We start from the raw sequence: 49,612 nt of genomic DNA, 5'->3' as shown, positions 1-49,612 counted from the left end.
CAGTGAGGATCGGGCGCGTTATTGCCGAGCAAATCGAGAATGCGTCGATGCTTGAACGAAGGGGTTCGCCCGCCGAATTGCTCCAGTGCCGCACCGCAGAACGCATTGAGCAGTACTTCCAGGGTGGTGTAAGCGCCAATCTCATGCAGGGTCTTGCGTTTATCCTGAAAGATTTTCTTGCGAGCCATATCCTTGGCGTCGAGCACGCAACGTTTGGCGGGGCCGTGCATGTGCTCCACCAGGTCGCCACTGAGGGTGCCCGCCAGCAACGCATCTTGCTGTTCGACAAAAGCACGCGCGGCGGCGTTGGTCAGATGCTCGATGGCCTTACCGCGCAAAATGGCCAGTTTGCGGCGGCGAGAATCGTTGGGCCCCAATTGCCGATAGGTTTCCGGGAGATCATCGCCCACCAGGCCCAGGAGCAGGGATTCCACCTCGGCGTATTCGAGCAGGTCCATTTCCAGACCGTCCTCAAGGTCGATCAGGGCATAGCAGATATCATCGGCGGCCTCCATCAGGTACACCAGCGGATGACGCGCCCAGCGCTGTTCTTCAAGCTGCGGCAGGCCGAGTTTGTGTGCGATCTGCTCAAGGATCGGCAGTTCGCTCTGGTAACAGCCGAACTTGTGCTTTTTGTAGCCTAGCGAGTCGGCATGGCGCGCGGTCCAGGGGTATTTCAGGTAAGTGCCGAGGGTTGCATAGGTCAGCCGGGTGCCGCCTTCGAACTGGTGGTATTCAAGCTGCGTAAGCACCCGGAATCCTTGGGCATTGCCTTCGAAATTGAGAAAGTCATTGCGCTCGACGTCGCTCATTGCATCCAGCCAGCCACGTCCGGCGGCCTGTAAAAACCAGTGGCGAATCGCATCTTCACCCGAATGCCCGAACGGTGGGTTTCCGATGTCATGAGCAAGGCACGCAGATTGAACGACCATTCCAAGATCGCTTGGCTCGCACCAGTCAGGCAGGGCGCCGCGAATGATTTCGCCGACCCGCATACCAAGCGAGCGGCCAACGCAGCTGACTTCCAATGAATGGGTCAGGCGCGTGTGGATGTGATCGTTGCTCGTGACCGGATGAACCTGGGTCTTGCGGCCCAGTCGACGGAACGCGCCGGAAAAAATGATGCGGTCATGATCTTTGTGGAAAGGACTGCGCCCCAGCTCTTCAGGGCTGTAAATGGGTTTGCCAAGTCGTTCGCGGTTAAGCAGGGTTTGCCAATCCAAGGCGTTCACTCCGTCTATTGATTACGCCTAGCTTCCCGGTTCAGTCGTTGGGCTGCAAGGGCCTTGATCGCAACGCCGCGATTACAAACCGGCGGCGTCGATATCGATCAACAGCAGGCACTGGCCGTTCTCGAAGAACTGTCCGGCAGTCAGGCAATATTGGTTGCTGGTCACGTCGCGGTAAGTATTGGACAGGGTCAGGCGCCGTTCACCCCACCCCTCGGCCAGTAAATGGTAGAAGTACGGACGCCAGGACCAGTTGTGGCCCAGATAACTGGCATCAGCGTGCCAGACGCCGTTGCGCCATTCAAAATTTGGCGTGAGCTGTGTACCATGACGATCGCATTGATAGACGCGCAATAGCCACGGGTAGTCGTGCAGTTGCGGCAACTGGCTCAGGGGGGCTTGCCCTTCGGCCCAACTCTGGAGCAGGTTCATCAACTTGCTGAGCTGCAGGCGCAGGGTCATCAGGCGGGCGCGCTCGGCCACTTTTTGCAGCACGTAGCGGTCACGCAATTGAGCAAAATGCTGGACGAAAGTGTCGCCAGCAAAGAACTCCACCTCACCTTGGGCGAACAAAAAACCCTGAACGTAGCGTGAACCACACTCCAGGGCAAAATGCAGTTCGGCTTCGGTCTCCACCCCTTCGGCGATGATCGAGCAGCCGGTTTTCTCGGCCATTTGCGCCAGTGCCTTGACCACATCACTGCTGTGGCCGCCACGGGCTGCGGCCTGAAACAAGCGCATGTCCAGTTTCAAAATGTCTGGTTGCAGCGCCAGTACCCGGTCCAGTTGTGAATAGCCGGCCCCAAAGTCATCGATAGCAATGCGCGCACCCGCTTCCCGATAGCGTGCTACCACATCGGTCAAACGTTGGCTGTTGCCGCCCAACTCAGTGATTTCGAAGACGATGCGCTGTGGTGCCACGCCATGGCGCTGCAGCTGCTTGAGGCTGGGCAATGGTTGACCCGGTCGCAGGCGATTGATCCAGCGCGGGGAAATATTCAGGCTGAGAAACCAGTCGTTGGGCACTTCATGCAGGCGGCTGAGGGCATTGTCACGGATCGCCCGGTCCAGGCGGCGCAGGATGGCAGGAGACATCTTGGGATCAGCAAACAGGGGGCCAACGGATAAAAGTCGGCCATCGCTCTGGCGTAGGCGACCCAAGGCTTCAACGCCGGCAATACGACCAGTAGCGGTGTCGATGAACGGCTGAAAGCAGGCAAGCGGTTGCCCGTCTATCACGGAGCCTCCTTAGTAGATCTTGGAATTGTTTGCCGTGCAGGCAGCGCTTGTCACCCCACGGAGGACCATGGGGTGGCAGGCGTTGGAGTGCTTTGCAAGAATGCAGCCAGATGAGGCACGTTAGCGTTTAGGCGGGGAGCCTTGTAACGCGAGCTTTATCAGCGGAAGCAGGCTGGTGCCCAACTTCACGAGGCGCGTGACACCACTGATGCCGCCTCCTTTGGCTCCTTTCCCGCTGAGGAAGCCCAGCAGGGTGACGATGCCAATGCCCCACAGAGGCGCGTGTTTAATGCCCAGCGTGCCTTGCCAATCCTGCGTCATATTGCGCACGCGGCGTATTGGCTCCAGCAGTTGACTCGATTCGTGACGAATCTCCTGGCGATGCATTTCCATGCGCAAGCGAATCAACGCCTTGCGCAGTTCTCGCCGGGAGGCTGAGTGCGACAGTTCAGGAAGATTCATGGCATCAGTCGCTCGCGATCATTGGCCAACTCTTGGAGGGTGGCATTGAACGGTGACGATTCGTCGAAGATCGCCGCTTTCAAACGCAAACCGCAGAACACCGCAGCCAGGGTATAGAAGACACAGAGACCAATGATGCCGGCCAAGCGATAACTATCCCATACGACGATCAGCAATAAAGCGGATAACCCGATCAGCAGCAGCAGTGCAAAAACCAGCGCCAGACCGGCAAACAGCAGCAGGCTCAATGTACGTGATTTTTGCTCCTGCAACTCGATGCCGAACAACTCCACGTGACTGTGCAGCAGGCCCAGAAAAGCGGCACCCAAGCGCCGCGGTGACGAGTGTTGGTCCGCTGATGACGAACCTGATTCTGTGCCCATAGCCGTCAGCGCCTTGTAGCCAGCAGACCCAGGAGGAACCCGACGCCAGCGGCGATGCCCACTGACTGCCATGGATTGCTCTGAACATAATCTTCGGTGGCCGTTACCGCTGCTTTACCGCGTACGCGCAGGGACTCCTCTGTCAGACGCAGTGTCTCCCGTGCCTTTAACAGACTGTCGCTAATCTGCCCCCGTAATTCATCGGCCTGATCGCCAGCCAGCGTGGCGGTGTGCGCGAGAAGCTTCTCCGTGTCACTGACCAATGTTTGAAAATCAGTCATTAATATTTCCTGGGCGCTCGGCGCTGTTTTGCTAGCCATGGTTATCTCCGTCTGGTGGCTTAATGGTATTTCGAGTCTAAGGGATTACTGAAGGTTCATTTCAATTCGCATCCGTATTAAATCGACCAACTGGTACAGGTTTTGCTTCCAGATGGTGCGCCACGGAGGGCGATGCGCTGAATAAGAGCGAAGACAATGGCAAACGTGCCCAGATCTTACGCTTACATCATAAAACTTGAGAAAAAGCTCAAGCGACAATTTGTCCTCAAAAGTGGACTGCTCCAAATCGGGTCATACATTGCGCTTCCCTGCCAATGCATGGCGCCAGTTCGGTGCACGTAGAGGACTGCTTGACCCGCTTTGGTGCTTTTCGACGAATTGCAGGCCTGCCCTCCATGGAAAATTTGCAAAGCGCTGTGGACTCCCTGGTCCAAAGCTCAAATACCTTGTTCATCTTGACCGGCGCGGTGATGGTGCTGGCCATGCACGCCGGCTTTGCCTTTCTTGAAGTCGGTACGGTCCGGCACAAGAATCAGGTCAACGCGTTGTCGAAGATTCTCAGCGATTTTGCTGTATCGACACTGGCGTACTTCTTTATAGGCTATTGGATTTCTTACGGGGTGAACTTTTTACAACCCGCGTCCGTGATCAGTGCAAATCACGGGTATCAGCTGGTGAAATTTTTCTTCCTGCTAACCTTTGCTGCCGCAATCCCGGCGATTATCTCTGGCGGTATCGCCGAACGTGCCCGGTTCGCGCCACAGCTGTGTGCAACCGTATTGATCGTCGCCTTTGTCTACCCGTTCTTCGAGGGCATCGTCTGGAATGGCAACTTTGGCTTGCAGTCCTGGTTGTTGGAGCGTTTTGGTGCCAGCTTTCATGACTTCGCCGGCTCCGTCGTGGTTCATGCCATGGGTGGCTGGCTGGCGCTAGCGGCCGTGTTGTTGCTGGGGGCGCGCAATGGACGATACCGGGAAGGACGGCTGGTTGCCTACCCACCCTCGAGCATTCCGTTCCTGGCGCTGGGTTCATGGATACTGATCGTTGGCTGGTTCGGCTTTAACGTCATGAGTGCCCAGACCTTGCAAGGTGTCAGCGGGTTAGTTGCGGTCAACTCATTGATGGCCATGGTCGGCGGCACGGTCGCCGCGTTGATTGTGGGGCGTAACGACCCGGGCTTTCTGCACAACGGTCCTTTGGCTGGCCTGGTGGCGATCTGTGCCGGGTCTGATCTGATGCATCCGGTGGGGGCCTTGATCACGGGCGTTATCGCCGGAGCGCTGTTTGTCTGGTGCTTCACTGCGGCCCAGGTGCGCTGGAAAATCGATGATGTGTTGGGCGTCTGGCCTCTGCATGGGCTGTGCGGCCTTTGGGGTGGCATCGCGTGTGGTGTCTTTGGTCAAACAGCGCTGGGTGGGCTGGGCGGGGTCAGCCTCATCAGCCAGTTGATCGGCTCCGGGCTGGGTGTGGTTGTGGCCTTGCTTGGCGGGTTCCTGGTATACGGCACGCTCAAAATGATCATTGGCTTGCGTTTGACTCAGGAACAGGAGTACTACGGCGCCGACCTGTCGATCCACAAGATCGGTTCAGTCAGCCAGGACTGAGGCAATGGATTCAGGCTCGACGCGGGTATCCGCGTCGGCCTAAAATGCAGCCACTGTCAATTTTCTACACGCCATGCTCAAGGTGTCTTCATGCCTCCTGAATGCCAATTGCTAGGCACCCTTGGGTGTCATCTGTGTGAAGTCGCCGAAGCCGAGCTGCTGCCACTGGTCGAGCATGGTCTGCTGGTCGAACTGGTCGACATTGGAGAGAGTGCTGCGCTGGTGGACGATTACGGCCTGCGCATTCCCGTGCTGCGGCGCGTGGACACCGGCGCCGAGCTGGACTGGCCGTTCGATGCCGGGCAGGTAGTGGTGTTCCTTCAGTAACGCGTCCGACAAAAACGTCTGATGCACGGAACTGAAACCCCCTCGTCGCAGTTGCCGATAATCAATTGGTCAGCGAGTGCTGATTCGTTTACTGTATGTATGTACAGTTAATCGGGTAGCACGGCATGTCTCTCACCATTCTTACTCGCAGTGAACGCCTGCAGCACATGCTGCCGGAGTCCAGAGAGCTGCGCATCACCGGTTTTCAATCGCCCGCCGAAGACGAAAAGGAGCGGGGGTTCTCCCTTGATCGCATTGTCGGTATCGGCGCCCCGCAGATGCGTGCAGTGATGGTGAACGATGACGGTCTGATCGGCTTCGGCATCTACCCCGGTGACCGTTTGATTGTCGACCGTTCAGTGTCGCCTTGTGCAGGCAATTATGTCGTGGCTCATCTGGACGGTGCGGACAGCTACTGTGTGCGCCTGGTGAGCACAGGAGACAAAAACACACTGATGTTGGTCGACGCGCAATCGGCCACCCTGCCGCTGACGTTCGAAGATCCGGATTGCGTTGAAATCTGGGGCGTCGTGATGTGGGTGGTCAGCTATGTGGGGCGTGGATGACCACTTACGCCCTGGTCGATTGCAATGCTTTTTATTGCAGTTGCGAGCGCGATTCCCAGCCAGCGCTCAAGCGCGTGCCGGTCGTGGTTTTAAGCAATAACGATGGTTGTGTGATTGCCCGTTCGGCTGATGCCAAAGAACTCGGCATCCCCATGGGCGCGCCCTATTACCAGGTGCGAGACCAGCTGGCCTCGCTTGGGATCGCGGTGCGATCAAGCAACTACGTGCTGTACGCGGACATGTCCCATCGCGTAATGAGCGTCCTGGCATCCATGGTGCCGACAATCGAAGTCTATTCCATCGATGAGGCGTTCTGCGACCTGACCGGTATCCAGGAAGACCTCACTGAATTCGGTACGGCCATCCGCCAGCGCCTTTTGCAATGGGTGGGCATTCCTGTTGGCGTGGGTATTGGCAGTACCAAGACCTTGGCCAAGCTGGCCAATTGGGCGGCCAAGAAATGGCCGGCCACCGGTGGAGTGGTCGACCTTCGCGATCCTTTACGGCAACAGCGATTGCTCAAGCTGGCCCCGGCGACCACTGTCTGGGGGGTAGGGCGGCGTCTGGGTGTGCGATTGGCGGCGATGAATATCCATACGGCCTGGGATCTCGCCCAGTGCGACCCGGCTATCTTGCGGATGACGTTTGGAGTGACCGTCGAGCGCACGGGACGGGAGCTCAACGGGCAAAGCTGTCTTGACATGCACCAAGCACCGCCCGCAAAAAAAGCCATCTGCACCAGCAAGATGTTTGGCTATAGGCTTTCCGAACTGGAGCCTATTCGCGAGGCCATGGCGACCTACGTCACCCGCGCGGCGGAAAAACTGCGGTCCCAGGCTTCACTGTGCGGAGGTCTGCAAGTGAGCTTGCAAACCCAGCGCCACGATCCAGGCCAGCCGATCGTGGCCGACGCCGAAAGCTGCATCCTTGCGTATCCCACCGACGACACTCGAGACCTGATCGCACGCGCGTTGTCGGCGCTGGAACGAATCTTCAAGCCCGGCGTGGCCTACTCCAAATGCGCGGTGATGCTGTTCGATCTGTCGCAGCGCGGCGAGCTGACCTCAGACCTGTTCGCACCTGCCGTGCGCGACGGCAGTGATCGGCTGATGGGCGTGATCGACCGGATTAACAAGCGGGAAGGGGCCGGCACTCTGCGCTTTGCCAGGGTGCCCGTCACGCCTAAATGGGGCATGCGCAGCGAGATGCGCAGTCGCTGTTACACCACGCGCTGGGATGAGTTGATACAGATCGGCAGTTGACAGCGTAGGCATATCCCGATTCAACGAATTGAACGAACACAACGAGAGCTACAGTCATGGTCAATGTCGAACAACTGAAATACAGCGTAAATCGCATGTCCACCGACGTGGTCAGTGAAGCCGTCCTTGAATTGCGCATGGATGGCCTCGTCACGGAGGGGAAGACGCCCTTTACCAAATTGCACTTCAACACCTGCTTTGCGGAAATCGAAGCATTGTTCCAGCGTGCCGGGTATCACCGTCAGTTGGATGTCGTTGGCTATCAGGGCCTGCTTTATGCGCTGTATGACCCTGCGCGATGGGACGCAGTGGATGTATTGCGTTGGCTGAAAGAGTTTACCGAAGCGGCGGCGCAAACGGCTGTGCCGGTACGTGGATGAGCGGGTGCCATTAGGTTCTGCCCAGCCCTTGCGCGATAATGCGCCGCCAGCCAATCAAGGCGTTCCGAGATTTGAGCCTACCCATGTCCGAGCCCGTTTTTTCTCCCGCGCAGAGCCAAGCCAGCACCCTGTACCTGCCAGCAGGGCCATGGGCAACGGTTCTCGATTGTCTGTGCGCGCATTTTTCCGCCATTAGCCGGGAACAATGGCTGGATCGAATAGCCAGAGGACGGGTGCTGGATGCCGAGGGTGTGGCCATAGCTGCCGAGTTGCCTTACCGGGAAGGCTTGCGTATCCACTACTTTCGCGAGGTTCCGAACGAAACGCCGATACCGGTGCTAGAGACGATCCTGTATGCAGACGAGCATCTGGTGGTGGCGGACAAACCGCATTTTTTACCGGTGACGCCTGCCGGTGAGTACGTCGAGCAGACCTTGCTCAGACGCTTGATCCGTCGCCTGGATAACCCGGACTTGGTGCCATTGCACCGAATTGACCGGCACACGGCAGGCCTGGTGTTGTTCTCGGCAAACAAGGGCAGCCGTTCGGCATATCAGTCGCTGTTTCCTGCGCGTCAGATCGACAAGCGCTATGAAGCCATTGCCCGCGCGTTGCCCGAAGTGCAATTCCCACGGGTGCATAAAAGCCGGCTGGTCGCGGGTGAACCATTCTTTCGGATGCAGGAAGGGCCAGGCGTCAGCAACACTGAAACGCGCATCGAAGTCAGCGAACGTAATGGCGAATATTGGCGGTACGGCTTGTACCCCGTGACGGGCAAAAAACACCAGTTAAGGGTGCACATGGCGGCTCTGGGCGCGGCGATCTGCAATGATCCGTTTTATCCCGACGTGCTCAAAGATGCGGTGGATGACTACTCTCAGCCGCTGAAGCTGTTAGCCCAGGGTCTGCGTTTCATTGACCCGCTGTCCGGGGAAGACAGGCAATTCGAGACGCAACTGACGCTCGATTGGTAGGTTGTTTCTTGCGATGAATGTGCTCCTGATACAGAAAAACCCGCACGGGGCGGGTTTTTGAACAAAATCGCAAGCGATGTTGTGAAGGATCAGAGATCCTTGACCGTACTCACCTGGTCTTTGTTGACGCGAGTTTGTTTGCCATCAAGCTGTTCGAATTCGTAGAAACCCGATTCTTCATCATACTTGGGCGTATCAACAGCCTGGATTTCGCGCCCGTCGTTGAGAGTGATGACTGTGGGCGAAGCACAGCCGGCGAGGCTTGCGAGGCTCAGTGCCAGCAGGAAGGCTGCGGGTAAGGTCCGTTGAGTCATGGTGTGTCTCCGTCAGGGAATGCTTTGATTACTGAGGTTGAGACGTATACATCATCCGCAAGTTCCATGGACAGTGGTGGCTTGTCGCAATCGCTGACTCAGATCAACGAAGGGCCCGCGAAAAGGGGGCTGTGATATAACAACGGGCTGTTCCCCCTCTCTTTGGATCGAGCCTATGAAAGCGAAGGCTGAAACACCTTTCGTGCCATTGAACATTGCCGTATTGACCGTCAGTGACACCCGTACCTTTGAAACCGATACATCGGGTCAGGTCTTCGTTGACCGCTTGACCACCGCAGGTCATAGCCTGATCGAGCGCGTGCTGCTCAAGGACGATCTGTACAAAATCCGCGCCCAGGTTGCCACCTGGATTGCCGACGATGACGTACAGGTTGTACTGATCACTGGCGGCACAGGCTTTACCGGTCGCGACAGTACACCTGAAGCGGTGACCTGCTTGCTGGACAAACAGGTCGATGGATTTGGTGAGCTGTTCCGGCAAATTTCCGTGGCGGATATCGGCACCTCGACCGTGCAGTCCCGTGCGCTGGCGGGTATGGCCAACGGTACGCTGGTCTGCTGCCTGCCGGGTTCGACCAATGCTTGCCGAACTGGTTGGGACGGAATTCTTGCCGAACAGCTGGACTCGCGTCACCGCCCCTGCAATTTCGTCGCCCACCTCAAGCAGGCCGAGCCCTGCGAAACCCGCGGATGAACTGATATGAGCCACACTGAAGCGCGACCGCTAATGCCGGTCGAGGTGGCGCTGGCGCGCTTGCTGGAGATGGCCGAAGCGACCCCAATCCTCGAGCGTGAACAGGTGGTACTGGCTGCTGCGCAAGGCCGGGTTCTGGCCGAGGGGTTAATTTCAACCCTGGATCTGCCACCCTGGCCTAACAGCGCCATGGACGGTTACGCGTTGCGCCTGGCGGACTGGAGGGGCGAGCCCTTAACGGTCAGCCAACGAATTTTTGCCGGCCAAGCCCCCGAGCCGTTGACTCCCGGCACCTGCGCCCGGATCTTTACTGGCGCACCCGTACCGGCCGGCGCCGATTGCGTTGAAATGCAGGAAAATGCCGACGTACTCGCTGACCAGCGGGTGCGCTTTATTGAGCCGATGCGAGTGGGGCAAAATATCCGTCCGCAGGGCCAGGAAACCACCGTCGGCGAGCAAGTATTGGCCGCGGGTACGCGCATGGGGCCTATTGAGTTGGGCCTTGCAGCGTCTTTAGGCCTGGCCGAGTTGAATGTCGTGCGGCGCGTGCGCGTTGCGGTGTTGTCCACGGGTGACGAGCTGATTGAGCCGGGTCAACCGCTGGGGCCAGGGCAGATTTACAACAGCAATCGGGTGCTGCTATGCAGTTGGTTACAGCGTTTGGGTTGCGAGGTGCACAATGCCGGGATTTTACCGGACGATCTGGAGAAGACCCGCAACACGCTGGGGGCGCTGGGGCACGTCGATTTAATTCTTTCCACCGGTGGTGTCTCGGTGGGCGAGGCAGATTTCCTCGGACATGCCCTGCGCGAGGACGGCGAGTTGTCATTGTGGAAGCTGGCTATCAAGCCTGGAAAGCCGCTGACGTTTGGCCATTTTCGTGGCGTGCCGGTGATTGGTTTGCCGGGCAATCCAGCCTCGACTCTGGTGACCTTCGCATTACTCGCCCGGCCCTATCTGTTGCGCCGTCAGGGCGTCGCCGATGTCGCGCCGCTGCAGTTTCCGGTGCCTGCCGGGTTCACGTGGAACAAGGCCGGAGACCGCCGCGAATATCTGCGCGGGCGATTCGAACAAGGCCGCGCCGTGCTTTACAGCAACCAGAGCTCGGGCGTCCTGCGCAGCGCAGCGTGGGCCGAAGGCCTTATTGAAGTGCGCGAAGGCACCACGGTCGCCGAAGGGGATTGGCTGAACTTCATTCCTTTAAGTGAAGTGCTGGGCTAACGACCGGATTCGTGCGCTGGGCGCGGTTATAAAACAGGCGCTTACATCTCAACGTCGATCCAATCGTTTTGTGTGGGTATTGCGTGTTCGGCGGTGTCCACGCAATGGATGGTTTTACCCGTGGCCTGTTCGACTCGTCGGGCAACGTCCGGGTCATCGGCGAAAGGGATCATGCTGGCTTCGTCGATGCTCCGGGTGTTGCTGTTCTTCAGGCACAGCTGGGTGACCACGAAGAAAAACACCACGGCGGCGATTCCCAGCCACTCGTAACCTGGTTCGATCATCACGTCAGGCCTTATCAGGAGGGCGGGAGTCGCGCTGTACTCCCGCAGGATGGTCAGGCGAATTGCGCTTGCTGGTCGACCAGCGCCGGGTCGGCCGTGCGCACGGTGCGCCACGTGTTGTAGGCCATGAGCAACATGCCGCTCAGGAAAAATACGCCGCCGGTGAAGCGCACGATGAAGCCCGGATGGCTGGCTTGCAACGCTTCAACGAACGAGTAGGTGAGGGTGCCGTCGTCGTTCACTGCCCGCCACATCAGGCCCTGAGTGATGCCGTTGACCCACATTGAGGCGATGTACAGCACGGTGCCGATGGTCGCCAGCCAGAAGTGTGCGTTGATCAAGCCGACGCTGTGCATCTGCTCACGGCCGAAGACTTTCGGGATCATGTGGTACATCGAACCGAAGGTGATCATCGCGACCCAACCCAGCGCTCCGGCGTGCACGTGACCGATGGTCCAGTCGGTGTAGTGGGAGAGGGCGTTGACGGTCTTGATCGCCATCATCGGACCCTCGAAGGTCGACATGCCGTAGAAGGCCAGCGAAACCACCAGAAAGCGTAGGATCGGGTCGCTGCGTAACTTATGCCAGGAGCCTGAGAGGGTCATCATGCCGTTGATCATGCCTCCCCAGCTTGGCGCCAGGAGGATGATCGACATGGCCATGCCCAGCGATTGCGCCCAGTCCGGCAAGGCGGTGTAGTGCAAGTGGTGCGGACCCGCCCAGATGTACAGGGTGATCAGCGCCCAAAAGTGGACGATCGACAGCCGATAGGAATACACCGGCCGTCCGACCTGCTTGGGCACGAAGTAATACATCATCCCGAGAAACCCGGTGGTCAGAAAGAAGCCCACAGCGTTGTGCCCATACCACCACTGCACCATGGCATCGGTAGCGCCGCCATACATAGGGTAGGACTTGAACCAGCCCACCGGGATCGACATGTGGTTGACCACGTGCAATAGGGCGATGACCACGATGAAGGCCCCAAAGAACCAGTTGCCGACATAGATATGTGAGGTCTTGCGTTTGATCACGCTGCCGAAGAAAACGATGGCATAGGCGATCCAGACAATGGTCATCCACACGGCGCCACTGAACTCGATTTCGGCATATTCCTTCGTCGTGGTATAGCCTAGCGGCAGGCTGATCAGCATGATCACAATCACCGATTGCCAGCCCCAGAAGGTAAACGCCGCGAGCTTGTCGGAAAACAACCGCACCTGACATGTACGCTGTACTGCGTAATAGCTCGCAGCGAACTGCGCGCTGCCAGCGAAACCGAAAATCACCAGGCTGGTATGCAAGGGGCGAAGCCGGCCGAACGTGGTCCAGGGCAAGTCCAGATTCATTTGCGGCCAGACCAGTTGCGAGGCGATCCAGACCCCGACGGCCATGCCAATAACGCCCCATACCACGGTCATTACGGCGAATTGCCGGACGACCTTGTAGTTGTAGGCCTGCCCGATTTGTTCTGTGCTCATGGCAGTGTTTCCACCCATCCATTGCTTGCCAGGCCCCTGCGGTCCAGCACGAGGCTGCACTGTAAAAACTCTGAGGCGAACAAAACAGACTCAGAGAAGGCAAAGAAAAGCGGTGCAGACGCGCCGTTTAATGAGCCTCTGATACGGTTTTATTTGCCCGGTCTGACGCTGTTTTGTCGGGGTGCGCTTCGCCATAGTCTCAAGCCTCGGCAGCTGCCTCGACTTTCGAAGAGAGCAGCTAGCACCGATGAGCTTGAGGGGGTGAACGATGTATCAATACGACGAATACGACCGTGCGTTGGTCTTTGAGCGGGTCGCGCAATTTCGCGATCAGGTACAGCGCTTCCAGAGTGGCGACCTGAGCGAAGAAGAGTTTCTGCCGCTGCGTCTGCAGAACGGCCTGTACATGCAAAAGCACGCGTACATGCTGCGTGTGGCCATTCCGTATGGCACCTTGAGCGCCGAACAGATGCGCACGTTGGCCAGCATCGCCCGTGACTATGACCGTGGATACGGGCACTTCACGACTCGACAGAACATGCAGTTCAACTGGATCGAACTGGCGCAGGTGCCGGACATTCTCGAACGGTTGGCCGGTGTCGAGATGCACGCCATCCAGACCTCCGGTAACTGCGTGCGCAACATCACCACCGAAGCCTTTGCCGGGGTTGCTGCCGACGAGCTGCTCGACCCACGCCCGCTGGCCGAGATCCTGCGGCAATGGTCAACCATCAACCCGGAATTCTTGTTTTTGCCGCGCAAGTTCAAAATTGCCATCTGTTCGGCGGAGCAAGATCGGGCGGCGATCCAGATGCACGACATCGGGCTGTATCTGTACCGCGATGAAGCTGGGCGGAGGGTGTTGCGGGTCTTGGTCGGGGGCGGGTTGGGGCGTACGCCGATTCTCGGTCTACAGATTCGTGAGGGTTTGCCCTGGCAGCATTTGCTGTCGTATGTCGAGGCGGTGTTGCGCGTCTATAACCGCTACGGGCGGCGGGACAACAAGTACAAGGCGCGGATCAAGATTTTGGTCAAAGCCTTAGGCATCGAGGCCTTTTCCCGCGAAGTCGAGCAAGAGTGGCAACACATCAAAGATGGCCCGGCGCAGCTGACGGAAGAAGAATTTCAACGCGTCGCTTCAGCCTTTGTGCCCCCGGCTTATGCAAAGCTCTCGGACACAGATCTGGACTTCGGTTCACATCTGGCGCAAAGCCCGGCTTTTGCCCGCTGGGTTTCGCGCAACGTGCAGCAGCATAAAATCCCCGGCTACGTCAGTGCAGTACTCTCGACCAAACCAGGGATCAGCGCACCACCGGGGGACGTGACGACGGAGCAAATGAACGCAGTGGCGGATTGGTCGCAGCGGTTCGGGTTCGGTGAAATTCGCATCGCCCACGAACAGAACATTGTGTTACCGGACGTCCGCAAAGCTGACCTGTATGCACTGTGGAGCCTGGCGTGCGAAAGCGGGCTAGGTACCGCAAATATCGGGTTGTTGACCGACATCATCGCCTGCCCGGGTGGCGATTTTTGTGCGTTGGCCAACGCCAAATCGATCCCGATTGCACAGGCCATTCAACAGCGTTTCGATGATCTGGATTACCTGCACGATCTGGGAGAGATCAGCCTGAATATCTCCGGCTGCATGAATGCGTGCGGCCATCATCACATTGGCAATATCGGCATATTGGGCGTCGATAAAAATGGCAGCGAGTGGTACCAGATCACGCTAGGTGGTTCGCAAGGCAAGGCGGCCGCATTGGGGAAAGTGATTGGGCCTTCCTTTAGCGCCTTACAGGTGCCGGACGTGATCGAAAAGATTGTCTCTACGTTCACCGATTACCGGGAAAGCGACGAGAGCTTCGTGCAGACCCTCAATCGCATCGGTCTGGCGCCCTTCAAGGAGCGCGTCTATCAACGAGAGCCGTCAGAGGCGACGCTGTGAACAATGTGCTGAGGCTTAAAGTCGGGCTGGCGCACATCGCCGACCACGACTCATGGACGTTGGTTCGCGAAGCACAAGGCGATCTGCCAAGTGGGCCATTGCTACTGCCGTTTACGCGTTGGTGGTCGCGTCAGGATCGGGCTGTGCTGGCCGGTGAGCGTTTGAGCCTTGATGGCGTTTGGCTCGGTCCGGATGACGAGGTCGAGACCTTGAAGCCGTTCCTCTCGGTACTGCCCCTGATTGCCGTGGATTTCCCCAGCTTTCGTGATGGTCGAGGTTATAGCCAAGCATATCTGCTGCGCACGCGTCTCGACTGGACGGGCGAACTACGGGCCATTGGCGATGTACTGCGCGATCAGCTCAGCCATATGCGCCAGTGCGGTTTTGACAGTTTTGCGGTGCGCGAAGATAAAACAATCGAAGATGCACTCAAGGGGCTGGCCGGGGTCAGCGTTGCTTATGGCCGCTCAGTGATCGAGCCGCGGCCGTTATTTAGACGGCGTTGATTCAGACGTTCGTTATCGTAATAGGTGGCCTGCGCAGCCTGATTAAATACGCTGTTCTGAATACGGGTGCGCAAGGCTGGAATATTGCCCAGTGGGCCTTTCAGAACAATCAGTGCGTCCCGTAGGGCCATGAGATTTTCCAGGCCAAACGCCTTGGTTGTGTGGGGATCAGCGACAGGTAGCGACAGGTCTATAGCAGTCGCAGTGTTCGGGTTCATATAGATCAGCTCTTATAGTTATTCAGTGAAGGTGGTATTTGTTAGTTACCAAGGGTAATGCTAAAAACGAATTTTTACAGTTTCGGGTGTCAGGGTAAATAGCTTGGCGGGGTGAATATTGCGGAAAATCGTGTAGGGTATTTCTACAGTTTTAAAATTTATGTAGGAAGTTTATATATGGCCGCTGAAACTATCCTAAATATAGATGGGTTTGTCTAACAATCGAGCAAGTCCGAAGAAAGGGCTTCTTCGGACTTGTTCGATGGGGTGTGTTCCAGGTTTGATTAGCTGAGTTGAGTACCTGAATGTCGTCAGTCTTTGGCGGACTCTTCCTCCAGGCGGTCGGCTTCAAACAATTGCTCCAGTTCCGTCCTGGCTTCACGGGCGGTTTGCAGGACCTTGGCGTCATCGTCATACACCAAATGTTGCGCGTTCAGCACTTGCTCATCGTGACGCTTGAAACGACTGACCCGTGCATCGGCCTGAGCCTGACTCAGACCCAGCCCTACCAATGTACGCCTGCTCATCTCCAGACTGGAGTAGAACGTTTCGCGTACTGCCTGAGCACCCACGTCCATCAGCCGATGCACATGTTGACGGTTGCGAGCGCGGGCGATGATCTTTATGTGCGGATAAAGCTTGCGCACCAACTCGGCAGTCTTGATGTTGGTGTCAGGGTCATCGGTGGCAATGATGAAAAACTCTGCCTGATCAACCTTGGCCGCACGCAGAATTTCCGGGCGTAGCGGGTTGCCGTAGAACACCGGCAGATGGCCGGAGCTGCGGGAAAACTCAATGGACTCCACGGCGTTGTCCAATGCCACGAAGGAGATTTTTTGCGCCCGCAGAATCCGCGCAACGATTTGGCCCATGCGTCCCATACCCGCGATGACCACCCTTGGTGAGTCACTGGCGATATCGCGGTACTCGTCCGGCACGATCTGCGGTGTGATTTTGGGTGTGAGCAGTCGCGAAATCAGAAGTAACAACAGCGGCGTCATGGCCATGGACAGGGTGATAGTCAGCACCAGAATGTCGTACAGCCGCGGTTCGAACAGCCCTTGGTCGCGGCCGATCTTGAACACCACGAAGGCAAATTCACCACCCGCTGCCAGCACCACGCCCAAGCGTATGGCGCTGTGCGGGTCCAGGCCGCCGACCAGACGGCCGATGCCAAACAGCAAGGGCAGTTTGATTAGAATAAGCAGCACTGTCAGCCCCAGCACGGTCAGCGGTGCGCTGGCCAGCAGGCCGATATTGGCGCCCATGCCGACGCTGATAAAAAACAGCCCGAGCAGCAATCCTTTGAAGGGCTCGATCTGCGATTCCAGTTCGTGGCGGTATTCGGAGTCAGCCAATAGCAGACCTGCCAGAAACGCCCCCATGGCCATCGATACCCCCACCAGGTCCATCAGCCAGGCTGTGCCGATCACCACCAACAATGCGGTCGCGGTCGAGACCTCCTGTAGGCCGGTCTTGGCGACGATCCGAAATACCGGGCGCAGCAGATAGCGCCCGCCGATCACCACAATAGCGATGCTGCCCACCACCCGTAGACCATGAGTCAGGTGGTCGGAGGTGCTGGCGTTGTGATCCACACCCGCTAGAAACGGCACCATGGCAATCAACGGAATCGCGGCAATGTCCTGAAACAACAAAACGGCGAAGGCCAGCCTTCCATGTGGGCTGTTAAGTTCCTTGCGCTCGGCCAGACTTTGCAGGCCGAAGGCGGTGGACGACAGGGCCAACCCCAGCCCCAGCACCACCGCGCTGTTAAACGACTGATCGAAGGCAAATAGGGCGACGCTGCCGATAGCCATCCCGGTGAGCAGTACTTGGGCTAGTCCAACACCAAACACGGCCTTGCGCATCACCCACAAGCGTCGCGGTGACAGCTCGAGGCCAATGATGAACAGCAGCAGCACCACGCCCAACTCGGAAATATGGCTGACGCTTTGCGGATTGCCGATCAGGCCCAGCACTGAAGGGCCGATGATCACCCCGGCAAACAGATACCCGAGCACTGCGCCTAGTTGCAGGCGCTTGGCCAGGGGTACGGTCAATACTGCGGCCAGCAGAAATACGACTGCGGCCTGCAGCAGATTGCCTTCGTTGGGCATGGTGAACTCCTTGATGTATCGCTGTTCGATCAATGCTAAAGCGCGAGGGCGGAAGCTTGGTGGCAATCGTCTTGAATAGGGCGGCATTAAAACATGGGGTGTTTATCTCATCAGCGTCCATTTTGTTCTGATCAAGGTCACAGGATCGGTGTTGAGGCCTCAATCGGGTAACACGGCGGCCGGTATCGCAGATTTGTATGCCAGGCTGCCGTCTGCGAGTCATCAGCGTTACCATGGGCTCGCATTTGCGCAAAGCAGATGATTTCTACAGGTATTCAGGAAGCCGTAATGACTAACAAACAGCGTTTGACGTATTCGATTCTGATCGCCCTGGTGGTACTGGGGATCATGTTGGGCTTGTCGCACTTGCAGAACATTGGTGTGATCACCGAGAAGACCTTTCAGTACATCGCCATCTCGGTCGCGGTGCTGGTGGTGATCATCAACGGGTTCATGCGGCGCAAGGTCAAGCCCTGATTACACTGTGACGCTCAGGCTGGCTCAATACCTGCTTGAGCCAGCGCGCGGGATCAATGAAGAACGTCATTACCTCCCTCAAAAAAAATATACCGGAGTTTAAAATGTCTGCATCCAGCGATACCGCGGCCCACGTAGAGACGCGAAACATTTCTTTTCCTGAGTTGGTCGAGTTGCTGCGCCAGGTTTTCCTGCGCAACGGCACCTCGCCGGAAGTGGCAAGTGTGTTGGCTGAAAACTGTGCCAGCGCTGAGCGTGACGGTTCCCATAGCCACGGCATTTTCAGAATTCCCGGTTACCTTTCGTCCCTGGCCAGCGGCTGGGTCGACGGCAAAGCAGTGCCAAAAGTCGAGGATGTCGGCGCGGCATTTATCCGGGTTGATGCGGCTAATGGCTTCGCTCAACCGGCATTGGCGGCTGCCAGACCGTTGCTGGTGGAAAAGGCCAAGAGCGCGGGGATCGCCATTCTGGCGATTCGCAGTTCGCACCATTTCGCAGCACTGTGGCCCGATGTCGAGCCGTTCGCTCGTGAGGGGCTGGTGGCGTTGAGCGTGGTCAACAGCATGACGTGCGTGGTGCCCCATGGGGCACAGCGACCGCTGTTCGGCACTAATCCCATTGCATTTGCCGCACCCAGGGCAGGTGGTGACCCGATCGTGTTCGATCTGGCCACCAGTGCTATTGCCAACGGTGACGTGCAGATCGCTGCTCGCAAGGGCGCGATGCTGCCGCCGGGCATGGGTGTGGACCGCGCCGGGCTGCCGACCGAGGATCCCAAGGCGATCCTTGACGGTGGTGCGTTGCTGCCCTTCGGCGGCTATAAGGGCTCAGCCTTGTCGATGATGGTCGAGTTGCTCGCCGCAGGCCTCACGGGCGGTAATTTCTCGTTCGAGTTCGACTGGTCCAAGCATCCCGGTGCGCAGACACCCTGGACGGGCCAGTTGTTTATCGTGATTGATCCGAACAAGGGTTCCGGGCAGAACTTTGCCGAGCGCAGTGAGGAACTGGTCCGGCGGATGCATGACGTCGGTCAGGAGCGCATGCCTGGCGACCGCCGCTACCTGCAGCGCGCCAAGGCGTTGGTCCATGGCATCGATATTCCTGTGGCTGAACTGACTCGGTTGCGGGAGTTGGCCGGGGTACAGGGTTAAACCCTGACCTTACAGCGGTTTTAGACCTGCAGCAGGCTTGCCTGTGGAGGCTCGCGTCAGATACACCGCGCGAGTCCATTCTCAGGCAACTTTGCCACACGCATTGGTTTATGAGCGCTGGATAAAGTCTGGCTCTAGTTACAGTCCTCCGGGACGACGTTTGCCGCAGGGAAAGTTGCATCGGCGACCGTTGATTTCATCTGGAATGGCTATAACTTTTGTAGTCTTGACACGTGGATATGAAGAGCAATTCTTTGTTTCGCCAACCTGTAATTCCTTTACCTGGAGTCAGTGGCTGGAGGGCTACTTTACTTCAAATACGATCCGTTAACGTGTAACGACCGGCCTCTTTCCTTCCCCGATCTGATCTCCCGAGACCCCGGCGATAAAGGGGTGCAGCCCAATCGGCGTGGCGATCACCCCTTATTGTCAGGAACCACGATGTGTCGCTGGCAGGCGTCCGTGAGGAATGAGTTCGCGCAGACATCCTCATAAAAGGCTCCAGGATGTAGAGAGGCTATATTCCAAAAGTAGATAAAAAAATAATAATTCATTCTTGTTAAGAATAAACAAAATCCTTTAAATTGCCGCCACTCAACGCCGCAACCCCTCTAGGACGGGCGTTAGCCTCGCATTAGCACTGCCGATCGGAGACAACGATGTGCAATAAAACTTACCTCACGCTGGTCATGGCTCTGGGTGTCGCACAGCAAGCGCATGCAGCCGGATTCATTGAGGACAGCAAAGCCTCACTTGACCTACGTAACTTTTACTTTAACCAAGACACGCGTAATGCAAAGGCACCTTCTGACCGTGAGTGGGGCCAGGGTTTCATTCTTAATTACCAGTCAGGTTTCACTCAGGGACCGATAGGGGTTGGTTTGGATGTGCTGGGTTTGTATGGCCTGCGGTTAGACGCCGCAGGACGTGCGGGTAAAAAGGGAGAGGATCACACCCCGGGAAGTGTATTTCCTTTGGACAGCAACGGAGAAGCGGTTAATGATTACGGCCGGCTGGGGGCAACCGCCAAGTTTCGTGTGTCCCAGACTCAGTTAAAGGTCGGCACGTTGCTCCCGAAACTGCCTGTTTTGACGTATAACGATGGGCGCTTATTGCCGGAAACCTTTGAGGGCTGGCAAGTCGAATCAAAAGAGTTTGAACATTTAAATTTTACCGTGGGCGATATAAGGCAGGTGGCTGATCGCAACTCCTCAAATACCCAGGGGATGTCGATTGCGGGCGCAAATAACCCGGACACGGGGAAATTCAGTAATCAGTTCTATTACGGTGGGGTCGATTATCAAGCCACTCAGCAATTGCAACTGCAATACTACTATGGCGGCTTGAAAGATTTTTATCAGCAACACTTTTTGGGATTGGTTCACCAATGGCAACTGCCCGTCGGTCAGCTGAAAACAGACTTGCGTTATTTCTATAGCACCTCAGACGGTGAAAATGCCAGCGCTTCAGGCCGTGATCAAGGTTATGTCAGTGCGGGTTATTATGGTCAAGGTATTGGCAAGGGCGAAGTAGACAACCGCTTGTGGAGCAGCCTGTTCACGTATAGCCTGCAAGGCCATTCCATCAGCGTTGGCTATCAGCAAACGAGCGGGCGTAGTGACTTCCCTCATATTAACCAGGACCAGGGTCGCTCTCCTTACTTGATCACCAATTCGCAGGTTCTGCGCTTCGTCAATGCAGGCGAAGACACGTCAATGGCCGCGTATGCCTACGACTTTTCGACCCTCGGCTTACCGGGCTTAAAGACAAGTTACACCTACTGGAACGGTCAGCATATTCAAGCGCTCAACAAGCAAAATAGCGAATGGGAGCATGACTTCCGCATCGACTATGTGATCCCTCAAGGCAGCCTCAAGGGGCTGGGCTTTACGTGGCGCAGTGCGGTGCTTCGAGGCAACGATGCAAGCGACAAAGATGAAAACCGCTTTATTGTCAGCTACAGCATTCCTCTTATATAAGGCATCGTCCTCGGCTTCAACGCCGCCTTGTCCAGCCACTTCGACAGAACAAGGCGGGCTCATGCTAAATTCGCAGGACTGTTCAAAAAACGCCAACAATTGACGAGGGCCGCGATGGATCAGGTCAAGGCGATGAAAATCTTCGTGCGTATCTATGAGCGCAGCAGCTTTACATTGGCTGCCGAAGACTTGACCCTGCCGCGTGCCACGCTCACTCACAGCCTCAACCAACTGGAAGCCTGGCTTGGCACGCGCTTGCTGGAGCGCAGCACGCGTAGGGTCAAACCTACCCTTGACGGGGAGGCCTACTACGCGCGATGCATCCATTTACTGGCGGAACTGGAAGATGCCGAGCATGCGTTCCGCAGCGTCGCGCCCAAAGGCATGCTGCGGATCAACCTGCACGGCACGTTGGCACGGTACTTCGTGGTGCCAGCCTTGCCGGGCTTCATGGCACGTTACCCTGATATTCAACTGACCCTGAGCGAAGCTGATCGATTGGTGGACCTGGTTCAGGAGGGTGTGGATTGCGTGGTGCGGGCCGGCAACCTCAGCGATTCGTCGTTGATCGGACGTCGTATCGCGATGCTGGAGCAGGTGACCTGTGCAAGCCCGGCGTACCTGCGCAAATACGGGGTGCCGAAACAGGTGAGGGACCTTGCGACTCACACGGGCGTGAACTATGTCTCCAGAACCACCGGCAAACCTTACCCCTTCGAGTTTATGGTTGACGGGCAATGCCAGGAGGTCCGGCTCGAGGGTCGCGTCGCGGTGTTTGGCGCCGAAATCTACGCCGCGTCGGCGGTTGCCGGCATTGGCATCATCCAGGTGCCGCGCTATCGGGTTGCTCAGCAACTGTCCGAAGACGTGTTGCGTGAAGTTTTACCCCAGTGCCCGCCGCCACCTATGCCCGTGTCGGTCCTGTATCCGCACAACCGCCACATGTCCCCGCGAGTTCGGGTGTTCGTCGATTGGGTGAGCGAGTGTTTTGCCGAGATGGAGCGGGGCTCGCTCGGCATGGGTATGACCCGTGACGCTGTGCAGCAGCTTCAGGGGTGAATGCACTGCACCGTGTCACAGGCCCGCAACTCGCCATGAACCTGCGCAAACGACGGCCTTGCCAGTACGTCGGGATGCGTGCATCGGCTTTTCAGGTCGAGTAGCCACTCGGCAGGTGCTGGATCGCAACGCGCCAGCAATTCACCCAGCAGGATCCCGAAAGCCCTGACTTCAACGCGTTCCAGTGCCTGCGCTTGAGCGGTGTTGGCTGTCGGATAAAACGACGCTGCGCCGAAATCGCCGAGCAGGCAATCGCCGTCCTCGTCCCACAAGATATTGTGCCCGTACAGGTCGCCGTGGCAGATACCGCCTGCATGCAGATGCTCAGCAACCGAGGCGATGCCGCAGGCCAGGCGCAGGGCGACGCTCAGGGAAAACCGGGTGCCTGAGGCGTAGATGTCGCGGGTGCAGGACTCCAGGCTGGGCGGGCCAGCGAGGTTGCTGAAGCTGGGGGCGATCAATTGCATCACCAGACCAACCTGTGCCTGTGGGTGTTCAGCGATCTGCCCCTGGACTTCGATCAGCTGTGGGTGAACCCCCGCAGCAATGCAGGCAGACATTTCGTTGAGCGGGGAGCCGTCACTGGTGATGCTGCCCTTGTAGAGCTTGATTGCCACAGGCGTGGACTGGTTCTCCTGACGTTGCCACAGGGCTTGTTGAATCACCCCGGAAGCGCCTTCGCCCAGTTGCTGCTGTACCTGCAGATGCTCCCACGGGATCTGGCGGATGGGCGTTTCAGCGGGGCTTACGGCCAGCGGGTTTCCGGCGTAGGCCAGCCAGGCAAGTGCAGGCAGTTTCAACAACCAGTCGGGTAATTCAGTCAGGCGATTGGCGGCAATACGCACCAGCTCAAGTTGCTCGCAGGCCGCCAGACTCTCAGGTAACTGCTGCAAGCGATTGCCCGCCAGCATCAATTTTTGCAAGGCACTGCAGGCGCCGAGTGCGTCGGGCAGGGCCTCAATGCAGTTGTCCGTCAGGATAAGCCAGCGCAACAAGGGCGGCAGCGCCTGAGCTGGAACGTCGCGGATCTGATTGGCCTTGAACCCGACGATTTGCAGCTGCAGGCACTGACCTATACTGGCCGGCAGCTCGGTGAACCTGTTTTCCGAGCAGAACAACACGCGCAGGTGCTTCAGGCGGTACAGATCTTCCGGCAGGCGGCTCAATTCATTGCCTGTCAGATTGAGCACCTCCAGCGAGTCCGCTAGGTCGAAAATCTCCACAGGAAACTCGGTCAGCCCGCAGGACAGATCAAGCCGGGTGATGCCCGCAAGTTTTCCAGCGCGCAGACGCTCAAGGGTGTGAATTTGATTGTCGATCGTCATCATCAATCCTGCCGCGCGAGGCAGATGTCGATCAATTGGTGCATGCGTTCCAGGCTTGGCGGCGCTTCGGCGTAGAGGATGCGATACACCATTGGCGCAACGATGGCGTCCATCAATTCTTCGGCCGGTGGAGCCGTTTCACCACGGGCAAGCGCGCGCTGAATGATGATTTGTAATTGGTCACGAGCGATGGCGGAGCATTTTCCAGAGCAGGTTGCCGCGCTGCTGGCCACGACGTCACGCATCAGTTCCCGACCCGGGGCTGAACTCATTTCGTCCAGGTACTGCTCGGTCCACGTTTGCAGGTCTTCGCGCAGGTTGCCGCAATTGACCGGGATGTCCGGACGCAAACGCTCGACCGCTGCGTCTGCAAGCAGCGTGGTCAGGTCACCCCAGCGCCGGTAAATGGTTGAGGGCGTGACACCGGCACGGGCAGCAATCAGTGGGACACTGAGCATCGAACGGTCGTGTTCGAGCAGCAGGTCACGGATGGCCGTGTGGATTGATTGTTGAACACGGGCGCTGCGGCCTCCCGTGCGAATACCTTCTTTAATAGCCATACGGCAGACCTGACACACATAATTTTCTTTGAGCGGGATCGCGTTGCGCACTCGCAAAAGCTAATTTTTAACTTTAGTGGTGTGCTTTATTGGAGAGTGTACTCATGTCCCATCCTTTGCAGTACCCGCACTCGACAGTTCGTCGCACCGATGCCGGCGCTGCCGGATGTGTGGGTCCTGCGTTCGGCCAATGCCTGCGTCCTGTCACAGGGCCGCGTGGCCTACAAAAGTCGTAGCTGTTTTTCGCTGTGCATCTGCTACGTTCATAGATGTAGGCCCTTTCTCGTTAAGCCCTCAATAAGAACAATCACAGGGATGCCGATGAACCAGCAACAGAAGAACTATCAGCAGCATTACGACTATTCTATCGCCGATCCCGAGACTTTCTGGGCGCTACAGGCGCGCAACGTGGCTTGGTATCAGGCACCTCGACAGACTCTGCAAACCCTGGCTGACGGCACGCATCGCTGGTTCGCCGACGGTCAGCTCAATAGCAGCTACCTGGCGCTCGACTTTCAGATCGAGCAGGGCCGTGGCGAACAGACGGCACTGATCTATGATTCGCCCGTCAGCCACAGCAAGGTGCGCTACAGCTATAACGAACTGCGTGACGAAGTGGCGCGGTTGGCGGGTTTGCTCCGCCAATTGGGCGTGGGGAAGGGCGACGGCGTAATCATCTATATGCCGATGGTTCCCCAGGCGGCCATGGCGATGCTGGCCTGCGCCCGACTCGGCGCAATCCACTCCGTGGTGTTCGGCGGTTTTGCAGCCCATGAACTGGCGCTGCGCATCGACGATTCCAAACCCAAACTGCTGCTGACGGCTTCGTGCGGGCTGGAGTTCGACCGGGTCATTGAATACAAACCCTTGGTGGACAAAGCCCTGGAACTGGCGCGCCATCAGCCGAGCCATGTTCTGGTGCTGCAACGCCCGCAGGTTCAGGCACAGTTGCAGAAGGGCCGCGACCTGGACTGGAACGCAGCCTTGGTCGGTGTGCAACCGGTCGATCCGGTGCCCGTCGCCAGCACCGACCCGCTGTACATCATGTATACCTCGGGCACCACCGGCCGACCCAAAGGCATCGTTCGCGAAAACGGCGGCAACGCAGTCGCGCTGATCTTCACCATGAGCCATATCTACGGGATGCAACCGGGCGATGTCTGGTGGGGCATCTCCGATGTTGGCTGGGTGGTAGGCCACACCCTGATCGTCTACGGACCGCTGATGTGCGGTTGCACCACTGTCCTGTATGAGGGCAAGCCGATCCGTACGCCGGACGCCGGTGCGTATTGGCGGGTGATCGAAGAATATAAGGTCAACGCCTTGTTCTGTGCCCCGACTGCCATGCGCGCGATTCGCAAGGAAGATCCTGACGGCGAGTTGATCAAGAACCGCGACCTGAGTTCGCTGCGACAGTTGTTTTTGGCAGGGGAAAAGCTCGACTCCAGCACGCACCACTGGCTGGAACAGTTGACTGGCAAGCCGGTACTCGATCATTGGTGGCAGACTGAAACCGGTTGGCCGGTGACTGCGCCGTGCGTCGGTCTTGAAGGCCACAGCCCGGCACCCGGTTCAAGCAATCGCGCCGTGCCGGGTTATAACGTCAAGGTGGTGGATGAGGAGGGCCGATTGCTCGCGCCGGGTCAGCAAGGCTCTATCGTCATCGCCTTGCCATTGCCACCTGGGTGCAGCCAGACGCTATGGAATGACCATACACGCTACCTGGAAGCTTACCTGCAGACCTTTCCCGGCTATTACCACACGGGTGATGGGGGGTATGTGGACGAAAATGGTTTCGTGTACATCATGGGCCGCACGGATGATGTGATTAACGTCGCGGGTCATAGGCTGTCTACCGGGGAGATGGAGGACGTGGTCAGCCAGCATCCCGCCGTGGCCGAGTGTGCGGTGATCGGCGTGCATGACGAAATCAAGGGTCAGGTGCCGCTGGGCATGATCGTGCTCAAGGACGGCGTCAGCGAAAGTGTCGAGCAGTTGCGCAGCGAAATGGTGGCACTGGTGCGCGAGAGAATCGGCGCACTGGCGTGTTTGCAGCGAGTGGTCGTGGTCAAGCGCCTGCCCAAAACCCGCTCCGGCAAAATACTGCGCGGTGTTTTACGAAAAATCGCCGACGGCGAGGACTTCACTCCGCCGTCGACGATTGATGATCCGGCTATTCTCGGGGAGATTGCTGCTGCGTTGAAAGCAACATAAACCCCAAGAACAGGCTTGCCTGAAGGGGCCGTCGACTCAGCGCAGGACCGAGACCATTTCCGACACGGTGGTCAGGACATCTTTGGCCAGGTGTTTCGAGCGCTTGCCTGACCAACCGGTGACGAGGTCAGGCGCGTCATCGTTGTCCTTGAACGGCATCTCCAGGGTCAGTGCCAGGCACTTATAACGTTCACCGACGCTGTTGCAGGCCAGGTTCATGTTGGCTTGGCCGGGGCTGCTGCGCGGGTAGCCGTAGCGGGTCTGGAAATCCTGGGTGATTTCGCTCAAGCGGCGACGGAAGTGTTCTTCCAGTTGCTGCTGTTGCGGGGTGTAGCCGGGATTGCCTTCACACGCGGCGGCAAAGACGTAGGGAATTTCTTCATCGCCGTGGATATCGAGGAACAGGTCGACGCCGTATTTCTCCATCTGCTGCTGGACGAAAAACACTTCAGGGCTCAGTTCCCGACTGGAATCCTGCCAGGCCCGATTCAGGTCTTTGCCCTTGGCGTTGGTGCGCAGATGACCGTGGAATGAGCCGTCAGGGTTCATGTGCGGCACCAGATACAGATCGGCGGCAGCCAGCAGTTGCGTCATGACAGGGTCGTCTTTTTCCTGCAAACGCTCGATCAGGCCTTCCATGAACCATTCGGCCATGTGTTCGCCCGGGTGTTGCTGGGCGATGATCCAGACCTTGCGTTTGCCGACAGCACCGTCACCTTTGCGCAACAGTTGGATGTCGCGACCTTCGACGCTTTTGCCGATGGCGATCAGCTCGGTGCCGGCTTTGTTGATGGCCTGCTCGATCAGCCAGTCATGACGCGTGCGGCTATAGGGCTCGAAGTAGGCGAAATACACCTGAGACTCGGTCGGCACAAGGCTGAAGTTCAGGGCCGCGCCGTCGAATGTTGTTGGCACACGAAACCAGTGTTCATGATCGTAAGAGGCCACTGCCTGATAACCGCTCCAGGCGCGGTTGTAGCTGGATTGGCTGGCGTTGGTCAGGCTGAAGGCATGGCTTTGGCCCACGTGCAGGTGTTCGGCCTTGAAGTGAAACCATTGCAGATGGGGGCTTTGAGTGTCGGGACGGATCGCCAGTCTTACGTTAGAAGGGTTGCTGGCGTCGAGTACTTCAATATTGCCGCTGTCGAAATCAGCGCTGATTTTGAGAGGGGTCTGAGTCACGGTTATGTCCTGTACGGCGGTACCAATTCGTGCCGGTACTGTACACCCATCAGAAAGAAACCAAAAAAAAGACCCGGCAAAAAGCCGGGTCAAAAACCGTGATTAGCCTGATGAGGAGATAATCCGGAAGCCGACCTAAGGCTTCTGGGTTATCGGGTTGATCTTGCGATCAACGGCGCCAATAATAACAATTATCATTCGCATGTCAAAGTTTATTTTGCTTCATCCAATTCCACCAGTGCCGCGCCTTCGCTGACCATCTCGCCTTCGACGCAATACAGCGCCTTGACTATTCCAGCATGGGGGGCGCGGATACTGTGTTCCATCTTCATGGCCTCCAGCACCACCAACTGCGCTCCCGCGTCGACGGTTTGACCGACTTCGACCAGCACTCGCACGATGCTGCCGTTCATTGGCGCGGTCAGACCGCCCTGATGGCTGTGGCTGGCCTCAACCTCTGCAATCGGATCGAGGCGTTTGATCGTGTGCAGCTCGCCTTGCCAATGCAGATACAGGGTGTCGCCCCGGCGGATCGCCAAGTGCTGACGGCGCACGCCATCGTGTTCGATCAGCAGTTGCTCGCCCCGTAGCTCAGCCAGCGAGGCGCTGCTGTTGCGCAGCTGGATCACTTGCTTCTGGCCATTGCAGCTCAAGTGCAGGTCGATTTCTGTCGGCAGCCCGGCACGCAGACCGTTGTGGCTGGCCCAAGGTGAATGAAGGTCGTCCTGACGAATAGAGGCTGGCTGGCTTTGGCTGAAGGCCTCGCCAGCGGCTTGCCAGAACGCTGCCGATAACTCTCCGGCGGGTGGCAGCAACTGTTCCTGATAACGTGGAATAAACCCGGTATCGAGCTCCGCCGCTGCGAACGCAGGATGAGCGACGATGCGGCGCAAGAACGCCAGGTTGGTTTTCAGCCCACCGATGGCGAACTCATCAAGCATGGCCAGCAAACGCAGACGTGCCTGCTCGCGGTTCTCACCCCAGGCGATCAGTTTGCCGAGCATCGGGTCGTAGAAGGGCGACACGCTGTCGCCCTCGGCTACGCCGCTGTCCACGCGTCGACCGGGGCCCGCAGCGGGTTCGCGGTAGATGTCCAGTGTGCCGGTCGCCGGCAAGAAATCGTTGGCGGGGTCTTCGGCGTACAGCCGCACTTCGATGGCATGCCCGATCAGCGGCACCTGCGCTTGAGTGATCGGCAGCGCCTCGCCCTGGGCTACGCGAATCTGCCAGGCCACCAGGTCCAGCCCGGTGATCGCTTCGGTGACCGGGTGTTCAACTTGCAGGCGAGTGTTCATCTCCATAAAGAAGAATTCGCCGCGAGAGTCCAGCAGAAACTCCACCGTGCCTGCGCCGACATAACCAATGGCTTGAGCGGCACGCACCGCCGATTCACCCATGGCGCGGCGCAGCTCTGGGCTCAGACCTGGAGCAGGGGCTTCTTCAACGACTTTTTGATGGCGGCGCTGGATCGAGCAATCGCGCTCATTAAGGTACAGGCAGTTGCCGTGCTGATCGGCAAACACCTGGATTTCGACGTGACGCGGCTTGAGCAGGTATTTCTCCACCAGCATCCGCGAGTCACCGAACGATGACTGTGCTTCACGCTGGGCCGAGGCCAGGGCTTCGGCCATTTCACTGACCTGTTCCACCACCTTCATGCCTTTGCCACCGCCGCCTGCCGTGGCTTTGAGCAATACCGGGTACCCGATGCGCTCAGCGGCGGCGCTGAAGGTTGCGACGTCTTGTGCTTCGCCGTGATAACCCGGCACCAGAGGCACGCCCGCGTCTTCCATCAGGGCCTTGGCAGCGGATTTACTGCCCATGGCGTCGATGGCAGAGGCGGGTGGCCCGAGGAAAATCAATCCAGCGTTTTCGATGGCGCGGGCAAACCCTGCGTTTTCAGACAAAAAGCCATAACCGGGATGGATCGCCTGAGCGCCGCTGGCCTTGGCCGCAGCGATCAATTTGTCGATCAGCAAATAGCTGTCGGCCGCCTTGCTCCCGCCCAGATCGACACGAATGTCGGCTTCGCGGCTGTGTCGTGCATCGCGATCAGTGGCGCTGTGCACGGCAACGGTGGTCAGTCCAAGCGCCTTGGCGGTGCGCATGATGCGGCAGGCAATTTCGCCCCGGTTGGCGACCAGAATGCGGGTCAGCAGGGGTGTAGGGGTCTGCGAGGCGCTCATGGGCGCGGCTCCTTTTTATGGGATTGAGCGGCGTCAGCCTGTTCGGACTGCCAGGCCGGTGCGCGTTTTTCCAGAAAGGCGCGCAAGCCTTCCTGGCCTTCAGGGCTGACGCGGATACGGGCAATGGCGTTTTCGCAATAACGACGCAGGGCAGGGGTCAGTGCGCCGTTACCTACTTCACGCAGCAGGTCTTTACTCGCACGCATTGCTTGCGGGCTGTTGAGCAGCAGATTGTCGATCCACTGATCGATCTGCTGCTCGAACTCGGCGGCAGGGTAACACTCGGCAAGCAGGCCGATTTCACGTGCGCGCACACCACTGAAACGTTCGGCAGTCAGGGCGTAACGACGTGCCGCACGCTCACCGATGGCTTGCACCACGAAGGGGCTGATCACCGCCGGGGCCAGGCCAATGCGCACTTCCGACAGGCAGAACTGCGCATCGTCGGTACCGATGGCCATGTCACAGCAACTGATCAGACCCAATGCGCCGCCATAGGCCGCGCCTTGCACGACCGCCAAGGTCGGGATCTTCAATTTGGCCAGGTTGTACATCAGCTCGGCCAGCTCGCGGGCATCGTCGAGGTTGGTGTTGTAATCCAGGTTCGCCGATTGCTGCATCCAGGCCAGGTCGGCCCCTGCACTGAAGTGCTTGCCCCGGCCACGGATCACCATGAAGCGCAGGCGAGTGTCGGCTTGCACATCATCCAGGGCGATAATCAGCTCGCGAATCATCTGGGCATTGAAAGCGTTGTTCTTGTCCGCGCGGTTCAGCCAGAGCGTGGCGAAGCCCCGAGGATCGGTGTGCAATTCAACCGTGTGGAAATCAGTCATGTTCACTCCGTTGGCGCGGCCCGGTTACATCCGGAACACACCGAATGTGCTTGGCTCGATAGGCGCATTCAGCGATGCGGACAAGGCCAGGGCAAGGATGTCCCGGGTTTGCGCGGGGTCGATTACACCGTCGTCCCACAAGCGGGCGCTGGAGTAATAAGGATGACCCTGATGCTCATACTGATCGAGAATCGGTTGCTTGATCTCGGCTTCCTGCTCAGCGCTGAATGTGTGGCCGCTGCGTTCGGCTTGCTCGCGCTTGACCTGCACCAGTACACCTGCGGCTTGTTCGCCGCCCATCACACCGATCCGGGCGTTGGGCCACATCCAGAGAAACCGCGGGTCGTAGGCGCGGCCACACATGCCGTAGTTACCCGCGCCAAAACTGCCGCCGATGATGACCGTGAACTTCGGCACCTTGGCGCAGGCTACGGCGGTGACCAGCTTGGCACCGTGCTTGGCGATGCCGCCGGCTTCGTACTTCTGGCCGACCATGAAACCGGTGATGTTCTGCAGAAACAACAACGGGATGCCGCGTTGGCAGGCCAGCTCGATGAAGTGCGCGCCTTTCTGCGCCGATTCAGCGAACAGGATGCCGTTATTGGCCAGGATCGCGATGGGATAGCCGTGCAGATGGGCAAAGCCGCAGACTAGAGTGGTCCCGAACAAGGCCTTGAATTCATCGAACACTGAGCCGTCCACCAGGCGCGCAATCACTTCGCGCACATCGAACGGTTGCTTCGCGTCAGCCGGGATCACCCCGTACAACTCGTCGGCGCCATACAACGGGGCGATGGGGACCAGTGCGTTGAGCTCACCCTGTTTACGCCAGTTGAGGTTGGCGATGCTGCGTCGGGCCAGGGCCAGGGCATGTTCATCACTTTCGGCGTAATGATCGGCAACCCCGGAGATCTTGCAGTGCACATCGGCACCGCCCAGGTCCTCGGCGCTGACCACTTCACCGGTCGCAGCTTTCACCAGCGGTGGGCCGGCGAGGAAAATCGTCGCCTGTTGGCGAACCATGATTGCTTCATCGGCCATGGCCGGCACGTAGGCGCCGCCCGCTGTGCACGAACCCATGACCACGGCAATTTGCGGGATGCCCACGGCGCTCATGTTTGCCTGATTGAAGAAGATCCGCCCGAAGTGCTCGCGGTCCGGGAACACTTCATCCTGACGCGGCAGGTTGGCGCCACCGGAATCGACCAGATAGATGCACGGCAAGCGATTTTGCTGCGCGATGGTTTGCGCACGCAGGTGCTTTTTCACCGTCAGCGGATAGTAAGAGCCGCCTTTTACCGTGGCGTCGTTGGCGACGATCATGCATTCGACGCCTTCGACCCGGCCGATGCCGACGATCAAACCTGCCGCAGGTACGTCTTCGCCATACACCTCATAAGCCGTCAGTTGGCCGATTTCAAGGAAAGGTGAGCCAATATCGAGCAAGCGATTGATCCGTTCGCGGGGCAGTAATTTGCCACGCGAGGTATGGCGCTCCTGGGCTTTAGGCCCGCCGCCCTGATGAACCTGGGCGAGCAACTTTCGCAAGCCTTTGACGTGTTCCAGCATCGCTGCGCCGTTGACTGCGAATTCGGGCGAGCGCGTGTTGATTTGGGTGTGCAGGATGGCCATGAGGCACTCCAAAAGATCAAATAGGCTCAGCGCGTTTCGTTGAACAGCTCGCGACCGATCAGCATGCGGCGGATTTCACTGGTGCCCGCGCCGATCTCATACAGCTTGGCGTCACGCAGCAGGCGACCGGCTGGAAACTCATTGATGTAGCCGTTGCCGCCCAGTATCTGGATGGTGTCCAGGGCCATTTTGGTGGCGCATTCTGCGCTGTACAGGATCACCCCGGCAGCATCCTTGCGCGTGGTTTCGCCGCGCTCACAGGCTTGAGCCACGGCATACAGGTACGCGCGGCTGGCGTTGAGCTGGGTGTACATGTCGGCGACTTTGCCTTGAATCAGCTGGAATTCGCCGATGCTCTGGCCGAACTGTTTACGGTCGTGAATGTAGGGCACCACCACGTCCATGCAGGCTTGCATGATCCCGGTAGGGCCACCGGAAAGCACGACACGCTCGTAGTCGAGGCCACTCATCAAGACTTTGACGCCGCTGTTCAGCACGCCGAGCAGGTTCTCTTCCGGCACTTCGACGTCATCGAAAAACAGCTCGCAGGTGTTGGAGCCCCGCATGCCGAGCTTGTCGAATTTGTTGCTGCGGGAAAATCCTTTCCAGTCGCGTTCCACGATGAACGCGCTGATGCCATGAGCGCCTTTTTCCAGGTCAGTCTTGGCGTAGATCACATACGTGTTGGCATCCGGGCCGTTGGTGATCCAGGTTTTACTGCCATTGAGGACGTAATGATCGCCGCGCTTGTCGGCGCGCAGTTTCATCGACACCACATCGGAGCCGGCATTAGGTTCGCTCATGGCCAGGGCGCCAACATGCTCGCCGCTGATCAGCTTGGGCAGGTATTTGGCTTTCTGCTCGGGGTTGCCGTTGCGGTTGATCTGGTTCACGCACAGATTGGAGTGAGCGCCGTAGGAGAGGGCGACTGAGGCCGAGCCACGGCTGATTTCTTCCATCGCAACGACGTGAGCCAGGTAGCCCATGCCCGCGCCGCCGTATTCCTCAGAGACCGTGATGCCGAGCAAACCCATGTCACCGAACTTGCGCCACATGTCAGCCGGGAACAGATTGTCTTTATCGATTTGCGCCGCACGGGGCGAAATTTCTGCCGCGACAAAGGCCTGAACCTGGTCGCGCAGCATGTCGATGGTTTCGCCGAGGGCGAAGTTCAGGCTCGGGTAGCTCATGCTTTTTACCTTTCCTATTATTGTTGGGTGCAAACCCTGGGTTGGGGTCTTGAAAATAATGAGTGGCATGGTGAATGCCTTATTCACCTTTACGTTAACGTAAACCTGTCGGGCTTTGCCTGTCAACATCCGTTCGCAGGCATGACCTTTACGTTAACGTCAATTTGCGCCAAAGTAGGCTTGTTCGAAGAGTAAGGCCTTTATGATGGCTGTGTCTGGCGAAACGACGATACGGCTGTGATCCCAAAACAAACATAAAAAGGGACCGTCCATGATTCAACCTAGCTATTCTCGCGGCCGGCAGGACAAGGCGCTGTTGGCGCAGACCATCGGTCAGGCATTCGACGAGACTGTCGCCAAATGTCCTCTTGGCGAGGCATTGGTCGTGCGCCATCAGCAACTGCGCTATAGCTGGGCGCAGTTGGGCGAAGCGGTAGACCTGCATGCGCGGGCGCTGATGGCGCTGGGCTTGCGGGCGGGCGACCGCCTTGGCGTTTGGGCTCCGAACTGTGCGCAGTGGTGCATCACTCAGTTCGCCAGCGCCAAACTGGGCGTGATTCTGGTCAATATCAATCCCGCGTATCGCACCAGTGAGCTGGAGTACGTGCTCAAGCAGTCTGGCTGTCAGTGGTTGATTTGCGCCGGAGCGTTCAAGACCTCGAACTACCACGCCATGCTCGCCACGCTGGTACCGGAATTGTGCGACTACCCGGCAGGGCAATTGCGCAGTGAGTCCCTGCCGGAGTTGCGTGGGGTGATTAGCCTCGATGAGCAGCCGCCAGCCGGCTTTCTTCCATGGAGTGCGTTGGCGCCTTTGGCAGTCGAGGTCAGTGTCGAGCAACTGAACGAGCGGCAGAGCTGTCTGCAATTCGATCACCCTGTGAATATCCAGTACACCTCAGGTACCACCGGTTTCCCCAAAGGTGCGACCCTCAGCCACTACAACATCCTCAATAACGGTTACATGGTCGGTGAAAGCCTTGGCCTGAGCGCTGCTGACCGCGTCGTGATCCCTGTGCCGCTGTATCACTGCTTCGGTATGGTCATGGGCAACCTGGGTTGCATGACCCACGGCGCAACGATGATCTACCCGAATGACGGTTTCGACCCTTTGCTCACCCTCCGCGTCGTGGCTGATGAGCGAGCTACTGCGCTGTATGGCGTGCCAACCATGTTCATCGCCATGCTCGATCATCCGCAACTCAAGGCATTTGACCTGTCCAGCCTGCGCACCGGGATCATGGCTGGCGCGACCTGCCCGATAGAGGTCATGCGCAAGGTGATCAGCGAGATGCACATGAAGGAGGTGCAGATCGCCTATGGCATGACTGAAACCAGTCCGGTGTCGCTGCAGACCGGGCCTGAGGATGGTATTGAGCTGCGGGTAACGACCGTGGGCCGCACCCAGCCGCAACTCGAGAGCAAGATCATCGACGAAACCGGTTGTGTCGTCCCGCGTGGCCAGATCGGAGAGTTGTGCACCCGTGGTTACAGCGTGATGCTCGGCTATTGGAACAACCCGAAAGGCACCACCGAGGCGCTGGATCAAGCGGGCTGGATGCACACCGGCGACCTGGCGTCGATGGACGACAATGGTTACGTCTGCATCGCCGGGCGCAACAAGGACATGATCATTCGTGGCGGTGAGAACGTGTATCCCCGCGAGCTGGAGGAGTTCTTTTTCACCCATCCCGCAGTGGCGGACATCCAGGTGATCGGCATCCCGGATATCAAGTATGGCGAAGAGATCGTCGCCTGGATAAAGCTGCACCCAGGGCACGTCGTCAGTGCGCTCGAATTGCAAGGCTGGTGTAAAGATCGGATTGCCCATTACAAAACCCCGCGTCATTTCAAATTCGTCGACGAATTCCCCATGACCGTAACGGGCAAGGTTCAGAAATTTCGCATGCGGGAAATCAGTACCGAGGAATTGCTGAAGGCGATTAAGTAGGGGCTTGATGGGGTTTGGCAAACGCCAGATAGCACGAAGGGGAGCCTGGGCTCCCCTTCAAGGTTTTTATGCATGCTCATTTTTATTGTTTTAGGGTGGCCTGTTGTTGTTTTTGGCGACCTGTCCCTTTTACCGCTGTTTTAGTCGATCCCATTCAGGATCAAGAGCAAACGTATTTTTTTGAGCGCTGACTCGCTTTCATCACCTGCGTGATCCAACCAGTTCGGGAGCTACCTGAGGTAGTTTTATTGTTCTCTGCCCGGTCGCGGGGTCGAAACCCCTGAAAAGCTATCCACTCCAAAAAAATCTATTAGCTGCGTCTCTGTCCGTGTTGTTGTTGTTATGTCAGAGCCGATACGTATTGTTTTTATTGGGTACTGCTTTGTTTTTTATTTTTGTTGTACGGAACTTATAGCAGAAGCCGTGCCAACTTCATCAAGTCCTTTAAAATCAATGGCTTGAAAAAATACTTATCAAAGTAATCCCTGAAAATTATCAGTAATTGTTTCCGTGTTACCCGTTTTCGCCCGCCATTTTTCCAGGCGGTAACACTCAACTCGCCAAACGCACCTTCGCGACCCGCGAACCGGTAGGGCGCCCCAGCACGTCACAGATGCGCTGACCGGCTGCGATCAAGCGATCCATGTCGATGCCGGTATCAATCCCCAGGCCGTTGAGCATGTACAGCACGTCTTCGGTCGCGACGTTGCCGCTGGCGCCCTTGGCATAAGGGCATCCGCCGAGCCCGGCAATTGAGCTGTCGAACACCTGAATCCCTTCAAGCAGGCTGGCGTAGATATTGGCCAGCGCTTGCCCATAGGTGTCATGGAAGTGGCCCGCCAGCTTGCCCCGAGGTATCTGCCCGGCGACCACGTCGAACAAGGTCCGGGTCGCGCCGGGTGTACCGGTGCCGATGGTGTCGCCCAGAGACACTTCATAACAGCCCATGGCGAACAGCTCGTTGGCGACCGAGGCCACCTGCTGCGGCGCGACCTGGCCTTCGTATGGGCAACCGAGCACACAGGAGACATACCCGCGCACACGGATGCCGTGCAGGCGGGCGGCCTCCATGATCGGGACGAAACGTTCGAGGCTTTCGCTGATCGAGCAATTGATGTTGCGCTGGGAGAATGCTTCAGACGCGGCGGCGAATACCGCGACTTCTGTGACACCCGCAGCGAGGGCGTCTTCAAATCCCCTGAAGTTGGGCGCCAGCGCAGCGTAGGTTACGCCGGCCTTGCGCTGGATCTGGGCGAAGACTTCGGCGGAACCGGCCATTTGTGGGACCCATTTGGGCGAGACAAAACTGCCGACTTCGATATAACTCAGGCCTGCTGCGGTCAGTTCATCGACCAGCTGTACCTTGTCTGCGACGCTGATGGGCTGGGCTTCATTTTGCAGGCCATCGCGAGGGCCGACTTCTACCAGGCGTACATGTTGAGGCAGGGGCATGGCATCACCTTATAATTGTTTGAGATTTACTCAGTAACATCATGATCTGTAACCGTTCTTTCAAGTGCCGCCAGGCAACGCTCTTCAGCAGTGTCCAGCTCCAGCTGCATTTGCTGGATGTCCAGAAGCTGCTGTTCAAGCTGAGTGCGGCGGTCACTGATTTTGCCGAGCATGGTATTCAACTGTTTTCGATTGTCGCCGCGAGGGTCGTACAGCTCGATCAGTTCCCGGCATTCGGCCAGGGAAAAGCCGATGCGCTTGCCACGCAGAATGAGTTTCAGGCTCACCTTGTCGCGGCCTGAGTAGACACGCTCAAGGCCGCGCCGCTCTGGAGCGAGCAGGCCTTGTTCCTCGTAGAAGCGAATCGCGCGGGTGGTAATGTCGAGCTCGCGGGCGAGGTCGGAAATGCTGTAGGTCTGACTGCTCATGAAAGGACTCACGGTTAAACGTGTGGTTAACCTACGGCGTGCTTGACGTATACGTCAAGCTGCCTGCCGCGCCTTCATGCGTTTTTTGCTGTCTTATCAGTGTGTAAGTCACGACTATTTATTCTAGAAATGACTTTAAGTTATTAAAATTAACGCTTGATAATCAATTACTTGAGATTGGTATCTAAAGCTTTATCTAGCTTCTTTTCCTGCGCTGTCACCAGTTGGCAGAGTTCGATTATCTGCTCACGCATCCAGCGGTTAGCCGGGTCTTGATCAGTGCTTTCGTGCCAGTAAAGATGGGTTTCCACCGGTGGCACATCATTGACCGGCAAATTGACATAGTGCAGATCATGGCGTCTGGCGAAGCGTTCCGGCACGGTCATGACCATATCAGTCTGTTGCAGCACTTGCGAAGCCATCAAGTAGTGCTGCGAGCGCAGGGCGATTTTGCGCTGAATCCCCATCTTGCCCAGTGCCAGGTCAACATGTCCCAGGCCGCTGCGGCGACTGGAAATGTGGATGTGCGTCAGGGACAGGTAGTCTTCCAGGCTGAACTTTTCTTTGGTCGCCAAGGGATGCCCCTTGCGCATGGCACACACGTATTTGTCTTCCATGAGTTTGACGTGACGCACTTGCGGGTCGGTATTGAGGGGCGCATCGACGGCGAAGTCCAACCGCCCTGCGGCCAGCTCCTTGGTGGTCTCGCGACGCTTGGACAAAAAGCTCTCGATAATCACCGCCGGGGCCAGTCGACGCAGACGCTGAAACAACGCAGGCAGGATCACTGCTTCGGTCAAGTCGGTCATGCTGATGCGGTAGGTCTTGTTCGCCTGCAGCGGATTGAAAATCCGGCTTTCCTGCACCGAGACGCGCAGCAATGTCAGGGCGTTGCGCACCGGCCCGATGATGTTCTGGGCCATGGGCGTGGGCACCATGCCTTGCGCGGTCCGTACGAAAAGCGGGTCGTTGAAGGTCTCCCGCAGGCGGGCCAGAGCGTTCGAGACCGCAGGCTGGGTGATGCCGACAATCTGCCCGGCACGGGTCAAATTGGCTTCGGTATAGATGGCATCAAAGACAATAAAGAGGTTGAGGTCGACCTTGCTCAGATTCATTCCATTGCGCTCTCATGTTGTTTTTATTGAGACGTTACGAAGGCCGATCATATATCGGTTATGAATGTTTATACACGTTGAGAATAGGTTAGATAAATTTTCATCGCTGATCTAGCATCCAATTCATGCATTCACCCACCTCCTTCAGAAGGTAGCTGCTCATGGATTTCGCGTATTCCCCAAAGGTTCAGGAACTGCGTGAGCGCGTCACTGCGTTCATGGATGCTTATGTCTACCCGGCAGAACCTGTGTTCGAACGTCAGGTCGCCGAGGGCGATCGCTGGCAGCCCACTGCGATCATGGAAGAACTCAAACTCAAGGCCAAGGCTGAGGGGCTATGGAACCTGTTTCTGCCAGAGTCGAAGCTCGGTGCGGGCCTGACCAACCTGGAGTACGCCCCGCTGGCTGAAATCATGGGCCGTTCGTTGCTAGGGCCAGAGCCGTTCAACTGCTCGGCCCCAGACACGGGCAACATGGAAGTGCTGGTGCGCTATGCCAACGAAGCCCAGAAGCAACAGTGGCTTGAACCGATGCTACGCGGCGAAATCCGTTCAGCGTTCGCCATGACCGAGCCGGACGTGGCGTCCTCCGATGCCACCAACATGGCCGCCCGCGCTGAGCGTGACGGTGACGAATGGGTGATCAACGGCCGTAAGTGGTGGACCTCCGGGGCCTGCGACCCGCGTTGCAAAATCATGATTTTCATGGGGCTGAGCAATCCCGAAGGTCCGCGCCATCAGCAACACTCAATGATTCTGGTGCCGACCGATGCCCCTGGCGTAAAAATCGTCCGCTCGCTGCCGGTATTTGGCTACGACGATGCACCCCACGGTCACGCTGAAGTGCTGTTTGAGAACGTTCGCGTGCCTTACGAGAACGTCCTGTTGGGTGAGGGGCGTGGCTTTGAAATTGCTCAAGGTCGACTCGGGCCAGGACGGATTCACCACTGCATGCGCTCTATCGGTATGGCTGAACGGGCATTGGAGCTGATGTGCAAGCGTTCGATCAGCCGCACTGCATTCGGTCGTCCGTTGGCGCGGCTGGGCGGTAACATCGACAAAATTGCTGATTCGCGGATGGAAATCGACATGGCGCGGCTGCTGACACTAAAGGCTGCGTACATGATGGACACTGTCGGCAACAAAGTCGCGAAAAGCGAGATTGCCCAGATCAAAGTCGTGGCGCCGAACGTGGCATTGCGCGTGATTGACAGGGCGATCCAGATGCACGGCGGCGCTGGGGTTTCCAATGATTTCCCGTTGGCCTACATGTACGCAATGCAGCGCACGCTGCGCCTGGCCGACGGCCCGGATGAAGTGCACCGCGCGGCGATCGGCAAGTTCGAAATCGGTAAGTACTTGCCGAAGGAAATGCTGCGCAGCGAGCAGCACTGACCGCGAGTAGCTGTGGGGGGCGGATTTATTCGCTCCCGCACTGGCTACGCAGGTCCATGTCACCCGGACACTCAATACACCCAGACTTCTACCCGCCGATTCTTGATCCGGCCTTCATCGGCGTTGTTGGCCGCGACCGGCATCTCATCACCCAAACCGCGAATGTCGCGCAAGACCACGCCCGCCTTGACCAACTCTCGCCGCACCGCCATGGCCCGGAGTTTGGACAATAAGGCTGCCCGCGCTGGATCGCTCTTGGCATCGCCAAACCCTACCAGGGTGACGTGGCCATTCAATTTATCGTGTGTCTTGAGGTAATCAACGACCCGCTGCAGGTCGAGTTGCGCCTTGTTATCCAGGGTCGCACTGCCTTGAGCGAAGCGAAAATTCACCGACAAACGCTGTGCTTGCTTAACGATGGCTTGATAGTCCGCAGGCATCCCGGCGGAGGCCTGGACTTTGATCGCCTGTACTGTCTGGGCGATGAAGCCGTTGTTCGCAACGATGGCCTGGCCTTTGCTGCTTTGTGCGAACTGCACCAGTGCGTCGGCCCATGGTTGGAGGCCCTGAGGTGGCAGGTAGAAATACAGGCGCCGCGACAGTGGATAATCTTCGGTGGCAATCAGGCTGACGGTCGGCAGCATGGGTTTCGAGTCGCCATCGGCAATCGCGACTGCGTGGGCCCTGCGCACGTAAGGCAAACCGATAAAACCAATGCCTCCACGGTCCTGGCTGACTTCATCAGACAGCTGCTCACTGGATTCGAACCGTTTGGTGTTGCGCGCCAGGGTTTTGCCGTACTTGAGCAGTACCAGCTCATTGAACGTGTCGAAGGTGCCGGAGTGATCATCACGGGCATACAGGTGAATCGCGCCACCGGTACCGCCGAGATCTTCCCAGTCGTGAACTTCACCCGAGAATATTTGCGCGAGTTGTTCGGTGTTCAACTGATGCAAGGGGTTGGCCGGATGGAGGATCACCGCCACGCCGTCGATGGCGATGACTTGTTCGGCCTTGCGACTTTTCAGGTCGCCCAGCGAGGCCAGGTTCGCCAGTTCGCTGTCTTTGATCGGCCGTGAGGAGGCCGCCAGGTCTGCCTTGTCGGCCTTCAATGCAGTGAAACCCGTACCCGAACCATGGGCCGCAACCTCGATCAGTACCGTGCGCCCGGCAGGCGTCTGGCCGAGCACGCGCCGTTCGTTCTCATGGGCGCCCGCTTCGATATGCACATTCTGCAGACCTTGGGCGTGCAGCAAGCCTTCGACCAGCGCTGGGCCCAACGCGGCGCCGATGGTATTGGAGCCCTGGATGCGTAACGCCGGGATGCCTTCGGCAGGGATGGGCAATGCCGCGAAAACCAGGCCGGGCAGGGCGCTACAGATAAAGCCGAATAGCCAGGCTGCGCGGTGTTGGGCAGTACCGGTAAACAGAGCGCGCAGCATGTGCGGCACCTTATTAGAGACAGAAAGTGCCGGGAGATTAAGTCAGAATGATTGCTGAAATATGACAGCCATGACTAAAAGGGTGTCTGCGGGGCAGGTTCTAGCTTAACTCCAGCCAGATCGGCGCATGGTCCGATGGCTTCTCCATGGCGCGCAGGTCGTAGTCCACGCCAGCGGCCTTGATGCGTGACTGCAAGCCATGGGAGGCCATGATCACGTCGATCCGCAAACCGCGCTTGGGTTCATCTTCGAAGCCTCGGCTGCGATAGTCGAACCAGCTGAAGCGGTCGATCACCTCGGGATGAAGATGACGGAAGCTGTCTATCAGGCCCCAGTTTTTCAGACGCGCCATCCACTCGCGTTCTTCAGGCAAGAAACTGCATTTGCCTGTCCTGAGCCAGCGTTTGGCGTTATCCGGGCCGATGCCGATGTCGCAGTCTTCTGGGGAAATGTTCACGTCGCCCATCACCACCAATGGCTGATCGTTTTTGAACTGGCTTTCCAGCAACAGCTGCAGGTCGTTATAGAAACGCTCCTTGGCCGGGAATTTGGTCGGGTGGTCGCGGCTTTCACCCTGCGGGAAGTAGCCATTCATGATGGTCACAGGCTCGCCCTTTGGGTCGGCGAACGTGCCCCAGATAAAGCGTTTTTGCGACTCCTCGTCATCGGTGTCGAAACCCTTGTGCAGGGTGAGAGGCGCCTGGCGCGAGAGCAGGGCGACACCGTAGTGGCCTTTTTGCCCGTGGAAGTGCACGTGATACCCCAAGGCTTCGATTTCAGCGTGGGGAAATTGCTCGTCCGAGACTTTGGTTTCCTGCAGGCCGATCACGTCCGGCTGATGTTTCTCAATCAGCGCCGCCAACTGATGAGGTCTGGCGCGCAGGCCGTTAATATTGAACGAGACGATTTTCATGGGCGGCAATCCTGGCAAACAAAAAAGCGATGCTAGCTGACCTGTCGACTCACGGCCAGCGTGGCGGATTGCCTGTTCCAATGCTAGGGTCGGGTAGCAGAGTCGAAAATGTCGGAACTGTAGCGCGTACCTGTTACTCGAAGCTTTCGCATCACAAACGCTGTCGTTCGAGCAGCGCTGTACCTATGAGGTCAACCAAATGCCTGAAACTTCAACAGCCGTGGCTGAAGTCCGTCAGTTGGACAGTGGTTACTCCCGCGAAGCACGTTCGCTGCTGTACCACGCCTACCGCCATGAGCCGAGCTTCGCTTACTTGTTTGAATCCGACAGGCCGGGCTATGAACATCGGGTCAGGGCCACGGTGCGTGAACTGGTCAAACAGCACTTTTTGCAGGACCTGCCGGCGCTGGGTTTGTTCGTCGAGGATCGGCTGGTGGGGATCGCTCTGATTGCCCCTCCGCAACGCCGTCTGGACATTACCGAAAGCTGGGCGTGGCGCTTGCGCATGGTTCTCAGTGCAGGGTTGCGCTGTACCCAGCGCTATCTGGAGTATCACCAGGCGGTGCTGGCTTGCCTGCCGTCAGACGCTGTGCACGTTTTGCCATTGCTGGGGGTCCACCCGCAATTTCAGGGTCGTCACTTTGGCGAGCAGCTGCTTACGGCGCTGCATCAATGGTGCGCCGTCGACGAAACCTCGCAGGGCGTGGTGCTCGACACGGGCAATCCGCGTTATCTGGAGTTTTATAAGCGACAGGGCTATGAGGAAATCGGTGAGATTGCTGTAGGGCCAATCCGTGAACATGTGTTTTTCCACCCCAATCCTCAGGTATTGCTTAAAGCCCAGGCATAAAGTCCCTGGCTTTCGCTGTCAGACGCGCTCCAGCACGACGCGCCGCGCGTGATAGCATCCGCGCCTATGAAGTTTTCCGGTAGATTCACCAGCGGTTTGGTCCTGCTGTTTACTGTCCAGTTCAGCACCTTCGCGGTGTTCGCCGCGGCGCAACTGGACATCAGGATCGAACCCTCCAACGACGCACTTAAAGCCAATATCGAAGGGTATGTGGGCAGCCTTGGCGAGCGCGACGAAGAGGCCCTGCAACGTTTCAGTCTGGGGGCCGAAGAGCAGGCGCAAAAAGCGGCGCAAGCCCTGGGCTATTACCAGGCGCAGATCGACAGCACCGTAAAAACCGGCAAGGACCTGCGACTGGTGATCAATGTGGTGCCCGGCGAGCCGGTGCATCTGCGCAATGTCACGGTACGGATTGACGGCCCGGCCGCCTCGCTCAAGGCTTTTCGGGTGCCGAAAAGCGACAGATTGAAAACTGGCGCTGTACTCAATCATGGCTACTACGAAGACGCCAAGCGCCTGATCCTGAATCAGGCGTCGCGCTATGGCTTTTTTAGCGGACGCTTCAGCAGCCAGCGCCTGACTGTCGATCCGAAGGCCGGTGTGGCCGATATAGAGCTGATTTATGAGAGTGGCCCGCGCTACGTGTTAGGCAAAGTCAGCTTCAGTGGCGATGCGCCATTTGATGATGACTTGATGCAACGCATGGTGCCGTTCAAAGCCAACACCCCTTATGACTCGGAACTGATCGCTGAACTCAATCAGGCCTTGCAGTCGAGCGGCTATTTCGAGGGTGTGCGGGTGGACGCTGCGCCCCCGGCGGCAGTGGATCAGGTGATTCCGGTGGCGGTCCAGCTGGAAACCCGCAAGCCGCGCACGATGGGACTCGGCCTTGGCTTTTCCACCGACGTCGGCGTGCGCGGCAAGGCTAACTGGACGCGCCATTGGGTCAATCCCCAAGGCCATAGCTACGGCACCGAGATGGAACTCTCGGCGCCACGCCAAAACGTGGGCCTGTGGTACGACATTCCTCTGACCCCGCCACTGACCGACAAACTGCGGTTCGCTGGCGGCTACCAGTACGAAGAAATCGCGGGCACTGACTCCGTAAGCAAGCTGTTGACCGTCGGCCCCGAGTGGCACAGTCGGCTGTCCAGCGGCTGGGACCGGGTGATTTCATTGAAGTGGCAGCGCGAGGAATATCGCCTGGGCGACGACTCCGGGATGAGTACGCTGCTGATGCCGGGCATCAGTTATTCACTCTTGCGCAGTGACAACCGTATCGACCCGCACAACGGCTATCGCCTGCAGTTCGATGGGCAAGTCGCCAAGGAGGGGCTGGCGTCGGACACCAACTTGTTGCGCGGCACTGTGTTGCTTAAAGGCTTGACGACCGTGTGGCAAAACCACCGTTTTCTTGGGCGCGTGCAGTTTGGTGGTAGCGCGACCAACGGCTATCAATCGATCCCTCCCTCCTTGCGTTTTTTTGCTGGCGGCGATCAAAGCGTGCGTGGCTATGACTACCAGACCCTATCACCGACGAACTCCGACGGTGATCGCATTGGCGGACGGTACATGGTCGCTGGCAGCGCCGAATATCAATATTCGATCGCTGAAAAGTGGCGCGTGGCGACGTTTGTCGATCAAGGCAACTCCTTCAATACATTGCAACTGCCAAGCTTGAAAACCGGTGTCGGTATCGGCGTGCGCTGGGTCTCGCCGGTCGGGCCGTTGCGCCTGGATCTGGCCCATGCGCTGGATGGTGATGGCGGGTTTCGTGTGCACTTTTCCATGGGCCCTGAATTATGAGGAGTGCCTGAACGGTGCGTCGTGCAACAAAAATTACCGGCCTGAGCCTGATCGCATTACCCGTGCTGCTGATCCTGAGTCTGTGCCTGATCCTGGGCACGCAAGCGGGCAGTCGTTGGGCGCTGGGGCTGGTGCCGGGGCTGAAAATCGAAAACTTCAGCGGCCACCTGGCCGGTCAATGGCGCGCCGATCATCTGCTGTGGGTACAGGGCGATAGCCGCGTCGAAGTCGATGCGCCAGTCTTTGCCTGGTCGCCTTCGTGTCTGGTGAAGATGACGCTATGTGTCGATCAATTGCAGGCCGAGCGCGTCAGTTTACAGTTCCCTTCCGGTGCCGACCAAAGCAGTGGCCCCATGAGCCTGCCGGATCTGAAGCTGCCGTTGGCGATCCGCTTGGGTGACGTGCGCATCGGCAGCCTGATGCTTAATGGCAGCGAGCAATTACGCGGTCTGCAACTGGCAGCGGAGTGGACGGCCAACGGCCTGCAGATCAATGCTGCGCATCTGCAACGGGATGATCTGGTGCTCGACCTGTCCGGGTTATTGCAGCCGAACGGCGACTGGCCGCTGACAGCCCAAGGTCAGTTGAAGCTGCCGGCACCGGGTGATCAGCCTTGGACGCTGGCCTTGAACATTCAGGGTAATCTGCTCAAGACTTTGCAGCTCAAGGCAGATAGCAGTGGTTATCTGCAAGGTCAATTGAGCGGGCAACTGCAACCGCTGGTGGAGAACCTGCCCGCACAGGTGAAAGTCACGGCGGATGGCTTCAAGGCCAGTGCCGGTCTGCCGGACACCCTGCAACTCAATCAGCTTGAGCTGACAGCTCAGGGCGATTTAAAGAACGGTTATCAGGTCTCTGGCAACGCCAGCCTGCCTGCCGAGCAAGGTCCGGTCGCGCTGGTGCTGCAAGGCAGGGTCGATGCTCAAGGTGCGGACATCGCTGCGCTTGATCTGACGGCCAGCGCAGAACAATCACTGAAGCTCAGCGGTCGGCTGGACTGGCGCCAGGGCTTCAGCGCCGACGCAAAAATCGATTGGCTGAACTTTCCGTGGCATCGGCTTTACCCGGCGATTGATGAACCGCAGGTGGCTGTGCGCACCTTCAACGGCGAAATCTCCTACACCGATGGCAAATACCTGGGCAATTTCAGCGGTGCTTTCGATGGACCCGCGGGGGCGTTCAGCCTAAGCAGCCCGTTCAGCGGCGATCTCAAGCAAATCTTTCTGCCTCAGTTAGAGCTGACTGCGGGACAGGGCAAGGCCGATGGTCATCTCAACCTGCAATTCGCCGATGGCATAGGCTGGGATACAGCGCTGGACCTGAGTGCGATCAACCCGGCGTATTGGCTGGGAGAATTGCCGGGCACCCTGGCTGGACCGCTGCGCAGCACCGGGGAATTCAAAAACGAGCGACTGAGCCTGAACGCCGACCTCGACCTCAAAGGTCGGTTGCGGGGGCAGCCGGCTGTGCTGCAGGCCAAGGTGGACGGCGCCGGTGATAAGTGGACGGTCAGTTCGCTGGATGTACGCCTGGGCGATAACCGCATTCAAGGCAAAGGCAGCTTGCAGCAACGTCTGCTTGGCCAACTGGACATCAATTTGCCGCGTCTGGGCCAGCTATGGCCGCGTTTGCAGGGGCAAGTCAAAGGGCGCCTGGACCTGGCGGGCACACTGCAAGCGCCGCAAGGTCAACTGACACTGCAAGGTGGGCAACTGGCGATGGCAGACAACCGCCTGCAAAGCCTGGCCCTGGCAGCAACGCTGGACACCGCTCAGCGTGCGACCGTTGACCTCAAGGGTGGCGGTATTCAACTGGGCGACACGCAACTGGGCACGCTGAAGGTCAACGGTCAGGGCGATATCAAACATCAACAATTGGCGCTCGACCTGCAAGGCCCATTATTGAAACTGGGGTTGGCGCTCGACGGCGACCTGAGCAAAGGTGATTGGCGGGGCAGGCTGGTCAGTGGCGATGTGCAAACAGGGGGCCAGGATTGGCGCCTGCAGCAGCCGACCAAACTCGAACGACTGGCTGATGGCAAAATCAATTTTGCCGCTCACTGCTGGATTTCAGGGCAGGCAAGTTTGTGCGGTGAGGATCAGCGGCTGATGCCCGAGCCGAGCTTGCGTTATCACCTTAAGCAATTCCCCCTCGACAGCCTGGCTCAGTGGTTGCCCAAGGACTTTGCCTGGAAAGGCCTGCTCAACGGCAACGTGCAACTCGATCTCCCTGCTTCCGGCCCTAATGGTCAGGTTTCGGTGGAGACCAGTGGTGGCACTTTGAGCATTCGCGAGAAGGACCAATGGCTGGATTTCCCTTATGAAAGCCTCAAGATCAGCAGCACCCTGACCCCGAAACGCATCGACTCCCGGCTGGACTTTCGCGGTGGAAAACTGGGCACGCTGTCAGTGACAGCGCAGATTGATCCGCTTGCGAAAAACAAACCGCTGTCCGGCGCGTTCAACCTCAGTGGGGTGGACATATCCATTGCCCGGCCTTTCGTGCCGATGGTCGAAAAACTCACCGGCAGGCTCAATGGCAGTGGGCGTTTGTCTGGCGGTCTGCTGGCACCGCAGGTTAATGGCAACGTCACCCTCAGCGAAGGCGAAGTGTCTGGGCCGGAACTGCCCGTCAGCCTGCATGACGTGAAGGTTCAGGCGCTGATCGCTGGCGAAAGCTTACGTCTGAACGGCGGCTGGAACAGTGGAGAAGCTGGGAAAGGTACGTTGAATGGGCAGATATCCTGGGGCGAGGCGCTCGCGGTGGACCTCAATCTGAAAGGCGCGCACCTGCCGCTCACGGTAGAGCCTTATGCGGTGCTGGAAGTGGCACCGAATCTGAACATCACCATGAAGAGCGGTAAGCTGGCGATTTCCGGCAAGGTGCTGATCCCCAAAGGCGCGATTACGATTCGTGAACTGCCGCCCTCGACGGTCAAGTTGTCGGGTGACACCGTGATCGTCGGTCATCAGACCGAACAGGGTGCGCCGCCGCTGATCATGGCCATGGATATCGACGTTGAAGTGGGCCAGGAAACGCTCAGCTTCAGCGGTTTTGGGCTCACCGCGAATCTGGCCGGGCATGTGCATATCGGTGACAACCTCGACGCTCGGGGTGAGCTGACCCTCAACGATGGGCGTTATCGGGCTTATGGTCAGCGTTTGACCATTCGTCGAGCACGGCTTTTATTTGCGGGCCCCATCGACCAGCCGTACCTCGATATCGAAGCCATTCGCAAAACCGATGACGTGGTCGCCGGTATTCGCCTGACCGGCAGCGCCGAACAGCCGACCACCGTCGTATTTTCAGAGCCGGCCATGAGCCAGGAGCAGGCGTTGTCCTATCTGATCCTGGGCCGCCCGTTGAGCACCACTGGCGAAGACAGCAACATGATGGCCCAGGCAGCGCTGGCATTGGGCCTGGCCGGGAGTTCGTCAGTCACGGGTACGCTCGCCAAGGATCTTGGTATCAAGGATTTCGAACTGGACACGTCAGGCAGCGGCAATACGACCAGTGTCGTTGCAAGCGGCAAGATTACTGACAAGTTGAGCTTGCGCTACGGCGTCGGCGTGTTTGAACCGGCCAACACCATCGCCTTGCGTTATAAGTTGAGCAAAAAGCTCTATCTGGAGGCCGCCAGCGGAATCGCGAGCTCGCTGGATCTGTTCTATAAACGGGACTTCTGAGTCGCACGCACATCAATTGTGGGCGCTAATGAATTCGCGCCCACAATGGGTCTGCTGTTACTGGTTAACCAGTTTCAACGAGCTGTCGCTGTAACGCTTTCCGGCGATAGCATCGGTGGGGAACAGGTCTTTGAGGGCCTGCAGTTCGTTCTGGCTTAGTTTTATCGCTAATGCTGCGACGTTTTCTTCCAGGTATTTGCGTCGCTTGGTCCCCGGAATCGGCACGATGTCATTGCCTTGGGCAAGCACCCAGGCCAAGGCCAACTGCCCGGCGCTGACGCCTTTTTCAGCGGCAAGTTTTTGTACCTTCTCCACGAGCAGCAGGTTTTTCGCGAAGTTTTCACCTTGAAAACGTGGGCTTGAGCGACGGTAATCGTCAGCGGCAAAGTCGTCAGGGCTTTTCAGCGTGCCGGTCAGAAATCCACGCCCCAACGGGCTATAGGGCACAAATGCGATGCCCAGACGGCGACAGGTTTCGAGGCTGCCATTCTCTTCCGGGTCGCGACTCCATAACGAGTATTCGGTTTGCAGCGCGCTGATTGGATGCACTTTATGCGCCCGCTCCAGCGTACTGGCAGAGGCTTCGCTCAAACCGAGGTAACGAACCTTGCCAGCCTTGACCAGTTCAGCCATGGCGCCCACTGACTCTTCGACCGAGATTTGTGGGTCGATTCGGTGCTGGTAATACAGGTCCAGAGTTTCGATGCCCAAACGTTTGAGCGTGCCGTCGATGGCGCTGCGAATATATTCAGGGCTACCGTTAACCCCTCGGGCAGTGGGGTCGCTAGCGTCGCGGACAAAACCGAACTTGCTGGCGAGAAATACTTGGTCGCGTTTGCCGCGAATGGCCTGACCGATCAACTCTTCGTTAGTGTGCGGACCATACATGTCGGCGGTGTCCAGCAGCGTGACGCCCAGCTCCAGCGCGCGATGGAGGGTCGCTATCGCTTCTTTGGTGTCAGTGCCGGTGGTATAGAAGTCGGTCATGCCCATGCAGCCGAGACCGATGGCGGAAACCTGCGGGCCGTTTGTACCGAGTTGACGGGTTTGCATGGATAAACTCCTGCCGATTAAAAGGTGGCCCCATTGTTACGCTGAGCAGAACAGAGATAAACCGGCTTAAAATGCTTTAACTGTTTAGATAATCTAAATAGTAGCGCCTAAAATTGCCTCCCTGACTTCACTTCACCCCACAAGGCCGTCGTCCCATGGATCGATTCAACGCCATGCGCGTGTTCACCCGCATCGTCGAACTCGGCGGGTTTGCCAAAGCCGC

The 49,612-nt window shown here is 58.0% G+C and carries 43 protein-coding genes; 21 read left to right on the top strand and 22 right to left on the bottom strand.

Annotation, left to right across the window (positions count from 1 at the left end; genetic code table 11):
• The 5 genes from K0F75_RS02665 to K0F75_RS02645 all read right to left on the bottom strand — a co-directional run.
• A partial coding sequence (locus K0F75_RS02665; protein ID WP_257604239.1) for a deoxyguanosinetriphosphate triphosphohydrolase occupies positions 1 to 1,223 on the bottom strand: 1,223 nt, incomplete at its 3' end.
• An 81-nt stretch (positions 1,224 to 1,304) separates the two neighbouring features.
• Positions 1,305 to 2,468 carry an EAL domain-containing protein gene (locus K0F75_RS02660; protein WP_219060204.1) on the bottom strand — a complete coding sequence of 388 codons (1,164 nt, stop codon included), beginning with the start codon at positions 2,466 to 2,468 and terminating at the stop codon, positions 1,305 to 1,307.
• Between the two features lie 120 nt (positions 2,469 to 2,588).
• Positions 2,589 to 2,930 carry a hypothetical protein gene (locus K0F75_RS02655; protein WP_219060203.1) on the bottom strand — a complete coding sequence of 114 codons (342 nt, stop codon included), beginning with the start codon at positions 2,928 to 2,930 and terminating at the stop codon, positions 2,589 to 2,591.
• Positions 2,927 to 3,313, bottom strand: a complete 387-nt coding sequence (locus tag K0F75_RS02650; protein ID WP_219060202.1) for a phage holin family protein — start codon at positions 3,311 to 3,313, stop codon at positions 2,927 to 2,929. The genes K0F75_RS02655 and K0F75_RS02650 overlap by 4 nt, the downstream gene beginning before the upstream one ends.
• Positions 3,314 to 3,318: 5 nt before the next feature.
• The gene (locus K0F75_RS02645) at positions 3,319 to 3,633 is read right to left on the bottom strand and encodes a YqjD family protein (RefSeq protein ID WP_219060201.1); all 315 of its coding nucleotides are present in this window, start codon (positions 3,631 to 3,633) and stop codon (positions 3,319 to 3,321) included.
• A gap of 356 nt (positions 3,634 to 3,989) precedes the next feature.
• Here K0F75_RS02645 and K0F75_RS02640 point away from each other — a divergent pair, with 356 nt between their 5' ends.
• From K0F75_RS02640 to K0F75_RS02615, 6 genes are all read left to right on the top strand, one after another.
• A complete protein-coding gene (locus K0F75_RS02640) occupies positions 3,990 to 5,198 on the top strand; it encodes an ammonium transporter (RefSeq protein ID WP_219060200.1) in 1,209 nt (402 codons plus the stop codon).
• A gap of 90 nt (positions 5,199 to 5,288) precedes the next feature.
• A complete protein-coding gene (locus tag K0F75_RS02635) occupies positions 5,289 to 5,525 on the top strand; it encodes a glutaredoxin family protein (protein WP_219060199.1) in 237 nt (78 codons plus the stop codon).
• A 125-nt stretch (positions 5,526 to 5,650) separates the two neighbouring features.
• Positions 5,651 to 6,091: a LexA family transcriptional regulator gene (locus K0F75_RS02630; RefSeq protein ID WP_219060198.1), complete on the top strand. Its 441-nt coding sequence runs from the start codon at positions 5,651 to 5,653 to the stop codon at positions 6,089 to 6,091.
• Positions 6,088 to 7,353, top strand: a complete 1,266-nt coding sequence (locus tag K0F75_RS02625) for a Y-family DNA polymerase (RefSeq protein WP_219060197.1) — start codon at positions 6,088 to 6,090, stop codon at positions 7,351 to 7,353. Before K0F75_RS02630 ends, K0F75_RS02625 begins: the two co-directional genes overlap by 4 nt.
• A 56-nt stretch (positions 7,354 to 7,409) precedes the next feature.
• Positions 7,410 to 7,733 carry a transcriptional regulator gene (locus K0F75_RS02620; protein WP_219060196.1) on the top strand — a complete coding sequence of 108 codons (324 nt, stop codon included), beginning with the start codon at positions 7,410 to 7,412 and terminating at the stop codon, positions 7,731 to 7,733.
• An 83-nt stretch (positions 7,734 to 7,816) separates the two neighbouring features.
• A complete protein-coding gene (locus tag K0F75_RS02615) occupies positions 7,817 to 8,707 on the top strand; it encodes a pseudouridine synthase (RefSeq protein ID WP_219060195.1) in 891 nt (296 codons plus the stop codon).
• Positions 8,708 to 8,796: 89 nt separating this feature from the next.
• Here K0F75_RS02615 and K0F75_RS02610 read toward each other — a convergent pair whose 3' ends face one another.
• A complete protein-coding gene (locus K0F75_RS02610) occupies positions 8,797 to 9,021 on the bottom strand; it encodes a YgdI/YgdR family lipoprotein (protein WP_219060194.1) in 225 nt (74 codons plus the stop codon).
• Positions 9,022 to 9,196: 175 nt separating this feature from the next.
• Between K0F75_RS02610 and moaB the strand changes: the two genes are divergently transcribed.
• Both moaB and glp read left to right on the top strand, forming a co-directional pair.
• Positions 9,197 to 9,736, top strand: coding sequence for a molybdenum cofactor biosynthesis protein B (moaB, locus tag K0F75_RS02605; protein ID WP_219060193.1), 540 nt, complete (start codon positions 9,197 to 9,199; stop codon positions 9,734 to 9,736).
• A 6-nt stretch (positions 9,737 to 9,742) separates the two neighbouring features.
• Positions 9,743 to 10,957, top strand: coding sequence for a gephyrin-like molybdotransferase Glp (gene glp / locus K0F75_RS02600; RefSeq protein ID WP_219060192.1), 1,215 nt, complete (start codon positions 9,743 to 9,745; stop codon positions 10,955 to 10,957).
• Positions 10,958 to 10,998: 41 nt separating this feature from the next.
• Here glp and K0F75_RS02595 read toward each other — a convergent pair whose 3' ends face one another.
• Both K0F75_RS02595 and ccoN read right to left on the bottom strand, forming a co-directional pair.
• Positions 10,999 to 11,241, bottom strand: coding sequence for a cbb3-type cytochrome c oxidase subunit 3 (locus K0F75_RS02595; protein ID WP_219060191.1), 243 nt, complete (start codon positions 11,239 to 11,241; stop codon positions 10,999 to 11,001).
• A gap of 53 nt (positions 11,242 to 11,294) precedes the next feature.
• A complete protein-coding gene (gene ccoN / locus K0F75_RS02590; RefSeq protein ID WP_219060190.1) occupies positions 11,295 to 12,722 on the bottom strand; it encodes a cytochrome-c oxidase, cbb3-type subunit I in 1,428 nt (475 codons plus the stop codon).
• Positions 12,723 to 12,990: 268 nt separating this feature from the next.
• Between ccoN and K0F75_RS02585 the strand changes: the two genes are divergently transcribed.
• Together K0F75_RS02585 and K0F75_RS02580 are read left to right on the top strand one after the other, a co-directional pair.
• A complete protein-coding gene (locus K0F75_RS02585; protein ID WP_219060189.1) occupies positions 12,991 to 14,667 on the top strand; it encodes a nitrite/sulfite reductase in 1,677 nt (558 codons plus the stop codon).
• Positions 14,664 to 15,173 carry a DUF934 domain-containing protein gene (locus K0F75_RS02580; protein ID WP_219060188.1) on the top strand — a complete coding sequence of 170 codons (510 nt, stop codon included), beginning with the start codon at positions 14,664 to 14,666 and terminating at the stop codon, positions 15,171 to 15,173. Before K0F75_RS02585 ends, K0F75_RS02580 begins: the two co-directional genes overlap by 4 nt.
• A 529-nt stretch (positions 15,174 to 15,702) precedes the next feature.
• Here the strand turns inward: K0F75_RS02580 and K0F75_RS02575 are convergent.
• Positions 15,703 to 17,511: a monovalent cation:proton antiporter-2 (CPA2) family protein gene (locus tag K0F75_RS02575; RefSeq protein ID WP_219060187.1), complete on the bottom strand. Its 1,809-nt coding sequence runs from the start codon at positions 17,509 to 17,511 to the stop codon at positions 15,703 to 15,705.
• 288 nt (positions 17,512 to 17,799) lie between these two features.
• Here K0F75_RS02575 and K0F75_RS02570 point away from each other — a divergent pair, with 288 nt between their 5' ends.
• The 4 genes from K0F75_RS02570 (at position 17,800) to K0F75_RS02555 (ending at position 22,177) form a co-directional block, all read left to right on the top strand.
• Positions 17,800 to 17,988 (top strand): hypothetical protein, encoded by a 189-nt coding sequence (locus K0F75_RS02570; protein WP_219060186.1) that lies wholly within the window; start codon positions 17,800 to 17,802, stop codon positions 17,986 to 17,988.
• Positions 17,989 to 18,092: 104 nt separating this feature from the next.
• On the top strand, positions 18,093 to 19,139 hold the full coding sequence (locus K0F75_RS02565) for an Ldh family oxidoreductase (protein WP_219060185.1): 1,047 nt from the start codon (positions 18,093 to 18,095) through the stop codon (positions 19,137 to 19,139).
• A 659-nt stretch (positions 19,140 to 19,798) separates the two neighbouring features.
• The gene (locus K0F75_RS02560; protein ID WP_219060184.1) at positions 19,799 to 21,118 is read left to right on the top strand and encodes an OprD family porin; all 1,320 of its coding nucleotides are present in this window, start codon (positions 19,799 to 19,801) and stop codon (positions 21,116 to 21,118) included.
• A 114-nt stretch (positions 21,119 to 21,232) separates the two neighbouring features.
• The gene (locus tag K0F75_RS02555; RefSeq protein WP_219060183.1) at positions 21,233 to 22,177 is read left to right on the top strand and encodes a LysR family transcriptional regulator; all 945 of its coding nucleotides are present in this window, start codon (positions 21,233 to 21,235) and stop codon (positions 22,175 to 22,177) included.
• Here K0F75_RS02555 and K0F75_RS02550 read toward each other — a convergent pair.
• Both K0F75_RS02550 and K0F75_RS02545 read right to left on the bottom strand, forming a co-directional pair.
• Positions 22,168 to 23,484 (bottom strand): leucine-rich repeat-containing protein kinase family protein, encoded by a 1,317-nt coding sequence (locus K0F75_RS02550; RefSeq protein ID WP_306823016.1) that lies wholly within the window; start codon positions 23,482 to 23,484, stop codon positions 22,168 to 22,170. The genes K0F75_RS02555 and K0F75_RS02550 overlap by 10 nt on opposite strands.
• A gap of 20 nt (positions 23,485 to 23,504) precedes the next feature.
• Complete coding sequence (locus tag K0F75_RS02545; RefSeq protein WP_219060181.1) at positions 23,505 to 24,062, bottom strand: TetR/AcrR family transcriptional regulator; 558 nt, start codon at positions 24,060 to 24,062, stop codon at positions 23,505 to 23,507.
• A 321-nt stretch (positions 24,063 to 24,383) separates the two neighbouring features.
• Between K0F75_RS02545 and K0F75_RS02540 the strand changes: the two genes are divergently transcribed.
• Positions 24,384 to 26,276, top strand: a complete 1,893-nt coding sequence (locus K0F75_RS02540) for a propionyl-CoA synthetase (RefSeq protein WP_219060180.1) — start codon at positions 24,384 to 24,386, stop codon at positions 26,274 to 26,276.
• Between the two features lie 36 nt (positions 26,277 to 26,312).
• Here the strand turns inward: K0F75_RS02540 and K0F75_RS02535 are convergent, their stop codons facing one another.
• From K0F75_RS02535 to K0F75_RS02515, 5 genes are all read right to left on the bottom strand, one after another.
• Complete coding sequence (locus K0F75_RS02535; protein WP_374028587.1) at positions 26,313 to 27,458, bottom strand: M14-type cytosolic carboxypeptidase; 1,146 nt, start codon at positions 27,456 to 27,458, stop codon at positions 26,313 to 26,315.
• Positions 27,459 to 27,670: 212 nt separating this feature from the next.
• On the bottom strand, positions 27,671 to 29,644 hold the full coding sequence (locus K0F75_RS02530; RefSeq protein WP_219060179.1) for an acetyl/propionyl/methylcrotonyl-CoA carboxylase subunit alpha: 1,974 nt from the start codon (positions 29,642 to 29,644) through the stop codon (positions 27,671 to 27,673).
• The gene (locus K0F75_RS02525) at positions 29,641 to 30,477 is read right to left on the bottom strand and encodes a gamma-carboxygeranoyl-CoA hydratase (RefSeq protein ID WP_219060178.1); all 837 of its coding nucleotides are present in this window, start codon (positions 30,475 to 30,477) and stop codon (positions 29,641 to 29,643) included. The genes K0F75_RS02530 and K0F75_RS02525 overlap by 4 nt, the downstream gene beginning before the upstream one ends.
• A 24-nt stretch (positions 30,478 to 30,501) precedes the next feature.
• Positions 30,502 to 32,109 carry a carboxyl transferase domain-containing protein gene (locus tag K0F75_RS02520; protein WP_219060177.1) on the bottom strand — a complete coding sequence of 536 codons (1,608 nt, stop codon included), beginning with the start codon at positions 32,107 to 32,109 and terminating at the stop codon, positions 30,502 to 30,504.
• Between the two features lie 26 nt (positions 32,110 to 32,135).
• On the bottom strand, positions 32,136 to 33,299 hold the full coding sequence (locus tag K0F75_RS02515; RefSeq protein WP_219060176.1) for an isovaleryl-CoA dehydrogenase: 1,164 nt from the start codon (positions 33,297 to 33,299) through the stop codon (positions 32,136 to 32,138).
• A gap of 271 nt (positions 33,300 to 33,570) precedes the next feature.
• On the opposite strand from K0F75_RS02515, the gene K0F75_RS02510 reads away from it, so the two are divergent.
• Positions 33,571 to 35,250, top strand: coding sequence for an AMP-binding protein (locus tag K0F75_RS02510; RefSeq protein ID WP_219060175.1), 1,680 nt, complete (start codon positions 33,571 to 33,573; stop codon positions 35,248 to 35,250).
• 552 nt (positions 35,251 to 35,802) lie between these two features.
• On the opposite strand, the gene K0F75_RS02505 is transcribed toward K0F75_RS02510, so the two are convergent.
• From K0F75_RS02505 to K0F75_RS02495, 3 genes are all read right to left on the bottom strand, one after another.
• Complete coding sequence (locus K0F75_RS02505) at positions 35,803 to 36,702, bottom strand: hydroxymethylglutaryl-CoA lyase (protein WP_219060174.1); 900 nt, start codon at positions 36,700 to 36,702, stop codon at positions 35,803 to 35,805.
• A gap of 26 nt (positions 36,703 to 36,728) precedes the next feature.
• A complete protein-coding gene (locus K0F75_RS02500; RefSeq protein WP_219060173.1) occupies positions 36,729 to 37,130 on the bottom strand; it encodes a MerR family DNA-binding transcriptional regulator in 402 nt (133 codons plus the stop codon).
• Positions 37,131 to 37,297: 167 nt separating this feature from the next.
• Complete coding sequence (locus K0F75_RS02495; RefSeq protein ID WP_219060172.1) at positions 37,298 to 38,245, bottom strand: LysR family transcriptional regulator; 948 nt, start codon at positions 38,243 to 38,245, stop codon at positions 37,298 to 37,300.
• A gap of 161 nt (positions 38,246 to 38,406) precedes the next feature.
• On the opposite strand from K0F75_RS02495, the gene K0F75_RS02490 reads away from it, so the two are divergent.
• Positions 38,407 to 39,639, top strand: a complete 1,233-nt coding sequence (locus K0F75_RS02490) for an acyl-CoA dehydrogenase (protein ID WP_219060171.1) — start codon at positions 38,407 to 38,409, stop codon at positions 39,637 to 39,639.
• A gap of 71 nt (positions 39,640 to 39,710) precedes the next feature.
• On the opposite strand, the gene K0F75_RS02485 is transcribed toward K0F75_RS02490, so the two are convergent.
• Both K0F75_RS02485 and xthA read right to left on the bottom strand, forming a co-directional pair.
• Entirely contained in the window at positions 39,711 to 41,081 is a 1,371-nt protein-coding gene (locus K0F75_RS02485; RefSeq protein WP_219060170.1) for a substrate-binding domain-containing protein, read from the bottom strand.
• A gap of 100 nt (positions 41,082 to 41,181) precedes the next feature.
• Positions 41,182 to 41,994, bottom strand: coding sequence for an exodeoxyribonuclease III (gene xthA, locus K0F75_RS02480; protein ID WP_219060169.1), 813 nt, complete (start codon positions 41,992 to 41,994; stop codon positions 41,182 to 41,184).
• A 199-nt stretch (positions 41,995 to 42,193) separates the two neighbouring features.
• On the opposite strand from xthA, the gene K0F75_RS02475 reads away from it, so the two are divergent.
• The 3 genes from K0F75_RS02475 (at position 42,194) to K0F75_RS02465 (ending at position 48,336) form a co-directional block, all read left to right on the top strand.
• Positions 42,194 to 42,844 carry an N-acetyltransferase gene (locus K0F75_RS02475; RefSeq protein ID WP_219060168.1) on the top strand — a complete coding sequence of 217 codons (651 nt, stop codon included), beginning with the start codon at positions 42,194 to 42,196 and terminating at the stop codon, positions 42,842 to 42,844.
• A gap of 66 nt (positions 42,845 to 42,910) precedes the next feature.
• Positions 42,911 to 44,650, top strand: a complete 1,740-nt coding sequence (locus K0F75_RS02470; protein ID WP_219060167.1) for an autotransporter assembly complex family protein — start codon at positions 42,911 to 42,913, stop codon at positions 44,648 to 44,650.
• Between the two features lie 14 nt (positions 44,651 to 44,664).
• Entirely contained in the window at positions 44,665 to 48,336 is a 3,672-nt protein-coding gene (locus K0F75_RS02465; RefSeq protein WP_219060166.1) for a translocation/assembly module TamB domain-containing protein, read from the top strand.
• 57 nt (positions 48,337 to 48,393) lie between these two features.
• Here K0F75_RS02465 and K0F75_RS02460 read toward each other — a convergent pair whose 3' ends face one another.
• Positions 48,394 to 49,389, bottom strand: coding sequence for an aldo/keto reductase (locus K0F75_RS02460; protein WP_219060165.1), 996 nt, complete (start codon positions 49,387 to 49,389; stop codon positions 48,394 to 48,396).
• Between the two features lie 155 nt (positions 49,390 to 49,544).
• Here K0F75_RS02460 and K0F75_RS26140 point away from each other — a divergent pair.
• The coding region (locus tag K0F75_RS26140; RefSeq protein WP_374028592.1) for a hypothetical protein at positions 49,545 to 49,612 on the top strand (68 nt) is incomplete at its 3' end.

Source organism: Pseudomonas sp. UMAB-08 (genome assembly GCF_900095225.1).
GTDB lineage: Bacteria > Pseudomonadota > Gammaproteobacteria > Pseudomonadales > Pseudomonadaceae > Aquipseudomonas.
Note: the sequence above shows the minus strand (reverse complement) of the source record. Positions and strands in the feature narration are given on the sequence as shown.

What these genes read in the sequence shown, in the direction of transcription:
- K0F75_RS02655 (WP_219060203.1), bottom strand. Translation starts at nt 2,930, where the DNA reads ATGAATCTTCCTGAACTGTCGCACTCAGCCTCCCGGCGAGAACTGCGC.
- K0F75_RS02650 (WP_219060202.1), bottom strand. Translation starts at nt 3,313, where the DNA reads ATGGGCACAGAATCAGGTTCGTCATCAGCGGACCAACACTCGTCACCG.
- K0F75_RS02645 (WP_219060201.1), bottom strand. Translation starts at nt 3,633, where the DNA reads ATGGCTAGCAAAACAGCGCCGAGCGCCCAGGAAATATTAATGACTGAT.
- K0F75_RS02640 (WP_219060200.1), top strand. Translation starts at nt 3,990, where the DNA reads ATGGAAAATTTGCAAAGCGCTGTGGACTCCCTGGTCCAAAGCTCAAAT.
- K0F75_RS02635 (WP_219060199.1), top strand. Translation starts at nt 5,289, where the DNA reads ATGCCTCCTGAATGCCAATTGCTAGGCACCCTTGGGTGTCATCTGTGT.
- K0F75_RS02630 (WP_219060198.1), top strand. Translation starts at nt 5,651, where the DNA reads ATGTCTCTCACCATTCTTACTCGCAGTGAACGCCTGCAGCACATGCTG.
- K0F75_RS02625 (WP_219060197.1), top strand. Translation starts at nt 6,088, where the DNA reads ATGACCACTTACGCCCTGGTCGATTGCAATGCTTTTTATTGCAGTTGC.
- K0F75_RS02620 (WP_219060196.1), top strand. Translation starts at nt 7,410, where the DNA reads ATGGTCAATGTCGAACAACTGAAATACAGCGTAAATCGCATGTCCACC.
- K0F75_RS02615 (WP_219060195.1), top strand. Translation starts at nt 7,817, where the DNA reads ATGTCCGAGCCCGTTTTTTCTCCCGCGCAGAGCCAAGCCAGCACCCTG.
- K0F75_RS02610 (WP_219060194.1), bottom strand. Translation starts at nt 9,021, where the DNA reads ATGACTCAACGGACCTTACCCGCAGCCTTCCTGCTGGCACTGAGCCTC.
- moaB (WP_219060193.1), top strand. Translation starts at nt 9,197, where the DNA reads ATGAAAGCGAAGGCTGAAACACCTTTCGTGCCATTGAACATTGCCGTA.
- glp (WP_219060192.1), top strand. Translation starts at nt 9,743, where the DNA reads ATGAGCCACACTGAAGCGCGACCGCTAATGCCGGTCGAGGTGGCGCTG.
- K0F75_RS02595 (WP_219060191.1), bottom strand. Translation starts at nt 11,241, where the DNA reads ATGATCGAACCAGGTTACGAGTGGCTGGGAATCGCCGCCGTGGTGTTT.
- ccoN (WP_219060190.1), bottom strand. Translation starts at nt 12,722, where the DNA reads ATGAGCACAGAACAAATCGGGCAGGCCTACAACTACAAGGTCGTCCGG.
- K0F75_RS02585 (WP_219060189.1), top strand. Translation starts at nt 12,991, where the DNA reads ATGTATCAATACGACGAATACGACCGTGCGTTGGTCTTTGAGCGGGTC.
- K0F75_RS02575 (WP_219060187.1), bottom strand. Translation starts at nt 17,511, where the DNA reads ATGCCCAACGAAGGCAATCTGCTGCAGGCCGCAGTCGTATTTCTGCTG.
- K0F75_RS02570 (WP_219060186.1), top strand. Translation starts at nt 17,800, where the DNA reads ATGACTAACAAACAGCGTTTGACGTATTCGATTCTGATCGCCCTGGTG.
- K0F75_RS02565 (WP_219060185.1), top strand. Translation starts at nt 18,093, where the DNA reads ATGTCTGCATCCAGCGATACCGCGGCCCACGTAGAGACGCGAAACATT.
- K0F75_RS02560 (WP_219060184.1), top strand. Translation starts at nt 19,799, where the DNA reads ATGTGCAATAAAACTTACCTCACGCTGGTCATGGCTCTGGGTGTCGCA.
- K0F75_RS02555 (WP_219060183.1), top strand. Translation starts at nt 21,233, where the DNA reads ATGGATCAGGTCAAGGCGATGAAAATCTTCGTGCGTATCTATGAGCGC.
- K0F75_RS02545 (WP_219060181.1), bottom strand. Translation starts at nt 24,062, where the DNA reads ATGGCTATTAAAGAAGGTATTCGCACGGGAGGCCGCAGCGCCCGTGTT.
- K0F75_RS02540 (WP_219060180.1), top strand. Translation starts at nt 24,384, where the DNA reads ATGAACCAGCAACAGAAGAACTATCAGCAGCATTACGACTATTCTATC.
- K0F75_RS02530 (WP_219060179.1), bottom strand. Translation starts at nt 29,644, where the DNA reads ATGAGCGCCTCGCAGACCCCTACACCCCTGCTGACCCGCATTCTGGTC.
- K0F75_RS02525 (WP_219060178.1), bottom strand. Translation starts at nt 30,477, where the DNA reads ATGACTGATTTCCACACGGTTGAATTGCACACCGATCCTCGGGGCTTC.
- K0F75_RS02520 (WP_219060177.1), bottom strand. Translation starts at nt 32,109, where the DNA reads ATGGCCATCCTGCACACCCAAATCAACACGCGCTCGCCCGAATTCGCA.
- K0F75_RS02515 (WP_219060176.1), bottom strand. Translation starts at nt 33,299, where the DNA reads ATGAGCTACCCGAGCCTGAACTTCGCCCTCGGCGAAACCATCGACATG.
- K0F75_RS02510 (WP_219060175.1), top strand. Translation starts at nt 33,571, where the DNA reads ATGATTCAACCTAGCTATTCTCGCGGCCGGCAGGACAAGGCGCTGTTG.
- K0F75_RS02505 (WP_219060174.1), bottom strand. Translation starts at nt 36,702, where the DNA reads ATGCCCCTGCCTCAACATGTACGCCTGGTAGAAGTCGGCCCTCGCGAT.
- K0F75_RS02500 (WP_219060173.1), bottom strand. Translation starts at nt 37,130, where the DNA reads ATGAGCAGTCAGACCTACAGCATTTCCGACCTCGCCCGCGAGCTCGAC.
- K0F75_RS02495 (WP_219060172.1), bottom strand. Translation starts at nt 38,245, where the DNA reads ATGAATCTGAGCAAGGTCGACCTCAACCTCTTTATTGTCTTTGATGCC.
- K0F75_RS02490 (WP_219060171.1), top strand. Translation starts at nt 38,407, where the DNA reads ATGGATTTCGCGTATTCCCCAAAGGTTCAGGAACTGCGTGAGCGCGTC.
- K0F75_RS02485 (WP_219060170.1), bottom strand. Translation starts at nt 41,081, where the DNA reads ATGCTGCGCGCTCTGTTTACCGGTACTGCCCAACACCGCGCAGCCTGG.
- xthA (WP_219060169.1), bottom strand. Translation starts at nt 41,994, where the DNA reads ATGAAAATCGTCTCGTTCAATATTAACGGCCTGCGCGCCAGACCTCAT.
- K0F75_RS02475 (WP_219060168.1), top strand. Translation starts at nt 42,194, where the DNA reads ATGCCTGAAACTTCAACAGCCGTGGCTGAAGTCCGTCAGTTGGACAGT.
- K0F75_RS02470 (WP_219060167.1), top strand. Translation starts at nt 42,911, where the DNA reads ATGAAGTTTTCCGGTAGATTCACCAGCGGTTTGGTCCTGCTGTTTACT.
- K0F75_RS02460 (WP_219060165.1), bottom strand. Translation starts at nt 49,389, where the DNA reads ATGCAAACCCGTCAACTCGGTACAAACGGCCCGCAGGTTTCCGCCATC.